Origin of the sequence: Hydrogenophaga sp. (assembly GCF_036675665.1) — a bacterium.
Taxonomy (GTDB): domain Bacteria; phylum Pseudomonadota; class Gammaproteobacteria; order Burkholderiales; family Burkholderiaceae_C; genus Hydrogenophaga.
Map to the genome: position 1 here is coordinate 1 of NZ_JAKFEO010000051.1, position 53,861 is coordinate 53,861.

Sequence of the window (53,861 nt, forward strand, 5' to 3'; positions counted from 1 at the left end):
GCAACATCGTCGCGCAGACCGTGCTCGGCTAAGGAGAAAACAGATGGACTTCGATTTCAGCGACGACCAGGAACAACTGCGCGACGCGGTGCGCAAATGGGTCGACAAGGGCTACACCTTCGAGCGCCGCAACGGCATCGTGACCGCGGGCGGTTTTGACCGCGCGGCCTATGGCGAACTCGCCGATCTCGGCCTGGCCGGCCTCTACGTGAGCGAGGACGACGGCGGCATGGGCATGGGCCCGATCGAAGGCATGGTGGTCATGGAGGAACTGGGGCGTGGCATCGTGCTCGAACCACTCGCCCAGACCTTGGTCACTTCGGGCGTGCTCGGTGGCTATGCCCCGGCCGAACTGAAGGCCGCCTGGCTGCCACGCATGGCCTCCGGCGAAGCGCTGGTGGTGCTTGCGCACCAAGAGCGCAAGGCCCGCTACAAGCTCGATGTGTGCGCGACCACCGCCACCCAGGCCAGCAGCGGCTGGACGCTCTCGGGCACCAAGAACGTGGTGCCCGCCGCCGACCAGGCCGACGCCTTCGTCGTGCCCGCCATGGCCGCGGGCAAGCTCGCCCTGTTCCTCGTGGAGCGCACCGCCTCGGGCGTGAGCACCAGCGGCCACCACACGCAGGACGGCGGCCGCGCCGGCGACCTGACGCTGAAGGACGCGCCGGCCCAGCTCCTCACCACCGATGGGCTGACCGCGCTCGAACACGGCGTGGACATCGGCATCGCGGCCACCTGTGCCGAAGCTGTCGGCGTGATGGACAAGACCCTGGCCATCACGGTCGAGTACATGAACACGCGCAAGCAGTTCGGTGTGGCCATTGCCAGCTTCCAGGCGCTGCGCCACCGCGTGGCCGACATGAAGATGCAGCTGGAGCTCATGCGCTCCATGAGCTACTACGCCAGCCTCAAGCTCAACGCACCGGCGCCGGAGCGTCGCGCGGCCATGGCGCGCGCCAAGGTGCAACTGGGCACCTCCATGCGCTTCGTGGGCCAGCAGGCGGTGCAGCTGCACGGTGGCATCGGGGTGACCGACGAGTACATCGTGAGCCACTACTTCAAGAAGCTCACCCAGATGGAAATGACCTTCGGCGACACCTTGCACCACCTGGGCGAGGTGTCCAGCCGGATGCAGGACACGGCCGGCGTGTTCGCCTGACCCACTCAGCCCCACCGGCCCGCTCCCTGCGGGCCGCTTTGTTTTCGCCACCCAGGAACGATATGGAGACACGCATGGCCACCCGCCGCCACCTCTTTGCCCTGGCGGCCAGCAGCCTGCTGCTGGCCTCTTGCGCCACCGCGCCGCAAGGCGCCGCACAGCCGCCCATCGTGTTCGTGCACGGCAACGGCGACTCCGCGTCGATCTGGCAGAGCACGGTCTGGCGCTTCGAGTCCAACGGCTGGCCGCGCGAGCGCCTGCACGCCATCGACCTGCCCTACCCGCTCGCGCGCGACGACGACGGCAAAGCCCAGCCCGGGCGCACGTCCACCGCCGAGCACATGGCCTACCTCAAGGCCGAGGTCGACAAGGTGCTGAAGGCCACGGGCGCGAAGCAGGTGGTGCTGGTGGCCAACTCGCGTGGCGGCAATGCAGTGCGCAACTACATCCAGAACGGCGGCGGCGACAAGACCGTGAGCCATGCGGTGCTGGGTGGCACGCCCAACCACGGCGTCTGGGCCACCCAAGGCTTTCGCGAAGCCAACGAGTTCTCGGGCACCGGGCCTTTCCTCACGGGCCTGAATGCCCCCAAGAACGCCGCTGGCGACGAGGTGACCGGCCCGGTGAAATGGATGACGATCCGATCGGACAACAACGACAAGTTCGCCCAGCCCGACGGCCTGTGGATCGGCGCCAAGGGCACGCCGACCAACGTGACGTTCGAAGGTCCGGCGCTCAAGGGAGCAACCAACGCCGTGCTGCCACGCGTGGACCACCGCGAAACATCGTTTTCGTCCGCCGCCTTCGACACGACGTACCGCTTCATCACCGGCCAGGGACCCAAGACCTTGAACGTGGTCGCGCAATCCCCGGTGGTGCTCAACGGCAAGGTCACGGGCCTGGGCCTGGTGCCCACCGACCCCGCCAGCGGCAGCTACGCGAACAACCTCCCGCTGCCGGGCGCGCAGTTGACGGTCTATGCCACCAACCCCGCCACGGGTGAGCGCAAGGGCGCTGCCGTGCACGGCAAGACCGTGGGTACCGATGGTCTCTGGGGACCGTTCACGGCACAGACCGGCGTGCCCTACGAGTTCGTGATCAGCGCGCCGGGCTACGCCACCACGCACATCTACCGCAGCCCGTTCCCGCGCTCCAGCGATTTGATCCATCTGCGCGCCGAGCGCATCGCCGCCGCCGACAAGGACGCCAAATCCACCATCACCTTCACGCGCCCGCGCGGCTATTTCGACGCCGCGCGCGACCAGATGGCGTTTGACGGCAAGGCGCTGCCGGGTGTGCCCCCCACCGGTGCTGGCGTGTCGAGCTCGAAGATCAAGCTGATGGAGGACGGCACCCGTGCGATCGCTGCAGAGTTCAATGGCGAGAAGATCGTCGGACGCACCTGGCCAGCGGCTGAGAACCGGGCAGTGGCCCTCGAACTGACCTACTGATTCAAAGCCTCAGGCGTGCAGCCTGGAGTTCTTGGGCAGGTGCGACATCAGGAACTCCATCTGGTCCGCCAGGATGCGGCGGTTGCGCAGAATGAAGTCTTCCCACAGGCTGGGCACGTAGGGCGCGTAGAGCAGCCCCATGTGCGCCTGTTCGGGCGTGCGGTTGCCCTTGCGGTGGTTGCACGACCGGCAGGCCGTCACCACGTTCATCCACAGATCGCGCCCGTTCTGGCCCAGTGGCACGATGTGCTCGCGGGTCAGTTCTTCCTCGACGAAATGTTCACCACAGTAGGCGCACACGTTGCGATCGCGCGCAAACAGCTTGCTGTTGGTCAGCGTGGGCCGCAGGTCGAACGGGTTGATGCGCGGCACCCCCTGGGTGCCGATGATGGAGTTGACGTTGATGATGGACTGGCGTCCGGTGATCGCGTTGTGCCCGCCATGAAACACCGCGATCTCGGCCCCCATCTCCCAGCGCACTTCGTCCGCCGCGTAGTGGAGCACGGCTTCTTCAAGGCTGATCCACGACTGTGGCAGCCCCTGGGCTGAGAGCTTCAAGACCTTCAAGACGGACTCCTTTGTGCGATGGCATCAGCGGAAAACAGGCCTTGGGAGGCCCGACATCGCCCGCAGGCGTGGCCTGCGAGCGTGTATCGTCGTGTGTCAATATAGCGTGCTTTGATGACGCAGCCCGTCGCGCAGCCACATTCCCCACTGCAGCCAGGCTGACCGCGGCCCCCACACCCCTCCGACCCGGCATGAAAATCTTTCGTGGCTTGCACAGCCGCCGCACCAACGCCCCCGATGCAGTCCCCAGCGGCTGCGCGCTCACCATCGGCAATTTTGACGGCGTGCACCGCGGCCACCAGGCCATGCTGGCGCTCCTCAACAACGAAGCCAAGCACCGCGGCGTGCCCAGCTGCGTGATGACCTTCGAGCCGCACCCGCGCGACTACTTCGCCGCCCTGCACCACCAGCCCGAGCTCGCCCCCGCCCGCATCGCCACGCTGCGCGACAAGCTGCAGGAGCTCGAACGCTGCGGCGTCGACCAGTGCGTGGTGCTGCCGTTCAATGCAAGGCTCGCCGCGCAGACACCGCAGGCCTTCATCGAAGACATCCTGGTCGGCTCGCTGGGCGTGAAATACGTGCTGGTGGGTGACGACTTCCGCTTCGGCGCCAAACGCGCCGGCGACTACGCCATGCTGGATGCCGCCGGCAACCGGCTGGGCTTTGATGTGGCGCGCATGCAAAGCTACGAGGTGCACGGCCTGCGCGTGTCCAGTTCGGCCGTGCGTCAGGCCCTGGCAGATGGCCGCATGGACGACGTTGCGGCCCTGCTCGGCCGGCCCTACAGCGTCAGCGGCCATGTGGTGCACGGGCGCAAGCTGGGCCGCCAGCTGGCCGAGAGCAGCCCCGGGCGGGGTGACGGTTTTCGCACACTCAACCTGCGATTTTCCCACTGGAAGCCCGCGGCCAGCGGCATCTTCGCGGTGCTGGTGCACGGACTCGGCCCCGATGTCGACTCACCGCCCCTGCCCGGCGTGGCCAACCTCGGCGTGCGTCCCTCGCTCGACCCCGATGACGTGAACGGTGGGCGGGTGCTCCTCGAAACCCATTGCCTCGACTGGCCCCGGGCTCTGACCGAGAGCCTGCCCGACGGGGAGGCCTACGGTAAAATCGTCCGCGTGGAACTGCTGCACAAACTGCATGACGAGCTGAAATACGACAGTCTGGACGCCCTGACCCAGGGCATCGCACGAGACTGCGACGACGCACGCGCCTTCTTTGCCTCGTTGCACACCCAAACACACCGCCAGACCACGCGCGACCGAATTTAGACCTCGCGTCTATCCGGTCGCTGCCCTTCGACAGGCTCAGGGCGAACGGTGTCTCTTCCAGTTCCCTCTCATTCCCCCGTTCGGGCTGAGCTTGTCGAAGCCACCACGGAATCCTCGCCATGTCTGAATCCACCGCCGCTGCCACCGACTACCGCAGCACCCTGAACCTGCCCGACACCCCCTTCCCCATGCGTGGCGACCTGCCCAAGCGCGAGCCGGGCTGGGTCAAGACCTGGAGCGAGGAGGGCCTGTACCAGCGCCTGCGTGTCGCGCGCGCCGGCGCGCCACTGTTTGTGCTGCACGACGGCCCCCCCTACGCCAACGGCAAGCTGCACATCGGCCATGCGCTCAACAAGATCCTCAAGGACATGATCGTCAAGAGCCGCCAGCTGGCCGGCTTCGACGCGCAGTACATCCCCGGCTGGGACTGCCACGGCCTGCCGATCGAGAACGCGATCGAGAAGCTGCACGGTCGCAACCTGGGCCGCGACGAGATGCAGGCCAAGAGCCGCGCCTTCGCCACCGGGCAGATCGACCAGCAGCGCGAGGACTTCCGCCGCCTGGGCGTGCTGGGCGACTGGGAGCGCCCCTACCGCACCATGGACCCGGCCAACGAGGCCGGCGAGATCCGCGCCTTCAAGCGCGTGATCGAGCGCGGCTTCGTCTACCGCGGCCTCAAGCCCGTGTACTGGTGCTTCGACTGCGGCTCCTCGCTGGCCGAGTTCGAGATCGAATACGCCGACAAGAAGAGCGACACGCTGGACGTGGCCTTCGAGACCGACGACGGTGCGAAGCTCGCCGCCGCCTTCGGCCTGGGCGCACTGCCCGCGGGCAAGACCGCCTTCGCCGTCATCTGGACCACCACCGCCTGGACCATCCCCGCCAACCAGGCACTCAACGCCCACCCGGATTTCACCTACGCCCTGGTCGACACCCCCCTGGGCTGCCTGGTGCTGGCCGAGACCCTGGTCGACAAATGCCTGGAGCGCTTCGGCCTCACCGGCACGGTGCTCGCCACCGCCTCGGGCAAGGCGCTGGGCGGCCTGAACTTCCGCCACCCGCTGTTCGATGTGGACGCCGGTTACCGCCGCCTCTCGCCGGTTTACCTGGCCGAGTACGTGAGCGATGCCGACGGCACCGGCCTCGTGCACTCCTCGCCCGCCTACGGTCTGGACGATTTCAACTCCTGCGCTGCCCACGGCCTGTCGGTGGACGACATCCTCAACCCGGTGCAGGGCAACGGCGCCTACGCGGCCGACTTCCCGCTGTTCGGCGGCCTGCACATCTGGAAGGCCGTGCCGGTGATCCTGGAAGCGCTGAAGAACGCCGGCCGCCTGCTCGCCACGCAGAGCATCACCCACAGCTACCCGCACTGCTGGCGCCACAAGACGCCGGTGATCTACCGTGCCGCGGCGCAGTGGTTCGTGCGCATGGACGAGGGCGAGGGTGTGTTCACGAAAGACAAGGCGCCGCGCACGCTGCGCCAGACCGCGCTGGACGCCATCGAGCAGACGAAATTTTTCCCGGCCAACGGCAAGGCGCGCCTGCACGACATGATCGCCAACCGGCCCGACTGGTGCATCTCGCGCCAGCGCAGCTGGGGCGTGCCCATCCCCTTCTTCCTGCACAAGGACAGCGGCGAGCTGCACCCGCGCACCATGGCCATCCTCGACCAGGCCGCGGACATCGTGGAGAAAGGTGGCATCGAGGCCTGGAGCCGTGTGACGGCCGAGGAGATCCTGGGCGCGACGGATGCACCGCACTACACCAAGAGCACCGACATCCTCGAGGTGTGGTTCGACTCGGGCTCGACCTTCCAGCACGTGCTGCGCGGCAGCCACGCCAAAGCCTACGACCGGCTGCCGTACCACGACAACGGCCCCGAGGCCGACCTGTACCTCGAAGGCCATGACCAGCACCGCGGCTGGTTCCACAGCTCCTTGCTGCTGGGCTGCGCGCTCTACGACCGCGCGCCTTACCGCGGCATCCTCACGCACGGCTTCAACGTCGACGGCCAGGGCCGCAAGATGAGCAAGTCGCTGGGCAACGTGATCGAGATCGAGACCTTCGCCAAGGACCCGGGCGCCGAGATCGCGCGGCTCTGGGTTGCGTCCACCGACTACTCGGGCGACCCGCCGATGGACAAGAAGGTGATCGCGCGCGTGACCGACGCCTACCGCCGCATCCGCAACACCCTGCGCTTCCTGCTCGCCAACGTGAGCGACTTCGACCCCGCCACCGACGCCGTGCCGCTGGACCAGATGCTGGAGATCGACCGCTACGCGCTGGCGCGCGCCGCGCAGTTCCAGGCCGAGGTGCTGGCGCACTACGAGGTGTACGAGTTCCACCCGGTGGTGGCCAAGCTGCAGGTGTATTGCTCGGAAGATCTGGGCGCGTTCTACCTCGACGTGCTCAAGGACCGGCTCTACACCACCGCGCCGGGCAGCGTGGCCCGGCGCAGCGCGCAGACCGCGCTGCACCAGATCACCCATGCCATGCTGCGCTGGATGGCGCCGTTCCTCAGCTTCACGGCCGAAGAAGCCTGGCCGGTGCTGGCCGGCGCGCAAAACCAGGGTTCGATCTTCTTCGAGACCTTTGCCAAGCTGCCCGATGCCGACGAAGCACTGCTGGCGAAGTGGTCGCGCCTCCGCGCGGTGCGCGAGACGGTGAACAAGGAGATCGAAACGGTGCGCACCGCTGGCGGCGTGGGTTCGTCCCTGCAAGCCACGGTCAGGCTCACCGTGCCGGCCGACGACCACGCCCTGCTGACCTCGCTAGGCGACGACCTCAAGTTCGTGCTGATCGTCTCGCAGGTCGAATTGCTCGAAGGCGACGCCCGGGTCGACGTGAATCCGGCCACGGCCGCCAAGTGCGAGCGCTGCTGGCACTACCGCGACGACGTGGGGGTGGACATCGCGCACCCCACGCTGTGCGGCCGCTGCATCAGCAACCTGTTCGGCGCGGGTGAAGTGCGCTCGGTGGCCTGATGAGCACATTCCGTACTCAGGGCATCTGGCCCTGGCTGGGTCTGGCCGCCTTGCTCGTGGCGGCCGATCAGGTCACCAAGGCGCTGATCCTGGCCGGCTACCAGTTGGGCGAGAGCACCACCATCACCAGCTTCTTCAACGTCGTGCGCGCGCACAACACAGGTGCCGCCTTCTCGTTCCTGGCCGATGCGGGTGGATGGCAACGCTGGTTCTTCACCGCGGTGGGTGGGGCCGCGGCCGTGTTCATCGTGTGGATGCTGCGTTCGCACCCGGGCCAGAAGCTGTTTGCGTTCGCGCTGGCCTGCATCCTGGGCGGCGCCATCGGCAACGTGGTCGACCGCCTGCTGCACGGCTACGTGGTGGACTGGCTGGACTTCCACTGGGACTTCCTCGGCGGCCTGTTCCCGGGCGGCCACTTCCCGGCCTTCAACATCGCCGACATGGCCATCACGGTGGGTGCGATGGCGCTGATCCTCGACGAAATCCTTCGCGTGCGGCGCAACCGTTGACCGGGCCTCGTTCACCAGGGAGCCACGCCGCCCAGGAGCGGCAGCGCCCGGGCGTATAGTTTCTCCGTCAATGAAACATCTGTTGGATCTTCTGGCGGCCATCGCCCTCCTCGTCTGGGGCACGCACCTGGTGCGCAACGGCGTGCTGCGTGTCTTCGGCAGCAACCTGCGCCAGATCCTGGCCGCGAGCATGGGCAACCGCTTCACGGCGGCGCTCTCGGGTCTGGGCGTCACGGCCCTGGTGCAATCCAGCACCGCCACCGCGCTCATCACCGCGTCCTTCGTGGGCCGCGGCCTGATTGCCCTGCCGGCCGCCCTGGCCGTGATGCTGGGTGCCGACATCGGCACCAGCCTGATGGCGGTGGTGTTCTCCTTCGACCTGTCGTGGCTCTCGCCGCTGTTCATCTTCCTGGGCGTCACGCTGTTCATCTCGCGCCAGGGCACGTCCGTGGGCGACTTCGGGCGTGTGCTCATCGGCCTGGGCCTGATGCTGCTGGCCTTGCGGCTGATCTCCGGCGCCACCAGCGTGCTGACGCAGAACCCGGCGGTGCAGCTGATGCTGGAGTCGCTCACCAGCGACCTGCTGCTCGAAATCCTGGTGGGTGCCGCGCTCGCGGTGGTGGCCTATTCCAGCCTGGCCGTGGTGCTCCTGGCCTCCACGCTCGCGCTGCAGGTGGTGGGGCTCGATGTGGCGCTGGGCATCGTGCTGGGGGCCAACCTGGGCAGCGGTCTGCTGGCCGTCATCACCACCGCCAAGTCCGGCATCAGCACCCGCCAGGTGCCGCTGGGCAACCTGCTCTTCAAGGTGTTCGGCGTGGCCATCGCCATCTGGCTCATTCCCACCTGGCTGCGCTTCATGCAGCCACTGGTGCAGGATCCGGCGACGCTCACCGTGCTGTTCCACCTGAGCTTCAACCTGATGGTGGGCGCGGTGTTCATCGGCCTCACCCGGCCGGTGGCCAGGCTGGTGGAGCGCCTGCTGCCATCGAAGGCGGACAAGAGCCCGCTGGACCGACCCAACCACCTCGACCCTTCCGCGCTGGCCACGCCCTCGCTCGCCATTTCCTGCGCCGCACGCGAAGCCATGCACCAGGCCGACATCGTGGAGACCATGCTGCGCGGCGTGGTCACCGTGATCAAGACCAACGACCTCAAGCTGGCGCAGGACCTTCGCAAACTCGACGATTCGGTCGACAGCCTGTACTCGGCCATCAAGTACTACCTCACCAAGATCTCGCGCCAGCAACTCAGCGAGGCCGAGAGCCGGCGCTGGACCGACATCATCAGCTTCACCATCAACATGGAGCAGATCGGCGACACGGTCGAGCGCGTGTTGCTCGACATCGAGGACAAGAAGATCCGCAAGGGCCGCAGCTTCTCCGAAGCCGGCATGGCCGAGATCAGCGAACTGCACGCCCGCCTGCTGGACAACCTGCGCCTGGGCATGAGCGTGTTCCTCAACGGCAACGTGCGCGACGCCCAGCGACTGCTCGAAGAGAAGGTGCGCTTTCGCGACATGGAGCGCGAGTACGCCGCCACCCACCTCGATCGCCTCTCGGGCCTGAGCCAGCAGAGCATGGACACCAGTGCACTGCACCTGGACCTGATCAGCGACTTGAAGCGCATCAATTCGCACATCTGCTCGATCGCCTACCCCATCCTCGACAGTGCGGGCGTGCTCGCTCCCAGCCGGCTTCGCGAGCCGCCCTCGGCAGACGTCAGCCGCCTCTGACGGCGGCGTGCGGGCCTTGTGCTGCGCGGCTGCGAAATCGCAGGTGCTGTGCTACGCTGGCCCTCCGTTCTGCGACCCGCCCAGGAGACAACAACATGCCCGGACTGCTGCCCCACATCGACCCCGACGGCCTGCTCGAGTTTTCGGTGGTCTACACCGACCGCGCGCTCAACCACATGTCCAAGCGCTTCCAGGGCGTGATGACCGACATCTCGACCATGCTCAAGCGTGTGTACGGCGCGCACTCGGCGGTGCTGGTGCCCGGCAGCGGCACCTTCGGCATGGAGTCGGTGGCGCGCCAGTTTGCCCACGGCAAACACGTGCTCGTCATTCGCAACGGCTGGTTCAGCTACCGCTGGACGCAGATCTTCGACATGGGAAGCATCCCCGCCAGCCACACGGTGATGAAGGCGCGGCGCACCGGCGCGGGCGCACAGGCTGCCTGGACCCCGGCACCGATTGAAGAAGTCGTCGCAACCATCGCGCGCGAGAAGCCCGCGCTGGTGTTCGCACCGCACGTGGAAACCGCCGCCGGCATGATCCTGCCCGACGACTATCTGAAGGCCGTGGCCGATGCGGTGCACGCGGTGGGCGGTCTGTTCGTGCTGGACTGCATTGCCTCCGGCGCGATGTGGGTCGACATGAAGGCCACCGGCGTGGACATCCTGATCTCGGCCCCTCAAAAGGGCTGGAGCAGCTCACCCTGCTGCGCCATGGTGATGCTCAGCGAGCGAGCCCGTACCGCCATCGACGCCACGCAGAGCACCACCTTTGCCATGGATCTGAAGAAGTGGCTGCAGATCATGGAAACCTACGAAGGCGGCGGCCACGCGTACCACACCACCTTGCCCACCGACGCGCTGACGCGGCTGCGCGAGACCATGGTGGAGACCGAGGCTTATGGCTACGAGCGGGTGCGGCAGGAACAGATCGCCCTGGGCGCGCAGGTGCGCGCCTTGCTGGAGCGCCATGGTTTCCCCAGCGTGGCGGCTTCGGGCTTCCAGGCGCCGGGTGTGGTGGTGAGTTACACCACCGATCCGGAGATCCAGTCGAGCAAGAAATTTCTGGCGGTGGGTCTGCAGACGGCGTCGGGTGTGCCGTTGCAATGCGATGAAGGCCCGGAGTTCAAGACCTTCCGCATCGGCCTCTTCGGCCTGGACAAGTGGCACGACGTGCCGGCCACCTTGCAGCATCTGGAGCGGGCGTTGGCTGAAGTTGCACACAGGCAGGCGCAGCCTGCCTGACTTTCCGTGCCTTGACCTCGCGGGATCGGGGCGCAACGCCGCTCTGCTCCGCGAATGTCCCCCGGGGCCTGCGGCCCCTCCTCCTTTATTTCGCTGCGCAGAACGCCATCACGCCCCGATCAGAGACGTGTGGGCGTTCGAACGTTGGATCGCCCGGGTGCTCGCGGCCTTGGAGCATTGGGTAACCGACGCAGCGAAATAAAGGAGGAGGCGGCTCCAGCCGCCGGGGGACATTCGCGGAGTCGGCTACCCAATGCTCCAAGGCAACCAACAACGCAGGCACAAAAACTCAGGGCAACAGAATGGTGCAGCCCGTGGTCGCACGCGCCTCAAGACTCTCATGCGCCTTGCGCACCTCGGTCAGGGGAAAACGCTGGTCGATGTGGATCTTCACCTGGTTGCCTTCGACCATCGCGAACAAGTCGTCGGCCATGGCCTGCGTGCGCTCGCGGCTGGTGATGTGCGAGAACAGGGTCTGGCGCGTCACGTACAACGAGCCCTTGGGGCCGAGGATGCCGGGCGCGAAAGGCGCCACCGGACCGGATGCATTGCCAAAGCTCGCCATCAGGCCGAAGGGGCGCAGGCAGTCGAGCGATTTGTCGAACGTGTCCTTGCCCACCGAGTCGTACACCACCTTCACACCCTGGCCGTTGGTGATCTCCTTCACCCGCGCGGCAAAGTCTTCGGTGCGGTAGTTGATGGCGTGGCTGGCACCGTTCTCCAGGGCCAGTTTGCACTTCTCGTCCGACCCCGCCGTACCGATCAGTTGCAGACCGAGCGCCTTGGCCCACTGGCAGGCGATCAGGCCCACGCCACCGGCAGCAGCGTGAAACAGCACGAAGTCGCCCGGCTCCAGTCCGTCGACCGGGCGGCAGTGCTTGAGCAGGTACTGCGCGGTGAGGCCCTTGAGCATCATGGCCGCGCCGGTCTCGAAATCGATCGCCTCGGGCAACTGGCACACGTTCATGGCCGGCATCACGCGCACGTCGCAGTAGCTGCCGGGCGGGTTGGCCGCGTAGGCCGCGCGGTCACCGGCCTTGAGGTGCGTCACGCCCTCCCCCACCGCCTCGATCACACCCGCGCCCTCCATGCCCAGCGACAGCGGCATGGGAAACGGGTAGAGGCCGCTGCGCTGGTAGACGTCGATGAAGTTCAGGCCGATGGCGTGGTGGCGGATGCGCACCTGACCCGGGCCAGGGTCGCCCACGCTCAGGGAGTCGATGACGAGTTGCTCGGGACCACCGGGGGCGTGGATGCGGACAACGCGGGTTTCTTGTGTGCTCATGGAGGGTCTCCTCGTTGTTGAAACAGTGCCCTTGAATGCTGCCACGAATGCACCGGATCGCCGGGGCGACAGCCCATCGTCCCCATCAACCGACCGGACATGCTCGGGTTGCTACAGTCCAGTCGATGTCAGCCGCACCCACCCAAGGCCTCACGCCCGCCACCATCGCCCTCCTGGTGATCCCACCACTCATGTGGGCAGGCAACGCCGTGGTGGGCCGGATGATGCAGGGCGTGGTGCCGCCGGTCACGCTCAACTTCCTGCGCTGGGCACTGGCGCTGTTGCTGATGCTGCCCATTGCCGGGCGCGTGCTGCTTCCGGGCCGCGACGGCATGTGGCCACACTGGCGGCGTTTCGCGCTGCTGGGCCTGCTGGGCGTGGGCTGCTACAACGCCCTCCAGTACGTGGCCCTGAAAACGTCCACGCCATTGAACGTGACGCTGGTCGCGTCGAGCATGCCGGTGTGGATGTTGCTGCTGGGCCGCATCCTTTACGGCGAGGCCATCTCGCGCCGTGCGGCGCTGGGCGCCGTGCTGTCGCTCATCGGCGTGGCGGTGGTGCTCTCGCGCGGCGAACTCGACCACCTGCTGGCGGTGAAGCTGGTGCCGGGTGACGCCTGGATCCTGCTGGCCTCGCTGCTCTGGGCCTGGTACAGCTGGCTGCTGGTGCGGCCCAAGCCCGGCACGGAACCGGCCCACATCAAGGCCGACTGGGCCACCTTCCTGCTCGCGCAGATCATGATGGGCGTGCTCTGGTCGGGCCTGTTCGCCGCCGGCGAGTGGCTCACGCTGCCGCCGCTGGCCGATGGCGCGCACCACATCCAGTGGGGCTGGCCCCTCGCGGCCGCGCTGGTCTACGTGGCGGTGGGCCCTTCGCTCGTGGCCTACCGTTGCTGGGGCGCCGGCGTGGCGCGGGTGGGCCCGGCCATGGCGTCCTTCTTCAACAACCTCACGCCCCTTTTCGCCGCCCTGCTCTCGGCCACCTTGCTGGGCGAGTCACCCCGGCTCTACCATGCGGCCGGCTTCGTGCTGATCGTGGGCGGCATCCTGGTCAGTTCGCGGCGCTGAGACAGCTCCGTTTCAGCCCGACAATGTGAGGCCGGGCGAGACACCCGCGCCACCACACGAGGGCATGCCCATGAGAATCCTGTTGGCCGAAGACGAAACCGAACTGGGCAACTGGCTGACCAAAGCCCTCGCCCAGAGTGACTTCCAGGTCGACTGGGTGAACGACGGCCGCATGGTGCGCCGCAGCCTCAAGGCCACGAAGTACGACGCGCTGATCCTGGATCTGGGTCTGCCCGGACTGGGCGGCCATGATGTGCTGGCCGATCTGCGCGAGGCCGACGAGCGCCTGCCGGTGCTCATCCTCACCGCTCGCGACTCGCTCATGGAGCGCGTGAGCTGCCTGCACGGCGGGGCCGACGACTTCCTGGCCAAGCCCTTCGAGGTGAGCGAACTCGAAGCGCGGCTGATCGCATTGATCCGCCGTTCGCGCGGACAGGAACATCCTCGCTTTGCCTGCGGGCCTCTCAGCTATGACAGCGCCGCCAGACAGTTCCGGCTGCTGCATGAACCACTCACCCTCACGCCGCGCGAACACGCGGTGTTGCGCGCGCTGATCCAGCACAGTGGCGAGGCCTTGTCCAAGCGCGAACTGGTGGAGCGGGTGTTTTCCGACGAGCAGGACGTGAACCCCGAAGCCATCGAGGTGCTGGTGCACCGCCTGCGCAAGCGTCTCGAAGCTTCTCCCGTGCGCATCACCACGTTGCGAGGCATGGGTTACCTCCTGGAATGTCCAACATGAGGCTGTCGCACTGGCTCGGCGGCAGCATCCGCCGCATGCTGCTGGTGGTGCTGGTACCGGGCATGCTGCTGGTGTTTTCGGCCGAGCTCTGGCTGGCCTGGCGCACCGCCAGCGAAGCGGCCGACGCCGCCTACGACCGATCCCTGCTGGGCGCGGTGAAGTCCATCGACTCCAGCATCTCCACCGCCAGTGGCGGTCTGGGTGTGGAGTTGCCCTACCGCATGCTGGAGTTCTTCGAGCTCACGGCCAACGGACAGGTGTACTACCGCGTGGCCACCGAAGACGGGTTGGTCGAGATCGGCAGCTCCGACCTGCCGCCACCACCGAGCCCGCTGCTCTCGGGGAAGCCACAGTTTCACGAGGGTGTGCACTTTGGAGAACCGGTGCGCGTGGGCAGCTATGCGCGCGAGTTGTCCGCGCCACTGGCCGGCCAGCCAGGACCGCAACGCGTGGTGATCCAGGTGGCTGAAACGCTGGAGGCCCGCACCGACTTCCGGCGCTCCCTGGTGCTGCAGTCGGTGGCGCGCGACTTCCTGTTGGTCGCGGTGGCCAGCACCCTGTTCGGCCTGTCCATCGCCTGGGCCATGCGCCCCCTGGCGCGGCTGCGCCAGGACGTGGAAGCCCGCCCACCGCAGGACCTCACACCGATGGACAGCGAGGGTGTGCCCGCCGAGGTACTGCCACTGGTGGGCGCCATCAACCACCACATCGGGCGCAACCGCGAGCAGGCCGAGGCGCGCAGGCGCTTCATCGACGACGCCTCGCACCAGCTGCGCACGCCGCTGACCACGCTGGCCACCCAGGTGGCCTTTGCCCAACGCGAGGAAGACCCTGTCGCGCTGCGCGAGGTGATGGACAACATCCGCCAGCAACTGGACGAAACCATCCGCCAGACCAACCAGATGCTCTCACTGGCCAAGGCGGACAGCGCGGCGCCCGAGCCCGAGCTGCTGGACGCGGTGGTGCTGGCCGAAGACCTGGTGCGCCGCTGGTGGCCGATGGCGCGCGAACAGGGGGTGGACCTCGGCCTGCACGCGCCCATGGCCACGCTGCCCTTTCACGGCGAGCCCGGCCTGCTGAAGGAAGCCTTGTCCAACCTGCTGCACAACGCCATTCGCCATGGCGGTTCGGGCTGCCACGTGACGCTCGCCGTGGGCCAGGGCGAAGAACGTGTGCGCTTCAGCGTGGTCGACGACGGACCTGGCTTGCCGCCCGACGAACTGGCGCGCGCGGGCGAGCGGTTCTTCCGCGGTCGCCACGGCCAGCTTCCGGGCTCCGGCCTGGGGTTAGCAATTGCGCGCACCGTGGCCCAGCGCCATGGCGGTGAGATGCGGGTGAGCGCCGGGCCCGAGGGACACGGACTGGAAGTCACGATGGAATTGGCGAGCACCGGCGTCACGGGGGCTCGTTCGGGTTAACCCTGAACAATCAGCCCGATCTTTGAAAGCGGCCTGAAAGTGCGATTTTTCTACAGTGCCCTCATCGCAACAGATCCGTTGCGAGCGTTTCACCCCCACGAGGAGACACTTTCATGAGCATCACATCCCGTTTGCTTGCTGCGGCCATCTCGGCCAGCGCCGTCACCGCTTTCGCCGCCGGCGCACTCGACAAGACCGAGTGCATCGCCCCGGCCAAGCCCGGCGGCGGCTTCGACCTCACCTGCAAACTCGTGCAAAGCGCGCTGCAGGAGGGCAAGTTCATCGCCGACCCGATGCGCGTGACCTACATGCCGGGCGGCATCGGCGCCGTGGCCTACAACACCATCATTGCCCAGAAGCCCGACGCGGCCAACGCCATCGTGGCCTTCTCGGGCGGCTCGCTGCTCAACCTGGCCCAGGGCAAGTTCGGCCGCTACACCGAGAACGACGTGCGCTGGCTCGCCGCCATCGGTACCGACTATGGCGCCGTGGTGGTGGCCGAGAACTCGCCGTTCAAATCGCTCAAGGACGTGATGGCCGCCATCAAGGCCGACCCCACCAAGGTGGTGCTGGGCGCCGGTGGCACCGTGGGCAGCCAGGACTGGATGAAGGCCGCGCTGACCGCGCGCGCGGGCGGCGTGAACCCCAAGACCATGCGCTACGTGGCCTTTGAAGGCGGCGGCGAGGCGCTGACCGCGCTGCAGGGCGGCCACATCCACGTGTTCACCGGTGACGCGGCCGAGGCCGGGCAGCAGATCAAGGCCGGCGCCAAGGTCCGCATCCTGGCGGTGATGAACGACAAGCGCCTCAGCGGCGACATGGCCAACATTCCCACCGCCGCCGAGCAGGGCTATGACGTGGAATGGCCCATCGTGCGCGGCTTCTACCTCGGCCCCCAGGTCAGCGATGCGGACTACAAGCTCTGGGCCGACACCTTCACCAAGCTGATGGCCACGCCCGCCTACGACAAGCTGCGCAGCGAGCGCGGGCTGTTCCCCATGGCCCTGACAGGCGCTCCGCTGGACGCCTACGTCAAGAAGCAGGTGGCCGACTACCGCAAGCTGGCCGAAGAGTTCGGCCTGAACGTCGTGCCCGCCAAGTGATCCCCGCAGGGCCGCCACGGCCCTGCTTCGCGGGGCCACCCCGGCGGTGGCCCGCTTCCATTTTTCTCCGGAGTTCCCCATGAGTGACCGCGTTCTCGGCGCGGTGTGTGTTGTCGCGTCCGCCGCCATGGCCTGGGCCGCGCAAGACTACGCCGCCGCCATCTCCTACGAACCTGTCGGCCCGCGCGCTTTCCCGCTGCTGCTGGCGTGCGGTCTGGGCCTCTCGGGCCTGTGGCTGGTGCTGCGCCCCAGCGCCGGAGCCGAAGCCTTCCACGGTGTTCCATGGAAGTCCACGGCTCTGTGCGCGGCCGCCGTGCTCGCCTACGCGCTGCTGTTCCAGTGGCTGGGCTTTGTGCTGGCCACGGCGCTGATGGCCGTGCCGGTGGGCATGGCGTTTGGCGGCAGCTGGAAACAGTCGCTCACCGGAGGCGCTGCGCTGGGCCTGGTGCTGTTCCTGCTCTTCGACAAGGTGCTGGATGTGGTGCTGCCGGCCGGCCCGCTGGCCGCACTGCTGGGAGGAAACTGACATGGACGTCCTGCAACACCTGGTCATGGGCTTTGGCGTGGCGCTGAGCCCGACCAACCTGCTCATCGCCGCGCTGGGCTGTTTCATCGGCACCATCGTCGGCCTGCTGCCCGGCCTGGGCCCCATCAACGGCGTGGCCATCCTGATGCCGCTGGCCTTTGCCATGAAGCTGCCGCCAGAGAGCTCGCTCATCCTGCTGGCCGCCGTGTACATCGGCTGCGAATACGGCGGGCGCATCTCGTCCATCCTGCTCAACGTGCCGGGCGACGCGGGCGCCATCATGACCGCGCTGGACGGCTACCCGATGGCGCGCAACGGCCAGGGCGGCGTGGCGCTGTCCATCTCGGCCTGGAGTTCCTTCGTGGGCTCGCTGGTGGCCACCATCGGCATCGTGCTGTTCGCACCATTGCTGGCGAGCTGGGCGCTGTCGTTCGGTCCGGCCGAGTACTTCGCGCTCATGTGTTTTGCCTTCGCCTGCATCGCCGGCCTGATGGGCGACGCGCCGGTCAAGGCCGGCCTGGCAGCCCTCATCGGTCTCTCGATGGCCTGCGTGGGGCTGGACTCCAACTCTGGCGTCTACCGCTTCACCGGCGGCGATGTCCACCTCTCCGACGGCATCCAGTTCGTGGTGGTGGTGATCGGCGTGTTCTCGATCAGCGAACTGCTGCTGATGCTGCAGCAACACCACAGCAGCACCGGCATGGTCACGCAGACCGGTCGCATGCTGTTCAACTGGAAGGAGCTCAAGTCCACCTGGTGGGGCACGCTGCGCTCCAGCATGGTCGGTTTCGCGGTGGGCGTTCTGCCCGGCGCGGGCGCCACCATCGCCAGCGCCATGACCTATTCGATGGAGAAAAGCCTGACCGACAAGGAAGGCACGTTCGGCAAGGGCGACATCCGCGGCGTGGCCGCACCCGAAGCGGCCAACAACTCGGCCGCCACCGGCTCCTTCGTGCCCATGCTCACGCTGGGTGTGCCCGGCTCGGGCACCACGGCGGTGATGGTCGGCGCACTCTCGCTCTACAACATCACACCTGGGCCTGCGCTGTTCACACAGCAGCCCGATCTGGTGTGGGGCCTGATCGCCTCGCTGTTCCTGGCGAACGTGATCCTGCTGGTGCTCAACATCCCGCTGGTGGGCGTGTTCACCAAGGTGCTGAGCGTGCCCAACTGGCTGCTGGTGCCCGGCATCGTGGCCGTCAGCAGCGTGGGCGTGTACGCAGTGCACGCCACCACGTTCGACCTGGTCCTGATGACCGGCCTGGGTTTCGCGGCCTACCTGCTGCGCAAGCAGGGCATCCCCATGGCGCCGCTGATCCTGGGCTTTGTGCTGGGCGACATGATGGAGCAGAACCTGCGCCGCGCACTGTCCATCAGCAACGGCGACGCGGCCATTCTGGTCGCCAGCCCGATCTCGATCGGTCTGTGGGTCGCTGCCGCGCTCATGCTGTTGGTGCCGCTGGCCACACGCCTGTTTGCCGCCTTCAGGCCCAGGGTGGTGAGCGCCTGATCGCGATCGGCTTCTGCACGCCCCTCAGAACGTGCCCGGGTAGGCGCCTCCATCGGCCAGCACGTTCTGGCCGGTGATGTAGCCGGCGTGCACGCTGCAGAGGAATGCGCAGATGGCGCCGAATTCCTCCGAGGTGCCAAAGCGCTTGGCCGGGATGTTCTTGCGTCGTGCATCGGCGATCGCGTCCACCGACTGGCCGGTTTTCTCGGCGGCACCGGCCAGCGTGGTCTTGAGGCGGTCGGTGTCGAAGGCGCCGGGCAGCAGATTGTTGACGGTCACGCCCTGCGCGGCCAGCGGGCTGCGCGCCACGCCGGCCACGAAGCCGGTGAGGCCGCTGCGCGCGCCGTTGGACAGGCCCAGGATGTCGATCGGCGCCTTCACCGCGCCCGATGTGATGTTGACGATGCGACCGAAGCCGCGCTGCGCCATGCCGTCCACCGTGGCCTTGATGAGCTCGATGGGCGTGAGCATGTTGGCGTCAAGCGCCTTGATCCACATGTCGCGGTCCCACGCGCGGAAATCACCAGGCGGCGGACCACCCGCATTGTTGACCACGATGTCGAAGGCCGCGCCGGGACCGCCCGCCACCGACAGCGCTGCCGAACGGCCCTCGGACGTGGTGATGTCGGCCGCCACCGCCAGCACCGTCACGCCCGGAGTCTCGGCCTGCAGCGCCTGTGCAGCAGCGTCCAGGTCACGCGCACCGCGCGCCACCAGCACCACGTTCACGCCCTCGGCGGCCAGCGCCTGCGCGCAGCCCAGCCCCAGTCCCTTGCTCGCGCCACACACCAGCGCCCATTTGCCCTTGATACCCAGATCCATGAAAAGTCTCCTGAAAAAAAAGACGTCAGCTGGCACGGCCGAAGCGCGTCACCAGAAACACACCGGAGAGCACGAGCACCGTGCCCACCACGATCCAGCCGTTGAACGGCTCACCGAGAATCACCACGCCCATGACGATGGTCGACATCGGGCCCACCATGCCGGTCTGCGCCGCCAGGCCCGAGCCGATGCGCTCGATCGCCATCATCACCATGAGCACGGGCGCAAAGGTGCACAGCGTGGCGTTGAGCACCGAGAGCCAGATCACCTCGGGCGCCACCAGTGCCGCGCTCATGGGGCGCAACAAGACGAACTGAGCCAGGCACAACACACAGGCCACGCTGGAGGCCAGCCCCACCAGCCGCATGGAGCCCAGCCGCTGCACCAGCTCGCCGCTGTAAACGAGGTAGATGGCGTAGCTGACCGCGCTGCCGAACACCAGCAGAGCACCCAGCAGCGCGTCGGGCCCCTGCAGACCGGCCTCGTGGCCAAACACCAGCAGCACGCCGCCGTAGCTCACGGCCATGGCGAGTGCCTGAAGTCGCGTGATGCGGCGCTTGTAGATCACCCAGCCCAGCACCAGAACCAGCGTCGGGTTGAGGTAGAGGATGAGTCTCTCCAGGCTGGCACTGACGTACTGCAGGCCCCAGAAATCCAGGAAGCTGGCGAGGTAGTAGCCGGTGAAGCCCAGGCCCAGGATGCCCAGCCAGTCCTGGCGGGTGAGCGGCACCTTCGCTCCGCCCCCTTGCCGGCAGGATGCCCACCAGGCCAGCGCCAGAAACAGCGGCAGCGCAAACAGCATGCGGTACATGATCAGCGTGACCGCGTCCACGCCATGGCGGTAAGCCAGTTTCACGATGATGGCCTTGCCGCTGAAGGCAACGGAGCCTGCGACCGCGAGCAGCAATCCGGTGGCGAGATGAGGTGTGGGGGCGGCGCGCATCGATCGATTATCGGCAACGCGCGATAACGGACGCCAAGGCGGGGCATGCCTCGTGCCGATCGCCCAGGCATTCCTGTCGCACGCATGACTTCACTTTGATGAAGCCCTGCGCGATCACCCCGCACGCCAGCAAGTCCCTAACCTGTGCCACAGCCTGCTCCGCACCCAGCCTGCGGTGGCTCCGAACACGTCTCACAGGGTTTGCCACATGCCATCTTCTCCACGTCCCGCGCCGCTCCTCGAACACATCGACACCTTGCTGAAAGCCTTGACCGATTCGCGCCGCGGTTCGACCGTGCTGCGCGTGAACGACACCCGGGTGGTGCTGCGCCCCCGCGACAACGAGCCCAAGCTGGTGATGCAGGCCCACATCTGCGCCCTGCCCCGCCACAGTGGCCCGCGCGCATCGCTGTGCGAGGCCTTGTTGATGGGCAACACCAGACTCGCAGACAGCGACCGCCTGGGCATCGAGCCCGCCGAGAACGCGGCGGTGTACCAGCGCGTGGTGGACATCGAGCTCGATGCCGCCGCGCTGGGTCAGGAGGTGTGGGACCTGATCGATGCCGCCGAGCAGTTCAGGCACGGACTCGGGCGGGACTGATGCCCGCTGCGGGCCTCACTGCACCGGTGGCGTGCAGGCCAGCACCTCGTCCATGGTGGTCAGGCCCTCGGCCACGCGCATGGCACCGGCCAGGCGCAGCGGGCGCATGCCGTCGGCCACGGCCTGCTTGCGCAGCGCATCCAGGCGCGGCTCGCGGCTGACCTTGTCCTTGAACGATTCGGTGACCGTGAGCAGCTCGTACAGGCCCATGCGCCCGCGAAACCCGGTCATGCGGCAATCCACACAACCCACGGGCTGGTAGGGCCGGTAGCTGCCACTGATCTGCCAGGGCTTGACCAGCTCGGCCAGCGACTCGCGCGATGCAGCGGCCTGGGTCTTGTCCTGCTGCGTTCTGCAGGCCAGGCACAGCGTGCGCACCAGGCGCTGCGCGAGCACGCCGAGCACCGTGGCATTGATGAGGTAGGGCGGAATGCCCAGCTCCATCAGCCGCATGATGGCCGAGGGCGCGTCGTTGGTGTGCAGCGTGGTGAACACCAGGTGGCCGGTGAGCGCGGCCTGCACCGCCATCTCGGCGGTGGCGAGATCGCGCACTTCGCCCACCATGATGATGTCCGGGTCCTGCCGCATGAGGGCGCGCAGGCCCTGCGCAAAGTCCAGGTCCAGGTGGGCCTGCACCTGCGTCTGGTTGAAGGCCGGCTCGATCATCTCGATCGGGTCTTCCACCGTGCTCACATTCACCTCTTCGGTGGCCAGGCGCTTGAGCGTGGCGTAGAGCGTGGTGGTCTTGCCCGAACCGGTGGGACCGGTCACCAGCACGATGCCATGCGGGTGTTTGGTGAGCGCCTCCCAGCGCTGCGCGTCGTGGGCGGCGAAGCCCAAGGCACTGAGGTCCTTCACCGTCGACTCGGGATCGAAGATGCGCATGACGAGTTTTTCACCAAACGCGGTGGGCAGCGTAGACAGGCGCATCTCCACCTCTTCACCGCGCACGCCCGCCACGCCGGGGCGCAGCGTCTTGATGCGGCCGTCCTGCGGGCGCCGGCGCTCCACCACGTCCATGCGCCCGAGCAGCTTGATGCGCGCGGTCATGGCGGTGAGCACACCGATGGGCATCTGGTAGACCGGGTGCAGCACGCCATCGATACGAAAGCGGATCACGCCCTGTTCGCGCCGCGGCTCCAGGTGGATGTCGCTGGCGCGCTGGTCAAAGGCGTACTGCCACAACCAGTCGACCACCTGCACCACGCCCTGGTCGTTGGCGTCGAGCTGTTTGTTGGCCTTGCCCAGTTCCACCAGTTGCTCGAAGCTGCCGAAGCCGTTCTGACCACCACTCTTGCTGGCCGCGCGCACCGACTTGGCGAGCGCGAAGAACTCGGCGGTGAAACTGCTGATGGCCTGCGGACTGGCGAGCACCAGGCGCACGGTCTTGCGCGTCTGGCGCTGCACCTCGGGCACCCAGTCCCGAATGAACGGTTCGGCCGTGGCCACCACCACCTCGGCGGGGCTCACCTGCACTGGAAGCACCTTGTGGCGCTCGGCGTAGGCCGCGCTCATCACGTCGGCCACCTTGCCCACGTCCACCTTGAGCGGATCGATGCGCATGTACTCCAGCCCGCTGCGCTGGGCCAGCCACTGCGTGAGCAGCTCCACGTCGAGCACATGGCTGTCGGCCTTGCGCGCCATGCCCACCACCGACAGGCGTTGCAGCGGGTGCTGCGCACTGTGCGCCGAAGCGCAGCGCGCCACGGTGCGCTCGGCCTCGGCGCTGGAGATCACACCGTCATCCTGCAGCCACTGCACCAGCGTGCGCCAGTCCAGGGGGCCCGTGTGGTCTGTTGCAGCAGGGGATCTGGTGGCTTGTTTCATGGGTATTTCAGGCAACGGGTTTGAACAGCTTCAACCACTTGACCGCAGGCAGACCCCAGCGTTCCTGCACAAGCTCGGCCCGCGCCAGCAACTGCATGCGCGTGGGCCGGTGGGGCGTGCGCAGGGCGAGCACCACGGTGTTGCCTTCGCGCGTGGGCTTGAAGGCCCACACGGCATCGTCGCCAAACGCGGCGCACAGGCTTTGCAGCGAGCGCTCGTAGCTGGCGTCGCGCCCGAACAGGTTGACCGTGAGGCAGCCTTCGTCGGTGAGGGCGTTGCGGCAGTCGGCGTAGAAATCCGGGCTGTCGAGCACCGGTGCGGCGGCTTCGTGATCGTACAGGTCCACCTGCAGCGCGTCATAGTCGCCCAGGTGGTCGGCCCGGCGAATCTCCTCGCCCGCATCGGCCAGCACCACGCGCAGCCTGGGCCCATCGGCGGGCAGCTTGAACCAGCTGCGACACACCACCACCACCTGCGGGTTGATCTCGATGGCGGTGGTGTCCATACGCAGCTTCTTGAAGCAGAACTTGGTGAGCGCAGCCGACCCCAGGCCGAGCTGCAAGGCGCGGCGTTTGCCCACCGAATCGGGCTCGACGAACAGCAGCCAGGCCATCATGCGCTGGACGTAGTCGAGCTCGATGTCGAACGGTGCGTCCAGCAGCATGGAGCCCTGGATCCACTCGGTGCCCAGGTGCAGGAAGCGCACCTCGCTGTCTTCGGAGATGGTCACGTCGGGCAAGGTCTGCACCGTGCTTCGCTTGCGTGCGGCGGCGTTGGCGCCGGCCTTCATGCGGCAACCCCGTCGGCACAAGGGCATGGCCTGTAGCACAATGCCTCGGCCAAGGGGGGCAGGGTATCGAAGGGATTCGGATCCCCGAGCGGGTGAAGTGGGTGCTGCATTTTTGTATCTGACCTGAGGAGGAATGATTATGAACACGGAAGTCATCTGGGATTTTCTCGTCACGCAGGGGGCCGACTTCGGCCTCAAGGTGCTCGGCGCCATTGCGGCGTGGATCGTGGGGCGCTGGCTGATCGGCATTGCCGTTGGCCTGATGGGGCGGGCGATGGAAAAGGGCCGCAAGCTCGACCAGACGCTGATCCACTACCTCAAGTCGATCATCTCGGTGCTGCTGACCATCGTCCTGATCCTCGCGATCCTGGACATCTTCGGCGTGCGCACCACCTCGTTCGCGGCCTTGCTGGCCGGCGCGGGCCTGGCCATCGGCGTGGCCTGGAGCGGCATGCTGGCGAACTTCGCGGCGGGCATCTTCCTGCAGGTGCTGCGGCCCTACAAGGTGGGTGATTTCATCTGCGCGGGCGGCACCACCGGCACCGTGAAGGAGCTCGGCCTGTTCGCCACCACCATCCTCACACCCGACAACGTGACCACCATCGTGGGCAACAACAAGGTGTTCTCCGACAACATCCAGAACTTCAGCCACGAGCCGTTCCGCCGCGTGGACTGCCTGGCCAAGGTGGCGAACAGCGTGGACGTGAACGACGCCATGGCGCGCCTGCGCACCGCCGTGGCCGCGATCCCCAACGTGGTCTCGTCGCCCGCGCCCGACGTGGAAATCCTGCAGTTCACGCCCGAGGGGCCCCTGCTCTGCGTGCGTCCGTACACGCACACCGACCACTACTGGCAGGTCTACTTCGACACGCACAAGGCGGTGGTGAGCACGTTTGGTGCGGCGGGGTATCCGGTGCCTGAGACGCCTGTGCTGCATCGCACTGTGGCTGCCTGAGGTTTTTTCTCCGGCTGCAACGGTCAGCGGCGACCGGGGCGTCCGGCTCCGCGGATGTCCCCCCGCAACAAAACGGCCCCCTAAGCCACCACCCCATGCCGACGCAACACCTCGGCCCAGGCCGCCAGCTTGCGATCGAAACTCCAGCTCGCATTCGCCGGGCTGGTGGACGGCAGCCTGTAGACCGGCAAACCCAGCTTTTCGGTGTGCCGCGCATGCCGAAAACTCTCGCCACCGTTGTGCGCGATCGCTTCGAGCAACGGACACGAGCGCAACACCTGCGCAAAATCGTTGAGCTCCGCGTTCTGGATGTTCGCGTCCAGGCTGCCCTCACGCTCACAAGCCCCGTACACATCCCACACGCCCAGACCATGCGCCAGCAAGGTGGCTACACGCTCGGGGTAGGCCATGGCGGGCAGGGGCAACCGCCACAACGCGCCCAGGATCTTCCAGAAATGGTTCTGCGGATGACCGTAGTACTGTTGCGCGCGCAACGATGCCACGCCGGGGAAACTGCCCAGCACCAGCACACGCGTGTTGGCGTCGAGCACCGGCGGCAAACCCTGCAAACGGCTCATGCCGCCTCTGCCAGCGCCACCAGCCGCGGCAATGCGGCCAGGGCATTGGCGGTGGTGGCCTCCATCAACGCATCGACCGGCATGCCACGCAGCTCGGCCACCACCCCACCGATGCGCGGCAGCTCGACCGGGCTGTTGACGCCTTGCGCCCGGCCCGCTGCCCGCTCGGCCGCCGTGGCGTAGAGCCAGTGCGGCGGAATGTCGGGCGCGTCGGTCTCCAGCACCAGGGACGTCAGCGGCAACTCGGCGGCGAGCCGACGCAACTGCCGCGCCGGCTCAAAGGTGCAGGCGCCACCAAAACCCAGCTTGAAACCCAGCCCCAGGAAGGCCTGCGCCTGCTGCTCGCTTCCATTGAACGCGTGCGCGATGCCCCCACCCGTGGACAGTTCGCGCAGGTGCTTGAGCAACTGGTCGGCGCTGCGCCGCACATGCACGATCACCGGCAGGCGGTGCTTGCGTGCCAGCCGCAGCTGCGCGCGGTAGAACAAGGCCTGGCGTTCCCGCATCTCGGGCGTGCACAGCGCGGGTACGAAGAAGTCGAGCCCGATTTCGCCCACGGCGACCAGCCGTGGATCGTCGCGGTGCTCGGTCAGTGCCGCGTCGAGCGCATCCAGATCGGTGTCCTGCGCGCGCGGTACACACAGCGGGTGGATGCCCAGGGCGTAGGCGTCACCCAGCCGGTGCGCGAGCTGGCGCACCGTGTCGAAGTTGGAGCGCTCCACCGCCGGGATCACGCACCTGCCCACACCCAGCGCAGCAGCACGCTCGCGCATGCGGAGCGCCAGGACATGGTCGACGCCAAATTCAGGCGCGTCCAGATGGCAGTGTGTGTCGATCCACATGGCGGTATAACGTGCCATTGTGCCGACAAGCCCGATCCAGGGTCGACGCCATCCCGAAAGGACCCACCATGCCCCGCCTCTCCTGGTTTGCCGCTCCCCTGTTGCTGTCGCTCACCGCCTGCGCTCTGCCGGCCCCCCCCGGCGCCGCACCACTGGTGGGCAGCGAATGGCAGCTGGAAGATCTGGGCGGGCGCGGCGTGCTCGACCGGGTGCAAGCCACCCTCGCATTTCCCGAAGCCGGGCGCGTGGCCGGCAGCAGCTCGTGCAACCGCTTCTTCGGTTCGTACACGCTGATGCAGGATCGCATTGCGCTCGGCCAGCTGGGCGGTACGCGCATGGCGTGTGCGCCCGCGGTGGACGAACAGGAAACACGCTACCTCGACGCGCTGCAGAAGGCACAGCGGCTCGAAGTGCGTGGCAGGACGATGCTGATGCACGTGCAGGGGTTGGAGAAACCCCTGCGCTTCACAAGAACGAAGCCCTGAATTCCCGACTCGGTTCGATTCAGGTCAACACGCCGGTCGTCAAGCGCAGCACGCGGCCGCAGCGTGCGGCCAGCGTCTCGTCGTGCGTGACGACGATGAAGGCAGTGCCTTGGTCGCGAGCCAGCTCCAGCATCAGCTGAAACACACCTTCGGCGGTATTGCGGTCCAGGTTGCCGGTGGGCTCGTCGGCCAGCACGCAAGCCGGCTGCGTGACCAGGGCACGCGCAATCGCCACGCGCTGGCGCTCGCCGCCCGAGAGCTCGGCCGGGCGGTGGCCCAGGCGCTCGGCCAGACCCACACGCGCGAGGATCTTCCTGGCCTGTTCGGCGGCCTCGGGGCGCGGCAGACGGCGGATCCACAGCGGCATGGCCACGTTGTCGCGCGCACTGAACTCGGGCAACAGGTGGTGGAACTGGTACACGAAGCCCAGGTGCTGATTGCGCAGTACGCCCTGCTGCGTGGCGCTCAGTCCCGACATGGTCTGCCCCATGAGTTGCACGCTGCCACTGGTGGGTGCGTCCAGCCCGCCCAGCAGGTGCAGCAAGGTGCTCTTGCCAGAGCCCGAGGCCCCGACGATGGCCACGGTCTCGCCCGCGCGCACCGTGAGGTCCACGCCGGTGAGCACGGTGACGTCGAGCCGGCCTTCGTGGAAGCGTTTGGTGAGGCCGGTGGCGCTCAACACCACGTCCGTTCGGGTTGAGCCTGTCGAAACCCTCGTGAGCCCTTCGACAGGTTCAGGGCGGACGGGATTCTGGATTTCACTCATAGCGCAAAGCCTCAGCTGGGTTGACGCGGCTTGCGCGCCAGCTCGGGTAGATCGTGGCCAGGAACGAGAGCACCAGCGAGATCACGGCCACCGGCAGGATGTCGGTCTGCTGTGGGTCGCTGGGCATGCGGCTGATGAGGTAGATGTCCTGCGGCAGGAAGCTCGCGCCGAGCATGCGTTCCAGCGCGGGCACCAGGGTGTCGATGTTGAAGGCGATGCCCAGGCCGAGCAGCAGGCCCGCGCCGGTGCCGATCACGCCCACCATGGCGCCCTGCACCATGAACACCCCCATGATGCTCTGCGGGCTCGCGCCCAGCGTGCGCAGGATGGCGATGTCGGCGCGCTTGTCGGTCACCGTCATCACCAGCGTGGACACGAGGTTGAACGCCGCCACGGCCACGATCAGCGTGAGGATGATGAACATCATGCGTTTTTCGAGTTGCACCGCGGCAAACCAGGTGCGGTTCTGGCGCGTCCAGTCGCGCACCAGCAAGCCGGGGTCGAGGTCGGCGGCGATGGACACGGCCACCTCGCGCGCGGCGTGCAGGTCCCTGATCTTCACGCGCACACCGGTCGGGCCTTCCACGCGAAAAATGCGCGCGGCATCTTCCTGGTGCAGCAGGGCCAATGCCGAGTCGTATTCGTAGTGGCCCGAATCAAACGTGCCCACCACCGTCATCTGGCGGATGCGGGGCACCACGCCGGCCGGAGTCACTTGCCCGCTGGGGGCGATGAGCGTGACGCCGTCGCCGGCGATCACGCCCAGGCTGCGCGCGAGTTCACCGCCCAGGATCACGCCGAATTCACCGGGCACCAGACGCGGCAACACCGTATCCGCCAACTGGGCCGCGAGGTCGGTCACCTTGGGCTCCAGCGCCGGGTCGATGCCGCGCACCAGCGCGCCCTTCATGTCTTCGCCGCGCGCGATGAGTGCCTGCGCGCCCACGAACGGCGCCGCGCCCACCACCTCGGGATGGCGCTCGATCTTCGCCAGCGTGTCGGCCAGGTTGGGAATGGCCTGGCCGCCGGGCTCGAACACCTCGATGTGCGAGAGCACACCGAGCATGCGGTCGCGCACTTCCTTCTGGAAGCCGTTCATGACCGAGAGCACGATGATCAGCGCGGCCACACCCAACGCAATGCCCAGCATGGACACGCCCGAGATGAAGGAGATGAAGCCGTTGCGCCGGGTGGCGCGGCCGGCGCGCGTGTAGCGCCAGCCGAGAATGAGTTCGTAGGGAGTTTGCATGTGAGGTCCAGCGGGCATTGTGGCATCCCCGACAATCGTGTCATGCCCGTTCCCCACATGGCCTCTGAGCCTGCCACGCACCTGCTGGTTCCTTTCGCCAGCGCCAGCGACCCCGCTTGCCGGGCGGTGCTGCCGGACTTGCAACTGCCACACCTCACCGCCTTGCTGGCCGAGCTCCAGCCCGTGCACACCGACAGCGGCTCCGACCACAGCCTGAGCCCACCCCACGAACGCGCCCGGGCCCAGGCCATCGGCCTGGTGCGGGCGGATGGCTCGGCCTACCCCGACGGCCTGCTGCCTTGGGCCGCAGCGGCCAGCGCCGAGCCTGGGCAACCCCAGGCCTGGTTCACGCCCTGCCACTTTCAGGTGGGCATGGAGCAGGTGACGCTGCTGCCCGGCGACCAGTTGGGCCTGACCGACGAGCACGCGCGCCCTCTCTTCGATGCGCTGGCGCCCTACTGCGCCGAGGACGGCATCACGCTGCGCTTTGAGTCCGCCACGCGCTGGCACGCGAGTGGCGAGGTGCTGCGCGGGATCGCCTGCGCCAGCCTGGACCGCGTGGGCGGCCGCTCGGTGGAGGCCTGGATGACCAACAGCTCGGCCAACCCGGCGGGTGGACAGTTGCTCAAGCGGCTGCAGAGCGAAGCGCAAATGCTGTTCTACACACACCCGGCGCACGACGCGCGCGAAGCGCTGCGCCTGCACCCGGTCAACGGCTTCTGGCTCAGTGGCGCGGGCGCCATCGACCACCCGACAAGGCTGCAACCACCACCGGCCATGCCGGATGCGCTGCGCAACGCTGCCCTGCAGGCCGACTGGACACGTTGGAAAGACGCCTGGGCTGCGCTGGACACCAGCGACATCAAAGGCATGTTGGATCGCGCGCGCCGCGGCGAGCCGGTCACACTCACCCTGTGCGGCGAGCGCGCGGCGCAGCGCTTCACGAACGCCCCGCGCGGTGCCGTGGCGCGCGCCGGGCGCCTCATCAAGAACCTGCTGGGCCATGCCCCGGCCTGGAAGACGTTGGAAACCCTATGAAGATCATCACCCGCGACGTACCACCCCGCGCCGCCTGGGCGCTGGAGCAAGGCGGCCTGCACCCGCTGCTGGCGCGCCTGTTCGCCGCGCGCGGCATCACCAGCACGGACGAACTCGACGACGCCCTCGCTCGCCTGCTGCCGCCCAGCTCGATGCTCGGTGCGCAGGACGCCGCGCGCGCCCTGGCCGACGCCATGGCCGCCAACAAGGCCATCTGCATCGTGGCCGACTACGACTGCGATGGCGCCACGGCCTGCGCGGTGGGTCTGCGCGGCCTGCGCCTGCTGGGCGCGCCCATGGGTTTCGACCGGGTCAACTACCTCGTTCCCGACCGCGTGACCGACGGCTACGGTCTAACACCCTCGATTTCCAGACGCGTGAAGGCGCAGGGCGCTGACGTGCTGGTGACGGTGGACAACGGCATCGCCAGCGTGGACGGCGTGCGCGCCGCGCGTGAACTCGGTCTGCAGGTGATCGTCACCGACCACCACCTGCCCGCCATCAAGGACGGCGAGGTGGCGCTGCCGCAGGACTGCATCATCGTGAACCCCAACCAGCCGGGCTGCACCTTCGAGAGCAAGTCGATCGCGGGCGTGGGCGTGATGTTCTATGTGCTGCTGGCGCTGCGTGCGGAGTTGCGCGAGCGCGGTGTGTTCACTGCGCAGGAGCAACCGCGCATTGACGCGCTGCTGCCGCTCGTGGCGCTGGGCACCGTGGCCGACGTGGTCAAGCTCGATGCCAACAACCGCCGTCTCGTGGCCCAGGGTTTGAAGCGGGTGCGCGCGGGTGCCATGCCGCCGGGCATGACGGCCTTGTTCAACGTGGCCACGCGCAAGCCCGACGCCGCCACCGGCTTTGACTTTGGCTTCGCGCTCGGCCCGCGCCTGAACGCCGCCGGGCGCCTCGCCGACATGACGCTGGGCATCGAATGCCTGACCACCGACGACGCGTTGCGCGCGGACGAGTTGGCGCGCACGCTGGACGGCATCAACCGGGAGCGCAAGGCGATCGAGGGGGACATGCGCGACCAGGCGCTGCAGATGGCCGAGGAGATGTTCGACGAATCCGAGGAGCCACCGCCCGCGCTCGTGGTGTTCGATCCCGACTTTCACGAAGGCGTGGTCGGCATCGTGGCCTCGCGCCTGAAGGACAAACTGCACCGACCCACCTTCGTGTTTGCCTCCAGTGGTGCCGAGGGCAAGGAAAACGAGCTCAAGGGCTCGGGCCGATCGATCGCGGGTTTTCATCTGCGCGACGCGCTCGACCTCGTGGCCAAGCGCCACCCGGGTGTGTTGTTGCGCTTTGGCGGCCATGCCATGGCGGCCGGCTGCACCATCGACGAGGAACATCTGGAAACGTTTGAAACCGCACTGCAGCAGGTGGCCCACGAGTGGCTGGACGCGGCCACGCTGCAGCGCCGCATGGAGGCCGACGGCGCACTGGACACGAAGTACCGCCGCGCCGATCTGGTGGACACGCTGCACAAGGAGGTGTGGGGTCAGGGGTTCGCGCCGCCTGTCTTTTGCGAGGAGGTGCAGGTGATCTCGCAGCGGCTGGTGGGTGAAAAGCACCTGGCGCTCAAGCTCAAGCACCAGGGCGAGCCGGTGGACGGCATCTGGTTCGGCCACACCGAGCCCTTGCCGGCACGCGTGAAGATCGCGTTTCGCCTGGATGCGGATGAATGGCAGGGTCAGCGGCGGGTGCGGTTTCTGGTGGAAGCTGCCGAGGTCTGAAACCGACTGCCCCCGCGAACGAGGGGGGAGCTAAGACCAGAACACCGCGGAACCGGCTCCGCCGGGCCGCAGGTGTTGCCCCCTGGGGGGTGACGCCGCAGTCGGCGCGGGGGGAGCCAGGTTTCAGCTCATCAAAGCTTCACGAACCGCCGCCAGTTGACGGCGCGAGACAGCAAGACGCTCCTCTACCCCGTCCAGACGCACCGTCCAGCCCTCGCCCTCGACCGGGTCGTTGTGCTTCTCCACCGCCCGCACCGCGCGGCGCGACACCAGGGCATTGCGGTGCACGCGCACGAACAGGTGCGCGTAGCGCTGCTCCAGATCACTCAGCGCGCCATCAAAGATGTGTTCCTTGTCGGCCGTGCGCACCGTGATGTATTTCAGCTCGGCCTTGAGGTAGATCACGTCGGCCAGCGCCACGCGCTCGCTGCGACCCCGTTCCTGGATGATCAGGCTCTCGGGCAACCCCACATCGGCAGCGGTTTCGGCGCGCAGACGTTGCACCTTCTGCAGGGCCTGCTGCAGACGCTCGCGGCGCACCGGCTTGGTCAGGTAGTCCACCGCTTCCAGGTCAAACGCCTGCACCGCGTGTTCGGCGTAGGCGGTGATGAACACCACCGCCGGTGGCGCCGCCAGCTCGCGCAGGGTCTTGGCCAAGGTCATGCCGTCCACGCCGGGCATGTGGATGTCCAGCATCACCAGATCACATCCGGTGCGCTGGATCAGCTCCATCGCCTGCACGGCGTTGGCCGCCTCGCCCACCACGTCCGCGCGCGGCTCGCTGCATTCGCCCAGCAGAGTGCGCAGCCGTGACCGCGCCAATGCTTCATCGTCAACGATCAGTACCTTCAGTGTCATGTCACGCTCCGTAGCCAGACCCGTTCAATACCCGCTTATACCGGTATTTCAAGGCGAACCTGAAACACCCCATTGACCAATGCGCTCTGGAACCTGCCCTGAACATCGTGCAACAGCGCCAGGCGCTGCCGAACGTTGTCCAGCGCCAGGCCGTTGCCACGCCTCCCGCTGCCCGCCGGCACGGTGTTGGTGACCTTGATCACCACCAGACTCCCGCGCCGCTGGGTGCTGATGCGCACCACCGCGCCCGAGGGGCTGGGCTCCACACCGTGCTTCACCGCATTCTCCACCAGTGGCTGCAGGATGAGGGGTGGCAATTTGGCCTTGGAGGCCGCGTCGTCCACACTCCACTCCACCTTCAACCGGTCGCCAAAGCGCACCTGTTCGATGGCCAGGTAGTGCTCGGCCAGCTCCAGCTCCTGCCACAGGGGAACCGCCTCCTGGGCGTCGGCCAGGGCGTGGCGAAACAGTTCGCTCAGGTCTTCCAGCAGATTTTCGGCCTTGGCGGGTTCCTCGCGCACCAGAGCGATCGCGCTGTTGAGCGTGTTGAACAGGAAATGCGGCCGGATGCGGGCCTGCAGCTCGGCCAGCCGCGCGGCGGTGCCCGCGGGCATGCGGGCCTTGGCGCGCCACACCAGCGCGCCCACCAGCACCGCCGAGACCAGCGCGCCCGAAGCTCCGCTGGCCACCCAGGGCGCCGCGCTGGCCAGCCCCATGAGCACCAGCAAGCCACAGCCGTACAGGCCAGCCAGCACACCCAGTCCGATGCCCGTCACCCATTGGGCCTGGACCTCCATGCGCCCGAGTCTTCGTTTGAGCGCGCACACACACAGCAGCCAGGCCAGCACGGCCGGCAGCGCCGCGCCGGTGAGCACCGCCATCTGGGTGATCCAACCCACCGGGTTGGCCGCGCCAAAGATGGCTGCCACCGCCACGATGGCCTGCACGAACAGCACCGCCCGCAGCACCACGCCCACCTGGCAGGTGTCGAACACACGGTCGCGGGCCCGGATGTGCTCGGGCATCTCCTCCAGCGACTGCGTGCCCAGGGTGCTGGGCAGATCCTGGAAGGTCGATAAAATTCGGGAGTCTTTCATGGGGCGTGCGTCAATGCTCGGGTCGGTCGACGTGGAATTGTGCGTTGATCCGGGCACCGCGCCCTGGAACCACACGGCGCTGCGATCGAAAGATCATTCAAGCCCTCTTGCCTGCCCCTTGTTCTGCGGTCCTCCGCTCCTCTCTTCCCTCCAAAGCCGCTGGCAACACCGTATGTCCACCAACCAACTCGACAAGAAATCCGAAGCCTGGTCCGCCCTATTCTCGGAGCCGATGAGCGAGTTGGTCAAGCGATACACCGCCAGCGTCTTCTTCGACAAACGCCTCTGGCAGGCCGACATCGCCGGCAGCCTCGCGCACGCCGAGATGCTGGCCGCGCAAGGCATCATCGGCGCGGCCGACCTGGCGTCCATCCAGCAGGGCATGGCGCAGATCACGTCCGAGATCGAGGCCGGCAGCTTCGAGTGGAAGCTCGATCTCGAAGACGTGCACCTCAACATCGAGGCCCGCCTGACCCAACTGGTGGGCGACGCCGGCAAACGCCTGCACACCGGCCGCAGTCGCAACGACCAGGTGGCCACCGACGTGCGCCTGTGGCTGCGCAGCGAGATCGACCTCATCATCCCGCTGCTGGGCGAGCTGCAAGTCGCGCTGGTGGAGGTGGCCGAGAAGAACGTGGAAGTGATCATGCCGGGCTTCACCCACCTGCAGGTGGCCCAGCCGGTGAGCTTCGCGCACCACCTGCTGGCCTATGTGGAGATGTTCTCGCGCGATGCCGAGCGCATGGTCGACGTGCGTCGCCGCACCAACCGCCTGCCGCTGGGCAGCGCCGCGCTGGCCGGCACCACCTACCCGCTGGACCGCGAGCGCGTGGCGCGCAACCTGGGCATGGTCGACGAGCGCGGAGAGCCGCAGGTGTGCCAGAACAGCCTGGACGGCGTGAGCGACCGCGACTTCGCGATCGAATTCACCGCCGCCGCTTCGCTGTGCATGGTGCACATCAGCCGGTTCAGTGAAGAGCTGATTCTGTGGATGAGCCAGAACTTCGGCTTCGTGAAGATCGCCGACCGCTTCACCACCGGCTCATCGATCATGCCGCAGAAGAAAAACCCCGACGTGCCCGAACTCGCGCGCGGCAAGACCGGCCGCGTGGTGGGCCACCTCATGGGTCTGATCACGCTCATGAAAGGCCAGCCGCTGGCCTACAACAAGGACAACCAGGAAGACAAGGAGCCGCTGTTCGACACCGTGGACACCTTGAAGGACACGTTGCGCATCTTCGTGGAAATGGTGGGCGGACAGCTGAACCCGGCCACGGGTGCGAAGGAAGGCGGCATCACCGTCAACGCCATCGCCATGGAAGACGCAGCCAAGAAGGGCTACGCCACCGCCACCGATCTCGCTGACTACCTGGTGAAGAAGGGCCTGCCGTTTCGCGATGCACATGAAACCGTCGCCCACGCGGTCAAGGCGGCCGTCACGCACAACTGCGACCTGTCGGAGCTGCCGCTGTCGGTGCTGCAGGGTTTCAACGCGTCGATCGAAAAGGACGTGTACGAGTGCCTGAGCCTGCGTGGCTCGCTGAATGCCCGCAACACGCTGGGCGGCACAGCCCCGGCGCAGGTGCGCGCGCAGATCGCACGCCACCGCGTGCGGCTCGGCTGAGTCAGTTGCAAGGGTCGGGCTGCGGCACCTCGGTGCAGCGCTGAAAGGCCTCCGGCTTGAGACCACCACCCACCACGCGGTACTGGTCAAAACACGCCGCGCTGGCCGCATACCGGTGCCAGCGCGCCTCGCAGGCCGTCGTACCGGGTGGCAGCGGCGCGGTGGCGGATTCCACGCGATCGGCGTAGCGCGCCGGCACATCGGTGATGACGCCGTAGTGCAGACGGCCACCGTCGTCGGTCCAGCGCACCAGCTCCGCGCTCAGCACCGACAGCGGCAGACCGAAAGCGACCACCAGGCTCAAGGTCTTGAGAAGCTTGTTCGGTTTCATGTCCCTCTGACTCGCTCGGAGCGTCAGGGTTCCTGGGGCCTTGATGTGTGTCAAGCCCCGGCCGGCGTGCCGGCGCTAGAGTCGCGCTCATGGAAAACACAGCCCACCCCACCACCACCCTGGAATGGTCGTCCGCCCTGTCGGTGGGCGACGACCGCATGGACCACACCCACGCCGAATTCGTGGAACAGCTCAATCGGCTGCTGACCACCCCCGCCGATCAACAGTTGGCGCCGTACCAGGATTTCCTGGCTCACACGGTGGAGCACTTTGCCCAGGAAGAGCGCTGGATGCTGGCCACCGGCTTCGCGCCCGACAACTGCCACGCCGCCCACCACGCGACCATTCTGGAGACCATGCGGGCCGTGGAGACGCACCACCAGCAGGGCGACCGTGACATCATCACCCGCCTGGCCGAAGCACTGGCCGAATGGTTCCCGCAGCACGCGGCCAGCATGGACGCCGGACTGGCGCTGCATTTGCAATCCGTGGGCTTCGATACGCACACCGAGACCCTGGCCGACCCCGGCCGCGTGCGCCCGGCCAGCATGAGCGGCTGCGGGAGTGTGAGCTGCAGTTGAGCCGCATGGACGCTCCCCTGCCCCGCTTGATCGTTGCCCTGCTGGACCCGGCACGCTACCCGCACACGGCAGCGAAGGTCGAGCTCATGGAAACCCATGGTGCGTGGGTGCTGCTGGCAGGTGTTCATGCCTACAAGATCAAGAAGCCGGTGCGCCTGCCCTTCATGGACTTCGGCACGCTCGACCTGCGCCGCGCGGCCTGCCAGGCCGAGGTGCGGCTCAACCAGCGCTTTGAAACCAGCAACCCGGCCTCGCACCTCTACCTGGGCGCCCTGCCCATCGTCGGCCCGGCCGAGCAGCCCCGCTGGGGCGAACCCGGCCAAGACGAGGAGCGGGCCATCGAATGGGCGGTGCACATGCGCCGCTTCGACGAGGCCCGGCGACTCGACCACCTGTGCGCACGCGGCGCCCTGAAGCCCGAACACCTCACATCGCTGGCCCAGCGCATGGCCTGTTTTCAGGCCGCGGCGGCGGTGGCACCCGCGGACGGAACCTGGGGTCGGGCCGCGGACACCCTGGCTTTCGCGCGCGACAACCTCGGCACCCTGCGCGACGGCTTGAACCACGCCAGCGATGCAGCGCTGGTCGGCCAACTGAGCCAGTGGACCGAATCGAGCTTCACGCAACGGGCCCCGCAGATGGCGCAGCGTCTGGGCGAAGGCCGGGTGCGCGAAGGCCACGGCGACCTGCACCTGGCCAACCTCGTGCTCATCGGCGACGAGGTGGTGCCCTTCGACGGCATCGAGTTCAACGACGCGCTGCGCTGGATCGACGTCGCCAGCGACATGGCCTTTGTCTGGATGGACCTGCTCGACCACGGCCAGCCCGGTCTGGCCAACGGCTTGCTCAGTGACTGGCTGGACGCCGGCGGCGACACCAGCGCGCCCGACGTGCTGCCATTCTTCGCCGTCTACCGCGCGCTGGTGCGCGCCAAGGTGGCGGTGATCCGCAGCGCGCAGGCGGGCGCCGACGTGGCCACCTCGCTGGACGAAGCGCGCGGCTACACCACGCTGGCCCGGCGCATCGCAACACCGCCCGCGCCGCAACTCGTCATCACGCACGGCCTCTCGGGCAGCGGCAAGACCTGGGCCTCCAGCCGCTGGTTGCAAGCCGAGACCACGGGCCGGGCCATCCGCCTGCGCTCCGACGTGGAGCGCAAGCGCCTGCACGGCCTGAGCGCCACGCAGGCCAGCGGTTCGGGCCTGAACACCGGCCTGTACAGCCCGCAGGCGCATGGCGACACCTACACCCACCTGCTGGAGCGTGCGCGGCACCTGCTGCGAGAGGGCTGGTCGGTGCTGGTGGACGCGGCCTTCCTGCGCCGCCACGAGCGCGAGGCCTTCCGCGCGCTGGCGCAGACTGCCGGCTGCCCGTTTCACATCCTGGCGACCGAGGCCCCGCTGGACACGTTGCGCGAGCGCATCACCGCGCGCCAGAGGCGCGGGGGCGATGCGTCCGAGGCCACGGTGGCGGTGCTGGAGCAGCAGTTGGGCTGGCTGGAGCCCCTGAGCGCGGACGAACGCGCACGGTGCCTGCCCGTGGCACCCTGAGCTGTTCACCAAAAATTTCAATTCGCGCTGCCACGCTTTCACAAGCCATTTGTCTGGGGCGCCGCTACCATCGGCGCAACGCCTGCCCCAACAACACTGGAGACCCCATGACCGTCATCACCACCGTGGAAGACCTGCGCGTACTCGCCCAGAAGCGCGTGCCCCGCATGTTCTACGACTACGCCGACAGCGGTTCATGGACCGAAGGCACCTACCGCGCCAACGCCAGTGATTTCCAGAAGATCAAGTTGCGCCAGCGGGTGGCGGTCAACATGGAGAACCGCAGCACCCGCACCACCATGGTCGGCCAGAGCGTGGCCATGCCGGTGGCGATTGCGCCCACCGGCCTCACCGGCATGCAGCACGCCGATGGCGAAATCCTGGCCGCACGCGCCGCGAAAAAGATGGGCATCCCGTTCACGCTCTCCACCATGAGCATCTGCTCCATTGAAGACGTGGCGCAGCACGCCGGCGAAGGTTTCTGGTTCCAGCTGTATGTGATGAAGGACCGCGCCTTCATCGAGCGCCTGATCGACCGGGCCAAGGCGGCCAAGTGCTCGGCACTGGTGCTCACGCTCGATCTGCAGATCCTCGGCCAGCGCCACAAGGACCTGAAGAACGGCCTGTCCGCCCCGCCCAAGCTGACCATCGCCAACATGATCAACATCGCCGGCAAGCCGCGCTGGGCGCTGGGCATGCTGGGCACCAAACGCAAGCAGTTCGGCAACATCGTCGGTCACGTCAGCGGTGTGGCCGACATGAGCAGCCTGAGCGCCTGGACGGCGCAGCAGTTCGACCCGGCGCTCAATTGGGGCGACGTGGAGTGGATCAAGAAGCGCTGGGGCGGCAAGCTGATCCTGAAAGGCATCCAGGACGTGGAAGATGCGAAGCTCTCGGTGGCTTCGGGTGCCGACGCGCTCATCGTGAGCAACCACGGCGGTCGCCAGCTCGACGGGGCGCAGAGCAGCATCGAGGCGCTGCCGGCCATCGTGGACGCGGTGGGTGGCCAGATCGAGGTGCACATGGACGGCGGCGTCCGCAGTGGCCAGGACGTGCTCAAGGCGCGTGCGCTGGGTGCGCGCGGTGTCTACATCGGCCGGCCCATGCTCTACGGCCTGGGCGCGATGGGCGAAGCCGGCGTGAGCAAGTGCCTGGAGATCATCCACCGCGAGCTCGATCTCACCATGGCCTTCTGCGGCCACACCAACATCGAGACGGTGGACAAATCGATCCTGCTGCCCGGCACGTTCCCCACGGCAACACCATGAGCCCCACCGATCCAGCGGCACAGCCCCGCACCTCGAAACTCTGGTTGGCCATCAGCGTTGCGCTGGCGCTGGTGCTGCTGGTGGGCGCGGCCACCATGGCCAGCATGTACGAGCAGCTCAAGGCGCAGATCGTGCACCTGCAGGAGCGCCTGGCGGTCACGCCGCAGGTGCGTTACGTGTCGGTGCTGCTGGATGCGCAGGAGCTACCTGCCCTGCTGGTGACGATGGACCCACAGGCCGGGGTGCTGCAGGTGCAGCGGCTCAACGAAGTGAAGGAAGGGCGCGAGGACAGCATGCAGCTGTGGGCACTCGCCGGTGGCAAACCACCGCGCTCCTTGGGCGTGATCCAGAGCAGGTTCAAGACGCTGCAGCTGCCTGCGAAAGAAGCCGCGCTGGAGGGCGTCACCCAGCTGGCGATCAGCGTCGAAGACAAGGGCGGCGTGCCCGAACTGGTCGGGCCCCGGTTGCCGTACCTGTTTCAGGGTTGGCTGATCCAGAAAGCCATTTGAGGCGAGAAGCAGCGCCCGACCAGAGACACCGAGGAACCGGCTCCGCCGGGCCTCAGGTGTCGCCCCCTTGAGGGGGGTGGTGCCGAAGGCGACGTGGGGGGTGTTCACTTCAGCTCGTATTCGAACGTGCTCACCACGCGCAACCGCTTCATGCGCGAGCTGCCGTCGTCAAAATCGTTGCCGTCGTCGCCGGTGATGCGGATCACGCCCTGGTTGGCGTTCTTCAGCGGGCCGAGCTGCGCGCCGGCTTCGGCCGCGAACTTGTCGGCCTGCTCGCGCGCGTTGCGGGTGGCTTCGGCCAGCAGCGGGGCCTTGATGTCGTTGAAGCCGCGCAACTGGAAACGCGGTCCGCTGCGGCCGCCCTCGTTCTCACCACCGAGCTGCACACCCGCCTGGATCAGCGGGTCCACCGCGCGGGCAGCACCCTCCACCTCGGCCACGCGGGCCGATTTCACCAGCACCTGACCGGTGCCGTTGAAGCGGAACGGCTGGTTGCCCTGCGCGTACTCGCGGGTGAACAGGTCTTGCACCTGCAGCGGCTTGGCCTCCACCTCGGCGTCGGTAAAGCCACGCGCCTTCAGGAAGGCCGCCACCTTGTCGCGGTCACCCGCCAGGGCCTGCTGCACACCGCCGAAGTCGTTGCCCGCACGGCGGAACGACAGCGTCCACACGGCGAAGTCGCTCTCCACGTCCTTTTCGGCCAGACCCTTGACCGTGACCGAGCGGTCCGACATGCGGAAACGCTCCAGACCATGGCTCACGGCGAAGCCGGCGATGGCGATGCCGGCGGCGATCAGCAGGGCGGTGACGAGGCGGGCAATGGTGTTCATGAAAAGTCCTCCTGATACGGTGTGCCGGCCTTGGGCCAGCATCTCGCGCCATGGTAATCCCGCTATGCTCGACCGCGTGGACGCCCCTTCCGACCAGACCCTGCCGCGGCGCATTGCGCACCTGGACATGGACGCGTTTTTCGCGTCGGTCGAGTTGCTGCGTTACCCGCAGCTCAAAGGCCTGCCGGTGGTGATTGGCGGCGGACGGCGGCGCGAGGACGACCTGCTGCTGCGCCTGCGCGAGGCCTACCCGGATCGCGAATGGGCCACCGACAGCCTGGACCACATCCCGGTCGACTTCTTTCCGCGCCTGGCCGGCTACACCGGGCGCGGCGTGGCCACCACCGCCACCTACGCGGCGCGGCAGTTCGGCGTGGGCTCGGCCATGGGCTTGATGAAGGCCGCCAAGCTGTGCCCGCAGGCCATCCTGCTGCCGGTGGACTTTGAAGAGGTGCGCCGCATTTCGCGCCTGTTCAAGAGCACCATCCGCGAGATCGCGCCGGTGGTGGAAGACCGCGGCGTGGACGAGGTCTACATCGACTTCACCCACGTACCCGGCGGCCAGCGCGAAGGTGGGCGGGTGCTGGCGCGACTGATCCAGAAGAGCATCTTCCAGGCCACGGGCCTGACCTGCTCCATCGGTGTCGCACCCAACAAGCTGATTGCCAAGATGGCCAGCGAGTTCAACAAGCCCAACGGCATCAGCATCGTGCAACCGGGCGACCTGCAGGCGCTGATCTGGCCACTGCCCTGCCGCAAGATCAACGGCGTGGGGCCCAAGGCCGATGAAAAACTGCAAGGCCACGGCATCCACACCATCGGCGAGCTCGCGCAGCGCGAACGCGGATGGCTGGTTGAACACTTCGGCAAGAGCTACGGCGCCTGGCTGCACGAGGTGTCCTGGGGCCGGGACGAGCGCGTGGTGCAGACCGAGAGCGAGCCGGTGAGCATGAGCCGCGAGACCACCTTCGAGCGCGACCTGCACGCCGTGCGCGACCGCGCCGAGCTCGGCGCCATCTTCACCCGCCTGTGCGAACAGGTGGCCGCCGACCTCGGCAACAAGGGCTATCTGGGCAAGACCATCGGCATCAAGCTGCGCTACGACAACTTCCAGAGCGTCACGCGCGACGTGACCCTGGACAGCTTCACCGCCGACCCCGCGACCATCCGCCGCCAAGCCGGCCTGTGCCTCAAGCGGGTGGACCTCTCCCGGCGCATCCGCCTGCTCGGGGTGCGCGTCGGCAAGCTCGTCAAGCCCGGGACAGACGGCAGCGTGCCGCAGGTCTACAGTGAGCCGGCTTCACCACCCCCACCACGAGACAAGACCCGCCATGACCGCAACGACCTGCTTTTCCCTGAGCTCGACGGATAGCGTCGCCCACCTGGTGATGAGCCGCCCGGCCGAGCTCAACACCATGAACCCGACCTTCTGGCGCGAGCTCGATGAGGTGCTGACAACGCTGCACAACGAAGGCACCGCGCGCGCCCTGGTGATCAGCAGCACCGGCAAACATTTCAGCGCCGGCATGTCGCTGGACACGTTCGCGGGCGCCATCAGCATGGACGACCAGAGCCCGGAAGGCCGCGCCGCCATCTTCGACCTGCTCACCGACATGCAAGCCACCTTCACGAAACTGGAGAACCTGCGCATCCCGGTGATCTGTGCCATCCAGGGCGGTTGCATCGGTGGCGCGGTCGACATGGTGACCGCCGCCTGCATCCGCTACGCCTCGGCCGACGCCTTCTTCTGCATCCAGGAAATCAACATCGGCATGGTGGCCGACGTGGGCACGCTGCAGCGCCTGCCCAAACTGATGCCGCTGGCGGTGGTGAAGGAGTTGGCCTACACCGGCCGCCGCCTGAGTGCGAGCAAGGCGCTGGCCCACGGCCTGGTCAACGAGGTGTTCGACACACACGAGGCCACGGTGGCCGCGGCGCTGCAGTGCGCGAAAGAAATTGCGTCCAAACCCCCGGTGGCCATCTGGGGCACCAAGCAGGCGGTGAACTACGCGCGCGACCACTCGGTGGAAGACAGCCTGCGCCAGATGGGCTGGCTGCAGGGTGCGGTGTGGAGCAACGCGCACGTGCGCGAAGCGATCAGCGCGATGAAGGACAAGCGCGCGGGCGACTTCACGCCGCTCTCGGCCCTGCAGCCGTTCAAGACGCTGGGCTGAGCGACCGCCTCAGGCCGCGATCTTCAAGTCGGCGCTGGCCACCGCGCGCACGCGTGGCCCAAAGCTGGCGATGTTGGTCAGCGTCGCGTTGTGGTGATCGATCACCTGGCGCGGCGTGAGCACCGCATTGCCGGCCGAGGTGTGCGCGTCGGCCACCAGCGTGACCGGGTAGCCCAGCGCGAGCGCGCGGCGGGTGGTGGTGTCCACGCAGAACTCGGTGTGCATGCCACAGACGATCAGCTCGCTCACGTCGTGCAGTTGCAGCAGCGCCTGGAGATCGGTGTTCAAGAATGAGTCCGGCGTGGTCTTGCGCACCCGAAAATCGCCCGGGTCCACCTGCAGGCCATCGGCCAGCTGCCATTCGCGGCTGGCGTGTTCCAGGTAGCCGGTCGGGGACTCGTGCTGGATGAACACCACGGGCACGTGGGCGCTGCGGGCCTGGGCGGCCAGGTGGTTGATGCGCACGATCACCGCGTCGGATTCGAACGCACGGCCCTCGCCTTCGCACAGGCCTTGTTGCACGTCGATGATCAGCAGAGCGCTGGTCATGGCCTGACCCTCGCTGCCAGGGATGTCACTTCGGTTGTGGTGAGCGCGTGAACAGCCTCGTAGCCCGCACCCACCACCTCGACAGCGCCGTGCCGCTCCAACGCCGCAGCGCCGAGGCGAGCCTGCGCGAGCCCGGCAACGGCAGAGCGCTCATAGCCGGTCACGAGCAAGGCCCAGTCCACACCGGTGTCGGCGCCCCGAATCCGTTGTTCAGCGGTCATCTCGGGCGTCAGACCGCTGCGCAGCAGGTGAACGCTGCTCAGGCCACGCTGCTCGGGGAGCGGGGGCAACATCTCCTGGCTCAGCCAGGATTCGAGTGACGCGTCGTTGCCAGGACCCGGCTTGAAGCGAAGCAGCAATCCAAAATTCCCCAAGCCATGCCCGTGGCTGCTGGCCACAGTGCACAGCCCGCGCGTCATGCCGCGGTAGTTCGGCATCATCTTCTGCGTCCAGGGCGATGGGTTGTTCAGGCGCTCCAGGTAGGCGGGCGAGGCGAGCGTTTCCAGGCGCTCGACTTCGTAGAGCACGAGGTACCTGGGCGCCCCCGAGGTGGCCACCCAGCGTGTTCCCCTGAGAAAACCGGGGATCGACAGGCGCTCGGGCAAGTGTTCGTGGGTGTGCCAGTCATCGTGTTCGGTGATTGCTTCTTCGACGATGTCGAAGGACAGCAGCATGGCGGCTTGGCCTAACAAGGGCATCGGGGTTCCTTTACTTCCATGCGGTTTGCACCGGCGTCAGGCGTCCGGTGCGGACCACACCGCAAACTCGTTGCCGCTGGGCTCAAGAAAATGGAACCGTCGCCCGCCCGGAAACGGGAAGATCGGTTTCACGATCTTCCCGCCAGCGGCGGTGACCTTGGCCAGCGTCTCTTCGAGGCTGTCACTGTAGAACACGATGAGTGCGCTGCCGTTGCCGGTGGTGGCCGCCATGTCCGACCTGAAAAATCCACCGTCCAGGCCTTGGTTCGAGAAGGCCACGTATTCGGGGCCGTAGTCCTCAAACGACCAGCCGAAAGCTGTCTGGAAAAACGCCTTGGTGGCCTGGAGGTCTCGGGCGGGGTACTCGACGTAGTTGATCTTCTCGTGTGCTGGCATGTCGGTTTCCTTTCCTCATTCTTGATGCCTGGATGGATGTTCACGGCCCTCACACGGAAGACCGGACAACCAGTTCCTTGAAGCCCGTTGCCTCATCGTGTTCGCGCGTGAGCGTGCCGTGCGGCAGCAGCGCCAGCAGCACCTCGGCCGTGGTCCTGACCGTGCTCCCGTAGCCCAGGTGACCACCGACCACACGGCCCGTTGCATCGGCCACCGACATGTGCAGGTGGGCACCCGCCGCGCTGAGACTGCCGGACAGGCTCACGATTTCCAGCGGCCCGGTGAGCATGCTTGCGTCTGGCGCGTCCGCGTAGCGCAGGCTGGCCTGCACGAGACTGCCCATGCCCGCCACCACGAAGGCGGAGTCCGTGCCCTGGCTGGTCGGGAGCGCTTCCAGGGCGCGCCGAAGGTCGGCGCCGGGGGAGAGTCGGATGGGGAGGAGAGACATGCGGGCGGTGGTGCACTGCGGATGGGGTTGAACGCTTTCGGGAACCGAGTTGTACAATAACACGTACTTACTGGAGATCACCATGGACGCCATCACTTATTCGTCTGCCCGCGCCAACCTGGCCCGCACCATGGACCGCGTTTGCGACGACCACGAGGCGCTGATCATCACGCGCAATGGCGAGCAATCGGTGGTGATGCTATCGCTTGAAGACTACCAAGCACTTGAAGAAACCGCCTATCTTCTGCGCAACCCGACGAACGCCAAGCGCCTGCTCTCCGCTGCGGCGCAGCTGTCTGCCGGCAAAGGCGTGGAAAGAAAGCTGGCGCAGTGAAGCTGATCTTTGCCGACGAAGCCTGGGAAGACTATGTGTACTGGCAGAAGCAAGACCGAAAGATGGTGGAGCGGATCAACAAGCTGATTGCCGAAGTCAAGCGCGATCCGTTCGCCGGCGTCGGGAAACCGGAGCCGCTCAAACATGCCCTGTCGGGCTTCTGGTCGCGGCGCATCAACGACGAGCACCGCATGGTCTACAAGGTCGAAGGGGCTTCACTGTTGATTGCCCAGCTTCGGTACCACTACTGAACCCCGAACCGCCCAGTTCCGAACTGCACTTCCATGAAAACCTTCCACAACCCCCACCACGCCGCCCACGCCGGCCAGCAAGAGATGTTTCGCGGGCGCATGGTGCCCTGCCACGAGGTGCCCGCACGGCTGGACTTTGTCCTGGCCGAGCTGGAGCACCGTCCGCTGGGCGCACTGCAAACGCCCGAGGTGGATGACGCCGCCTTGGACGCCGCCATCGGCCGTGTGCACAGCGCGCGTTATGTGGACTTCCTGCGCGGTGCCTGGGCGGAGTGGGTGGCCATGGACCCAGCCAATGCGCAGCGCGATGCGTTGCCCTCGGTGTGGCCACTGTCCAACCGCCACGGGTTTCGCAACGATGTGTTACCCACCAACTTTGCAGCGCGACTGGGTCTGTTCAGCTTTGATTCGGGTTCGCCGCTCACGGCGGGCACCTGGGCTGCCGCGCGCGGGGGAGCCGCCTGTGCATTGGCGGCGGCACAGGACGTGTCAGCGGGTGCGCGCAGTGCGTTTGCACTCTCGCGCCCGCCCGGTCACCACGCGGGGCCCGACTTTCTGGGCGGCTATTGTTTCCTGAACAACGCAGCCATCGCCGCGCAGGCGCTGCGCGATGCGGGCCACGCGAAGGTGGCGGTGCTGGACGTGGACTACCACCACGGCAACGGCACGCAGACCATCTTCTATGAGCGAGACGATGTGTTCACGGTCTCCATCCACGGCGATCCGGCCACCGAATACCCTTTTTTCCTGGGCCATGCGGACGAGCGCGGCGCGGGTGCGGGCGAGGGTTTCAACCTGAACCTGCCGCTGCCGCGTGGCACCGGCTTCTCCATCTGGCAAGAGACGCTCAACACCGCCCTGCAAGCGGTCCAGCGGTTCGGCGCGACAGCCTTGGTGGTGCCCATGGGGCTGGACACCTTCGAGGGCGACCCGATCTCGGGCTTCACCTTGAAGAGCGCCGACTACTTCACCATGGGCAAAGCCCTGGCCGGTGCCGGGCTGCCCACGGTGTTCACGTTTGAAGGCGGCTACGCGGTGGACGCCGTGGGCACCAACGCGGTGAACCTGCTCGAAGGTTTCCAGCAGGCCGCCTGATCAGGCGCCGTACGAGAACGCGCCGGGGGGCAGCGGACGGCCCAGGGCGCTGGTGAGCACGGTGTAGTGCATCGTTTCGTCGGCGGCCAGGCGCGCAGCCACCTTGGCCAGCTCGCGGTCACCCAGTGCCGGAATCACGCTCAGGTAGGCGTTGGTGGCGCCCAGCTCCAGGCGGGCAGCCAGGTCCAGCACATCGGCCTGGCTCTTGAGTGATGCGGCATTGAGCGACTTGGCGTAGTCCTCCAGCTTCATCTCGGCCACCGGCTTGCCGCCCAGCTTCTGGATGGTGGCGATCAGAGCGTCGCGGTGGGTCTTGTGGTGACCCTGGAACTGCACCGCCACGTCGAGCACCGGCTTTTGCAACAGGCCGCTGCCGGCGCCGAGCTGGTAGGCGTTGATGGCTTCGTGCTCCAGGCCGAGCGCCACGTTGAGGATGCCCACGTCCTTGGACATGTCCATCTTCTGGCCGTGGTTGGCGGCCAGTACTTCCTGGCCGGCGAGCAGGGCCACGGCGGCGGCGGAGAGCACACCACCGCTGCGCATGAAGCCGCGGCGCGATGCTGGAGAGATCAGGGAGTCGGGGGTCTGGATCTTGTTCATGGGTGTTCCTTGGTTGGGTGGGGCGATCAGCTGTCCATCGGCACCAGGCCTTGTGACAACCGTCACGTCGAATACGCAACCCCCACCGCCGGTGGATTCACAAAGCCCCTCAATTGCTGCGGGCCACGGCCGTTTGAGGTCGGTTGAATCCACTTTGTCAGGCGTTGCGTATCCAGAGGGCCTCTCAACAACCCACGACCCGCTCACCATGCCCATCCACATCGACCTCCCCATTCGACTCCTGCCCCTGGCCGCAGCCGTTGCGTTGCTGGCCACGTTCCCCGCCCGTGCCGACACCGGCAAGCTGCTGCTCACGGGGGGAGTGAGCAGCATTGAAGGCGCGGCAGGTGGTGGCATTTCCCCCTGGGCCGTGATCGGCAGCCAGGCCACCGAAGGCGAAGTGGGCGCATCGGCCTATCTCAGCCGCGCCAGGACGCGGGACTACGGCCTCACCGCCTATGGCGTGGCCGTGGGCATCCACGACCGTGTCGAACTCTCGGTGGGCCGGCAGGACTTCAACACCGGCATCACCGGCACGGGCCTGGGCCTGCCGGGCCTGCATCTGAAGCAGGACATCGTGGGCGCCAAAGTGCGCGTGGCCGGTGACGCTGTGCTGGACAGCGACAGTCTGATGCCGCAGATCGCCGTGGGCGTGCAGTTCAAGAACCTGCAGTCCTCCGGCCTGGACGGCACGCTGAGCGCACTGGGCGCCAAGCGCCACGGGGCCGACGTGTACTTGAGCGCGACCAAGCTGTTCCTCGCGCAAGGCATCCTGGTCAACGGCACGCTGCGTGCGACCAAGGCCAACCAAGGCGGCCTGCTGGGCTTTGGCGCCACGCTGGGCGGTGCCGACAACGGCTACGAACTGCAGCCGGAGATGTCGGTGGCGTATCTGATCAACCGCAAGCTGGCGGTGGGCTTTGAATACCGCGCCATGCCCAACAAGCTGCAGCGCGCCGGCCAGGCCGCGGGCCTGGGCGCTGGCCTGCGCGCCGACGACTGGAAAGACATCTTCATCGCGTACGCGCCGAGCAAGAACGTGTCCATTACCGCCGCCTACGTCGACCTGGGCCGCATCGTGCCGGCCACAACCGGTGGGCGCAAGCAGACGGGTGTGTACGTCTCAGCCCAGATTGCCTTCTGAACTCTTCTCCATTGAGCCTCAACATGAAACACCTCATCACCTCCACCGCCCTCACCCTGCTCGCCCTCGCCAGCGGCGCCACGCTCGCCCAGACCCTGCAACCCACCCCTTCGGCCGCCAGCGCCTACCCGGTGGCACCGGCCGCCGGTCTCTACCAGGCCTTCGGCGAAGAGGCCGGCATCCGCGGCCTCATGGACGACTTCGTGGTTCGCCTCAAAGCCGACCCACGCATCGGCGAGCAGTTCAAGGACACCAACCTGGCCAACCTCGCGAAGTCCCTGAGCGACCAGCTCTGCCAGCTCTCGGGCGGCCCCTGCGTCTACAAGGGCCCCGACATGAAATCCGCGCACGCCGACCGCGACACGACCCGTGCCCAGTTCAACGCCCTGGTTGAAGTGCTGCAGCAGAGCATGGACGCGCGTGGCATTCCGTTCACGCGCCAGAACCAGATGCTCGCGCTGCTGGCCCCGATGCACCGCGACGTGATCACGGTTCGCTGAAACGTCACCGAGTCCACTCATGAAACACCCGAACTGCGCCGCGTTGCTGATCGCCGCCGCCACGCTGTTGCCCCTGGCCGCGCAGGCCGCCACCGTGCAGGTGACCGTGCTCGGGCGCGACGGCAGACCCTTGTCCGATGCGGTGGTGGTCATCGAGCCGACGTCGGGCGCCAAGCCGGCAGCCCCGGCACCGGTCTCGGCCGTCGTCACCCAGCAGAAGATGCAGTTCGTGCCTGGCACCAGCGTGGTGCCGGTGGGCTCCAGGGTGACCTTCACCAACCTCGACGGCTGGGAACACCATGTGCGCGGCGTGCCGGCGGGCCTGGCCTCGCTGAATGCCGGCACATCGTCCGGCTTTGAGCTGCGACTCGATGGCAAGGCCGAAGGCAAAGAACCCGCCAGCACCGAAGTAACGCTGACCAAGGCTGGCACGGTGCAGCTGGGCTGCCACCTGCACGGCTCCATGCGCGGCTTCATCTTCGTGACCGACTCGCCCTGGACGCTGGTGACCGACGCGAACGGCGTGGCCACGGTGCAAGGCGTGCCCGAGGGCGCTGCCAAGGTGCGCGTGGTGCACGCTGACCAGATCCTTGAAGCACCGCCGGTGGCGGTCAACATCACGCCGGTCACGGCCCTGAGCCTGCCCACGCAGGTGCAGCCGCGTCGGCGCCGACCATGAACCCCCTGCCCGCCTTCTTCCATGCCCCGGCGCGGGCATGGGGCAAGCCGGTGCCCCACAATGCCCGCATGAGCGCACAACCCGACGACCAACTGCTGGCCCTGCTCGACCGCGTGGCCCAGCGAGACGAGGCCGCCCTCAAGGCCCTCTACGACACGACATCGTCCAAGCTCTATGGCCTGGCCATGCGCGTGGTCGGCAAAAGCGAATGGGCCGAAGACGCGCTGCAGGAAACCTTTCTGCACATCTGGCGCAGCGCCGGCGACTACCGCGCCTCGCTCAGCCCCCCCATGGCGTGGCTGGGCCTGATCGTGCGCAGCCGCTCGCTGGACTACCTGCGCCGGCGCGCCGCCGAGCGCACGCACCTCACCGACGAAATCGACGATGCGATGGCGGACACGATGGAAGGCCATTCACCCAACCCGATGGACACCACCCTGGCGAGCCAGCAGGCATGGGCGCTGCACCAGTGCCTGGCGAAGCTGGAGAACCGCCAGCGCGAGGTGGTGAGCCTGGCCTACCTGCGCGACCTCAGCCACAGCGAGCTGGCCGAGCAGCTCAGCCTGCCCCTGGGCACCGTGAAGACGTGGATACGCCGCGGGCTGGACCAGTTGCGCAACTGCATGGCGCGCTTTGCCTGAGGACACGCCATGAACCTCATTCAACACCCCGAACTGCTCGACCGGCTGGCCGCAGCCCACGCGCTGGGCACCTTGCGCGGTGGCGCCCGTCGCCGCTTTGAAGCCATGGCCCGCGAGCAAGCCCCGGTGCGCGCCGCCGCCCTGGTGTGGCAAAGCCGCGTGTCCAGCATGAACGAACTGCAGACACCGCAGCAACCCGCGCCCGCCGTGTGGACGCGCATTGAAAACCTGGTGCAGGGCGAGAGCCAGCAGCAGGCCATGGCCGACGCCCGCGCCCAACCCGAGAAGCCACCAGCCAGCGGCTGGCTGCGCAGCCTGGCGCTGTGGCGCGGTGCCACCGCCGCGGGTGCACTCGCCACCGTGCTGGCGCTCGTGAGCGCCGTGGGCTTGCGCGACAACCTGGGCGCGCAGATCGACGAACTGCAGGCCAGGCTCTCGGCCACACCGCAGATCGAATACGTGGCCGTGCTCAACGACGACCAGGCCAGCGCGGCGATGCTGATGACCTTCGACCCGAAGAACGGCAAGCTGACTTTGCAACGCGTGGGCGGCTTCCAGGAAGCCAGCGACAAGTCGCTGCAACTCTGGGCCCTGCCGCCCTCGGGCGGACCGCGCTCACTGGGCGTGCTGAGTCAGGAACGTTTGCTGCAGCTCACGGCTGGCGAAGCCGACGTGCGTGAAGTGCCCGCCTTGGCCATCAGCCTGGAGCCCAAGGGCGGGGTGCCGAGCGAACGCGGCCCGACCGGGCCGGTGCTGTTCAAGGGTGCGCTGATCCAGAAGATGCTGTGACGCAGCTCACTGCCGCGCCGTGCGCACGTTGGCCGGCGGCGACTGCGGGTGGCTGGTGCGCCAGGGGTTGATGTCCAGGCCGCCTCGTCGCGTGTAGCGCGCGTACACCGCCAGTTTGGTCGGCTTGCAGCGCGCCAGGATGTCCATGTAGATGCGCTCCACGCACTGCTCGTGGAACTCGTTGTGGTTGCGAAAACTCACGATGTACTGCAGCAGTCCGGCCTGGTCGATCTGCGGGCCGCTGTAGCTGATCTGCACGCTGCCCCAGTCGGGCTGACCGGTCACGAGGCAGTTGCTCTTGAGCAGGTGGCTCACCAGGATTTCATCCACCGGCTTTTCATCGAACGCCGCGGTGAGCAGCTCGGGCGCGGGCTGGTAACGCGTGCACTCCACATCGAGCCGGTCGATCGACAAACCGGCGAGTTCCTGCACTTTTTCGCGCTCCAGTTGCTCGGGCAGCAGCAGCTTCACGCCCGCGCTGGACTGCAGGGGGCCGCCGTGCCAGATGGCGGCGCTCACGTCGGCACGGATGCGGTCACGCACCGCGTCGGCGCTGGCGAAGCTGCTGTTGTTGAAGCTGTTGAGGTAGAGCTTGAACGACTTGCTCTCCACGATGTGCGTGCTCTCGCAGGGCACGGTGATGTGGGCCAGGGCGACCTGCGGCTTGCCGCGTGGGTTCAGCCAGCTGAGCTCGAACGCGGTCCACAGATCGGCGCCGAGAAAGGGCACGCTGCCGGTGATGCCGATCTCGCGGCGCTTGGTCTCGCGCGGCAGGGGAAACAGCAGGCCGGCATCGTATTGATCCACGTAGGCCGAGGTCTGGCCGAGTTGCGATTGTTCGGGGGTGTTCGGGTTCATGTGGGGACCTGTGCAGTCTGGAGGTGCGCAACGATGTGAGTGGCCAGCAGCATGGCCACGCCGGGCGGCCAGTCGTGGCCCATGCCTTCGATGGATTCAAACCGCGCACCAGCGATGCGCGCGGCGGTGTCCTGTCCACAGGCCAGGGGCACCAGCGGGTCGGCCGTGCCGTGCACCACCAGCGTGGGGCAGACGATGCCCTGCAGCACGGTGTGGCGCCGCGTGTCGGACACCACGGCAAGCAACTGCCGCGCCTCGCCGGCAGGCCGGTGGCTGCGCACCGCATCGGCCAGCACACGCTGTTCGAAGGCGGGCATGTCTTGCGGGAAGGCGGGACTGCCGATCATTCTGAACAGGTTCAGTGCATGGGCGGCCACGTCTTCGGGGCGGCGGCCGCGTGGGCGCTTGAGCAGGGCGCGGCTCACGTCGGCGCGCGGGCCGGGCAGGCCTGGCGCCCCGCTGGAGCTCATCACGCTGGTGAGGCTCAGCACGCGGCCGGGCACGGTGGCGGCGATGCGCTGCGAAATCATGCCGCCCATGGAAACACCCACCAGATGGGCGCGCTGCACATCCAGCGCATCGAGCAGGCCGATGGCGTCCTGCGCCATGTCCTGCAGGCTGTAGGGCGATCGGACGGCCAGGCCCAGGCGGGATCGGACGACCTGCCAACCGATGTTGGGCACGCCGAGGTGGTCCAGCGCGCTGGAGAGTCCGATGTCGCGGTTGTCGAAGCGGATCACGCGATAGCCGGCCTGCACGATGGATTGCACCAGTGGGGCGGGCCATGCGGTGAGCTGCATGCCGAGGCCCATGGTCAGCAACACGACCGGGGCGTGCTCGTCGCCGTCGCTCTCGTATTCAATGCGCAGGCCGTTGTGGGTGATGTTCATGCGTGGGGGTGTGGCTTCAGACGAACTCGCGTTCGCGCAGCCATTTGGTGGCCACCCACTTGTCCCCTTCGATCACCGGTGCGCCGCCGTGCAGCGTGCGGGTCGAGGGGTGAGGTCGATCGTAGTTGAAGAACACCGCGTTGCCGCGCACGGGGGCCACCTCCAGCCCGGCGTCGGGGAAGGTGGTGCCGCCGCCGCGCGCGGGCTCGCTCAGGTACATCACCAGCGTGGCCAGGCGCTGCCCGCCGCGCTTGAGGATGGTGGGCGTGCCGGGTTCGTCGGGGTCGAAGTAGTCGTAGTGCGGCTTGTACTCGGCGCCCGGGCGGTAGTGCAGCACCTGAAAGCCTTCGCCGTTTTCCACCGGCCAGTTCAGCAGGCGGGCAATGCGCGCCTCGATGCGTGCGACCTCGGGCGTCTGCCCGCGCGCGAAGAACATGCCGCTGCTGGTGCGGTCCGGGTTGAGCTCCTCACCACCGGTCTTGGTGGCCACGGTGAGCGAGCGCGCCAGTTGCGGGCGGGCCGATTCGATCAATGCATCGCACTCCTCGGCGCTCAGCAGGTTGCCCAGCACCACCACGCGCGGCTGGCTCAGCGAAGCGATCACGTCGACCATGCGGTCGCCCGCGTCGATCTGGCGCGGCGACAAGCTCAGGTCCAGGTCGGGCAGACGGCGCAATGCCGTGGCGCCTTCGCGATGCACGGCCAGGGCGGGCCGGGTCGGCGCGGGCTCCTTCCAGGTGGCCTCCAGCGCCTTGAGCGCCACCGACGTTTGCCAGCCCGAGGCCACCATGGACGCCATCACCACCTCGCGCGAGAAGCCGGCCGCGGCTTGCTCCGCGATCCACTGGCGCAGTTCGATGGTGACGGACTGGTTCATGGCCATCTCCTCAAGCCTTGGCCTCGCGGCGGAACACCAGGCGGTCGGGCCCGGAGGCTGCGTTGTTGAAACGGTAGCCCTCCAGGTCGAAATGTTTGAGTTGCTCGGGCGTGCTGGCGCGGTGCTGCACGGCATAGCGCACCATGAGGCCACGCGCGCGCTTGGCCATGAAGCTGATGACCTTGTAGACATCGGCCTTGCGCTCTTCAAACACGCAGGTGACCACGCGCGGCAGCAGCACTTTGCGGTCCACCACCTTGAAATACTCTTCGCTGGCGAGATTGATCACCACCGGGCTCACGTCGGCCCGGGCGCGTTCGTTGAGGTGGTCGGCAATGCTCCGGCCCCAGAACCCGTAGAGGTTCTTGCCGCGGCCGGTGGCCAGGCGCGTGCCCATCTCCAGCCGGTAGGGCTGCATGAGGTCGAGCGGGCGCAGCACGCCGTACAGGCCACTCAGGATGCACAGGTGTTGCTGCAACCAGTCGAGATCGGGCTGGGCGAGTGTCTTCGCATCGAGCCCGCCGTACACGTCGCCGTCAAAGGCCAGCACGGCTTGCTTGGCATTCTTGGTGGTGAACTTCGGGCGCCAGGCCTGGTAGCGCGCCACGTTCAGGCCCGAGAGCGTGTCGGACAGGCTCATGAGGTCGGCGATCTGCTGAGGCGATTGGTCGCGCAGCACGCTGATGAGCTCGGTGGCCTGCTTCACGAACAGCGGCTGGGTGTGGGTGGCCACATGGGGCGGAGTCTCGTAATCGAGTGCCTTGGCGGGGGAAATGAGAAACAGCATGTTGAAGGGGGCGCCAGGCGGGTTCGCAGGTGTGCGGTGAATCAATGAAAAGGGCTTCCCCAAGGGAAGCCCCGATTATCGCCACCGCACCGGTTTACTTCAGGTCGCCCGCGAGAGAGGCCAGCGCTTCAGGGGACACCTGCACATGCGCGGGGTAGTGGGTGTGATCGCAGCCGATCTTCACCGCAGCGCCAGCCTGGATGGCCGCGCGCATGGGGGGCGTGAATTCGAAGCGAACGAAGTGCACCGCCGAGGTCTTCACGTCGTTCTCGCGGTCCATGTCTTCGTCGGCAATGGCGTAGACGC

At 67.3% G+C, this 53,861-nt stretch carries 57 protein-coding genes (1 of these 57 running past the window's edge); 33 read left to right on the top strand and 24 right to left on the bottom strand.

All coding sequences use genetic code 11. The features are described 5' to 3' along the window. Positions 1-43 precede the first annotated feature (43 nt). Both V6M63_RS17290 and V6M63_RS17295 read left to right on the top strand, forming a co-directional pair. Complete coding sequence (locus tag V6M63_RS17290) at positions 44-1,159, top strand: acyl-CoA dehydrogenase family protein (RefSeq protein WP_332743887.1); 1,116 nt, start codon at positions 44-46, stop codon at positions 1,157-1,159. A 74-nt stretch (positions 1,160-1,233) separates the two neighbouring features. Beyond that, the gene (locus V6M63_RS17295; protein ID WP_332743889.1) at positions 1,234-2,610 is read left to right on the top strand and encodes an alpha/beta fold hydrolase; all 1,377 of its coding nucleotides are present in this window, start codon (positions 1,234-1,236) and stop codon (positions 2,608-2,610) included. A 9-nt stretch (positions 2,611-2,619) separates the two neighbouring features. Here V6M63_RS17295 and V6M63_RS17300 read toward each other — a convergent pair whose 3' ends face one another. Beyond that, complete coding sequence (locus tag V6M63_RS17300) at positions 2,620-3,177, bottom strand: HNH endonuclease (protein WP_332743891.1); 558 nt, start codon at positions 3,175-3,177, stop codon at positions 2,620-2,622. A 191-nt stretch (positions 3,178-3,368) separates the two neighbouring features. Between V6M63_RS17300 and V6M63_RS17305 the strand changes: the two genes are divergently transcribed. The 5 genes from V6M63_RS17305 (at position 3,369) to V6M63_RS17325 (ending at position 10,920) form a co-directional block, all read left to right on the top strand. Beyond that, the gene (locus V6M63_RS17305) at positions 3,369-4,448 is read left to right on the top strand and encodes a bifunctional riboflavin kinase/FAD synthetase (RefSeq protein WP_332743893.1); all 1,080 of its coding nucleotides are present in this window, start codon (positions 3,369-3,371) and stop codon (positions 4,446-4,448) included. A 119-nt stretch (positions 4,449-4,567) separates the two neighbouring features. After that, on the top strand, positions 4,568-7,435 hold the full coding sequence (gene ileS / locus V6M63_RS17310) for an isoleucine--tRNA ligase (RefSeq protein ID WP_332743895.1): 2,868 nt from the start codon (positions 4,568-4,570) through the stop codon (positions 7,433-7,435). Beyond that, on the top strand, positions 7,435-7,944 hold the full coding sequence (gene lspA, locus V6M63_RS17315) for a signal peptidase II (RefSeq protein WP_332743897.1): 510 nt from the start codon (positions 7,435-7,437) through the stop codon (positions 7,942-7,944). Before ileS ends, lspA begins: the two co-directional genes overlap by 1 nt. Positions 7,945-8,014: 70 nt before the next feature. Continuing rightward, entirely contained in the window at positions 8,015-9,676 is a 1,662-nt protein-coding gene (locus V6M63_RS17320) for a Na/Pi cotransporter family protein (RefSeq protein ID WP_332743899.1), read from the top strand. A gap of 95 nt (positions 9,677-9,771) precedes the next feature. Then, complete coding sequence (locus V6M63_RS17325; RefSeq protein WP_332743901.1) at positions 9,772-10,920, top strand: aminotransferase class V-fold PLP-dependent enzyme; 1,149 nt, start codon at positions 9,772-9,774, stop codon at positions 10,918-10,920. 289 nt (positions 10,921-11,209) lie between these two features. Here the strand turns inward: V6M63_RS17325 and V6M63_RS17330 are convergent, their stop codons facing one another. Then, a complete protein-coding gene (locus V6M63_RS17330; RefSeq protein ID WP_332743903.1) occupies positions 11,210-12,205 on the bottom strand; it encodes a quinone oxidoreductase family protein in 996 nt (331 codons plus the stop codon). A 125-nt stretch (positions 12,206-12,330) separates the two neighbouring features. Between V6M63_RS17330 and V6M63_RS17335 the strand changes: the two genes are divergently transcribed. The 6 genes from V6M63_RS17335 to V6M63_RS17360 all read left to right on the top strand — a co-directional run bounded on the left by V6M63_RS17335 (position 12,331) and on the right by V6M63_RS17360 (position 18,568). Continuing rightward, positions 12,331-13,272 (top strand): DMT family transporter, encoded by a 942-nt coding sequence (locus V6M63_RS17335; protein WP_332743905.1) that lies wholly within the window; start codon positions 12,331-12,333, stop codon positions 13,270-13,272. A gap of 70 nt (positions 13,273-13,342) precedes the next feature. Next, positions 13,343-14,011: a response regulator gene (locus V6M63_RS17340; RefSeq protein WP_332744060.1), complete on the top strand. Its 669-nt coding sequence runs from the start codon at positions 13,343-13,345 to the stop codon at positions 14,009-14,011. Beyond that, complete coding sequence (locus V6M63_RS17345) at positions 14,008-15,429, top strand: sensor histidine kinase (protein WP_332743907.1); 1,422 nt, start codon at positions 14,008-14,010, stop codon at positions 15,427-15,429. The genes V6M63_RS17340 and V6M63_RS17345 overlap by 4 nt, the downstream gene beginning before the upstream one ends. A 113-nt stretch (positions 15,430-15,542) precedes the next feature. Continuing rightward, positions 15,543-16,532 (top strand): Bug family tripartite tricarboxylate transporter substrate binding protein, encoded by a 990-nt coding sequence (locus V6M63_RS17350; protein WP_332743909.1) that lies wholly within the window; start codon positions 15,543-15,545, stop codon positions 16,530-16,532. A gap of 79 nt (positions 16,533-16,611) precedes the next feature. Further along, the gene (locus V6M63_RS17355; protein ID WP_332743911.1) at positions 16,612-17,058 is read left to right on the top strand and encodes a tripartite tricarboxylate transporter TctB family protein; all 447 of its coding nucleotides are present in this window, start codon (positions 16,612-16,614) and stop codon (positions 17,056-17,058) included. Position 17,059: 1 nt separating this feature from the next. Further along, the gene (locus tag V6M63_RS17360; RefSeq protein ID WP_332743913.1) at positions 17,060-18,568 is read left to right on the top strand and encodes a tripartite tricarboxylate transporter permease; all 1,509 of its coding nucleotides are present in this window, start codon (positions 17,060-17,062) and stop codon (positions 18,566-18,568) included. Between the two features lie 24 nt (positions 18,569-18,592). On the opposite strand, the gene V6M63_RS17365 is transcribed toward V6M63_RS17360, so the two are convergent. Continuing rightward, positions 18,593-19,390 (bottom strand): SDR family oxidoreductase, encoded by a 798-nt coding sequence (locus V6M63_RS17365; RefSeq protein ID WP_332743915.1) that lies wholly within the window; start codon positions 19,388-19,390, stop codon positions 18,593-18,595. Between the two features lie 25 nt (positions 19,391-19,415). After that, positions 19,416-20,333: a DMT family transporter gene (locus V6M63_RS17370; protein ID WP_332743917.1), complete on the bottom strand. Its 918-nt coding sequence runs from the start codon at positions 20,331-20,333 to the stop codon at positions 19,416-19,418. A 208-nt stretch (positions 20,334-20,541) separates the two neighbouring features. Here V6M63_RS17370 and V6M63_RS17375 point away from each other — a divergent pair, with 208 nt between their 5' ends. After that, positions 20,542-20,934 (top strand): type III secretion system chaperone, encoded by a 393-nt coding sequence (locus tag V6M63_RS17375; protein ID WP_332743919.1) that lies wholly within the window; start codon positions 20,542-20,544, stop codon positions 20,932-20,934. Positions 20,935-20,949: 15 nt separating this feature from the next. On the opposite strand, the gene V6M63_RS17380 is transcribed toward V6M63_RS17375, so the two are convergent. Together V6M63_RS17380 and V6M63_RS17385 are read right to left on the bottom strand one after the other, a co-directional pair. Then, positions 20,950-22,761 carry a GspE/PulE family protein gene (locus V6M63_RS17380; RefSeq protein ID WP_332743921.1) on the bottom strand — a complete coding sequence of 604 codons (1,812 nt, stop codon included), beginning with the start codon at positions 22,759-22,761 and terminating at the stop codon, positions 20,950-20,952. A gap of 7 nt (positions 22,762-22,768) precedes the next feature. Further along, on the bottom strand, positions 22,769-23,551 hold the full coding sequence (locus V6M63_RS17385; protein WP_332743923.1) for a spermidine synthase: 783 nt from the start codon (positions 23,549-23,551) through the stop codon (positions 22,769-22,771). Between the two features lie 139 nt (positions 23,552-23,690). Here V6M63_RS17385 and V6M63_RS17390 point away from each other — a divergent pair, with 139 nt between their 5' ends. Next, complete coding sequence (locus tag V6M63_RS17390; protein ID WP_332743925.1) at positions 23,691-24,506, top strand: mechanosensitive ion channel family protein; 816 nt, start codon at positions 23,691-23,693, stop codon at positions 24,504-24,506. A gap of 80 nt (positions 24,507-24,586) precedes the next feature. Here the strand turns inward: V6M63_RS17390 and V6M63_RS17395 are convergent, their stop codons facing one another. Both V6M63_RS17395 and V6M63_RS17400 read right to left on the bottom strand, forming a co-directional pair. Further along, positions 24,587-25,084 (bottom strand): DNA-deoxyinosine glycosylase, encoded by a 498-nt coding sequence (locus V6M63_RS17395; RefSeq protein WP_332743927.1) that lies wholly within the window; start codon positions 25,082-25,084, stop codon positions 24,587-24,589. Next, complete coding sequence (locus V6M63_RS17400) at positions 25,081-25,926, bottom strand: TatD family hydrolase (RefSeq protein WP_332743929.1); 846 nt, start codon at positions 25,924-25,926, stop codon at positions 25,081-25,083. Before V6M63_RS17400 ends, V6M63_RS17395 begins: the two co-directional genes overlap by 4 nt. Positions 25,927-25,994: 68 nt before the next feature. On the opposite strand from V6M63_RS17400, the gene V6M63_RS17405 reads away from it, so the two are divergent. Next, a complete protein-coding gene (locus V6M63_RS17405) occupies positions 25,995-26,411 on the top strand; it encodes an META domain-containing protein (RefSeq protein WP_332743931.1) in 417 nt (138 codons plus the stop codon). Positions 26,412-26,430: 19 nt separating this feature from the next. On the opposite strand, the gene lolD is transcribed toward V6M63_RS17405, so the two are convergent. Then, the gene (gene lolD / locus V6M63_RS17410) at positions 26,431-27,096 is read right to left on the bottom strand and encodes a lipoprotein-releasing ABC transporter ATP-binding protein LolD (RefSeq protein WP_332743933.1); all 666 of its coding nucleotides are present in this window, start codon (positions 27,094-27,096) and stop codon (positions 26,431-26,433) included. Positions 27,097-27,169: 73 nt separating this feature from the next. Further along, positions 27,170-28,426, bottom strand: coding sequence for a lipoprotein-releasing ABC transporter permease subunit (locus V6M63_RS17415; RefSeq protein ID WP_332743935.1), 1,257 nt, complete (start codon positions 28,424-28,426; stop codon positions 27,170-27,172). Positions 28,427-28,468: 42 nt separating this feature from the next. Here V6M63_RS17415 and V6M63_RS17420 point away from each other — a divergent pair, with 42 nt between their 5' ends. Then, positions 28,469-29,464: a phosphoglycerate mutase gene (locus V6M63_RS17420; protein WP_332743937.1), complete on the top strand. Its 996-nt coding sequence runs from the start codon at positions 28,469-28,471 to the stop codon at positions 29,462-29,464. After that, positions 29,461-31,197, top strand: a complete 1,737-nt coding sequence (gene recJ, locus V6M63_RS17425; protein WP_332743939.1) for a single-stranded-DNA-specific exonuclease RecJ — start codon at positions 29,461-29,463, stop codon at positions 31,195-31,197. The genes V6M63_RS17420 and recJ overlap by 4 nt, the downstream gene beginning before the upstream one ends. A 123-nt stretch (positions 31,198-31,320) precedes the next feature. Here recJ and V6M63_RS17430 read toward each other — a convergent pair whose 3' ends face one another. After that, on the bottom strand, positions 31,321-32,055 hold the full coding sequence (locus V6M63_RS17430; RefSeq protein ID WP_056269634.1) for a LytR/AlgR family response regulator transcription factor: 735 nt from the start codon (positions 32,053-32,055) through the stop codon (positions 31,321-31,323). A 35-nt stretch (positions 32,056-32,090) separates the two neighbouring features. Then, positions 32,091-33,152: a sensor histidine kinase gene (locus tag V6M63_RS17435; RefSeq protein ID WP_332743942.1), complete on the bottom strand. Its 1,062-nt coding sequence runs from the start codon at positions 33,150-33,152 to the stop codon at positions 32,091-32,093. A gap of 172 nt (positions 33,153-33,324) precedes the next feature. Between V6M63_RS17435 and argH the strand changes: the two genes are divergently transcribed. Beyond that, on the top strand, positions 33,325-34,776 hold the full coding sequence (gene argH / locus V6M63_RS17440) for an argininosuccinate lyase (protein WP_332743944.1): 1,452 nt from the start codon (positions 33,325-33,327) through the stop codon (positions 34,774-34,776). A gap of 1 nt (position 34,777) precedes the next feature. Here the strand turns inward: argH and V6M63_RS17445 are convergent, their stop codons facing one another. Then, positions 34,778-35,107, bottom strand: a complete 330-nt coding sequence (locus tag V6M63_RS17445) for a hypothetical protein (protein ID WP_332743946.1) — start codon at positions 35,105-35,107, stop codon at positions 34,778-34,780. An 89-nt stretch (positions 35,108-35,196) separates the two neighbouring features. On the opposite strand from V6M63_RS17445, the gene V6M63_RS17450 reads away from it, so the two are divergent. From V6M63_RS17450 to V6M63_RS17465, 4 genes are all read left to right on the top strand, one after another. Beyond that, complete coding sequence (locus tag V6M63_RS17450; protein WP_332743948.1) at positions 35,197-35,688, top strand: hemerythrin domain-containing protein; 492 nt, start codon at positions 35,197-35,199, stop codon at positions 35,686-35,688. A gap of 5 nt (positions 35,689-35,693) precedes the next feature. Beyond that, complete coding sequence (locus V6M63_RS17455; protein ID WP_332743950.1) at positions 35,694-37,238, top strand: bifunctional aminoglycoside phosphotransferase/ATP-binding protein; 1,545 nt, start codon at positions 35,694-35,696, stop codon at positions 37,236-37,238. Between the two features lie 107 nt (positions 37,239-37,345). Continuing rightward, positions 37,346-38,506 (top strand): alpha-hydroxy acid oxidase, encoded by a 1,161-nt coding sequence (locus V6M63_RS17460; protein WP_332743952.1) that lies wholly within the window; start codon positions 37,346-37,348, stop codon positions 38,504-38,506. Then, complete coding sequence (locus V6M63_RS17465; RefSeq protein WP_332743954.1) at positions 38,503-39,015, top strand: anti-sigma factor domain-containing protein; 513 nt, start codon at positions 38,503-38,505, stop codon at positions 39,013-39,015. Before V6M63_RS17460 ends, V6M63_RS17465 begins: the two co-directional genes overlap by 4 nt. 104 nt (positions 39,016-39,119) lie before the next feature. Here the strand turns inward: V6M63_RS17465 and V6M63_RS17470 are convergent, their stop codons facing one another. Next, the gene (locus V6M63_RS17470; protein ID WP_332743956.1) at positions 39,120-39,845 is read right to left on the bottom strand and encodes an SIMPL domain-containing protein; all 726 of its coding nucleotides are present in this window, start codon (positions 39,843-39,845) and stop codon (positions 39,120-39,122) included. A 64-nt stretch (positions 39,846-39,909) separates the two neighbouring features. On the opposite strand from V6M63_RS17470, the gene V6M63_RS17475 reads away from it, so the two are divergent. Next, positions 39,910-41,217, top strand: a complete 1,308-nt coding sequence (locus tag V6M63_RS17475) for a Y-family DNA polymerase (protein ID WP_332743958.1) — start codon at positions 39,910-39,912, stop codon at positions 41,215-41,217. Beyond that, entirely contained in the window at positions 41,177-42,019 is an 843-nt protein-coding gene (locus tag V6M63_RS17480; RefSeq protein WP_332743961.1) for an enoyl-CoA hydratase-related protein, read from the top strand. Before V6M63_RS17475 ends, V6M63_RS17480 begins: the two co-directional genes overlap by 41 nt. A gap of 9 nt (positions 42,020-42,028) precedes the next feature. Here V6M63_RS17480 and V6M63_RS17485 read toward each other — a convergent pair whose 3' ends face one another. Genes V6M63_RS17485 through V6M63_RS17500 form a run of 4 tightly spaced genes read right to left on the bottom strand, consistent with a single transcriptional unit; the run spans position 42,029 to position 44,110 of the window. Then, positions 42,029-42,568 carry a cysteine hydrolase family protein gene (locus tag V6M63_RS17485; protein WP_332743962.1) on the bottom strand — a complete coding sequence of 180 codons (540 nt, stop codon included), beginning with the start codon at positions 42,566-42,568 and terminating at the stop codon, positions 42,029-42,031. Next, a complete protein-coding gene (locus tag V6M63_RS17490) occupies positions 42,565-43,266 on the bottom strand; it encodes a hypothetical protein (protein WP_332743963.1) in 702 nt (233 codons plus the stop codon). Before V6M63_RS17490 ends, V6M63_RS17485 begins: the two co-directional genes overlap by 4 nt. Before the next feature lie 36 nt (positions 43,267-43,302). Next, on the bottom strand, positions 43,303-43,662 hold the full coding sequence (locus tag V6M63_RS17495) for a VOC family protein (protein WP_332743965.1): 360 nt from the start codon (positions 43,660-43,662) through the stop codon (positions 43,303-43,305). Positions 43,663-43,711: 49 nt separating this feature from the next. Then, a complete protein-coding gene (locus V6M63_RS17500; RefSeq protein ID WP_332743967.1) occupies positions 43,712-44,110 on the bottom strand; it encodes a PPC domain-containing DNA-binding protein in 399 nt (132 codons plus the stop codon). An 82-nt stretch (positions 44,111-44,192) separates the two neighbouring features. On the opposite strand from V6M63_RS17500, the gene V6M63_RS17505 reads away from it, so the two are divergent. The 3 genes from V6M63_RS17505 to V6M63_RS17515 are packed head-to-tail and all read left to right on the top strand — an operon-like array spanning position 44,193 to position 45,790. Then, positions 44,193-44,444 (top strand): type II toxin-antitoxin system Phd/YefM family antitoxin, encoded by a 252-nt coding sequence (locus V6M63_RS17505; RefSeq protein ID WP_332743969.1) that lies wholly within the window; start codon positions 44,193-44,195, stop codon positions 44,442-44,444. Further along, positions 44,441-44,695, top strand: a complete 255-nt coding sequence (locus tag V6M63_RS17510) for a Txe/YoeB family addiction module toxin (RefSeq protein WP_332743971.1) — start codon at positions 44,441-44,443, stop codon at positions 44,693-44,695. The genes V6M63_RS17505 and V6M63_RS17510 overlap by 4 nt, the downstream gene beginning before the upstream one ends. A 33-nt stretch (positions 44,696-44,728) precedes the next feature. Then, positions 44,729-45,790, top strand: coding sequence for a histone deacetylase family protein (locus V6M63_RS17515; protein ID WP_332743973.1), 1,062 nt, complete (start codon positions 44,729-44,731; stop codon positions 45,788-45,790). Here the strand turns inward: V6M63_RS17515 and V6M63_RS17520 are convergent, their stop codons facing one another. Continuing rightward, on the bottom strand, positions 45,791-46,390 hold the full coding sequence (locus V6M63_RS17520) for a ferritin-like domain-containing protein (RefSeq protein ID WP_332743975.1): 600 nt from the start codon (positions 46,388-46,390) through the stop codon (positions 45,791-45,793). It lies immediately after the preceding gene. A 208-nt stretch (positions 46,391-46,598) separates the two neighbouring features. Between V6M63_RS17520 and V6M63_RS17525 the strand changes: the two genes are divergently transcribed. From V6M63_RS17525 to V6M63_RS17545, 5 genes are all read left to right on the top strand, one after another. Next, the gene (locus tag V6M63_RS17525; RefSeq protein ID WP_332743976.1) at positions 46,599-47,534 is read left to right on the top strand and encodes a DUF3034 family protein; all 936 of its coding nucleotides are present in this window, start codon (positions 46,599-46,601) and stop codon (positions 47,532-47,534) included. 23 nt (positions 47,535-47,557) lie between these two features. Continuing rightward, the gene (locus tag V6M63_RS17530; RefSeq protein ID WP_332743978.1) at positions 47,558-48,034 is read left to right on the top strand and encodes a group I truncated hemoglobin; all 477 of its coding nucleotides are present in this window, start codon (positions 47,558-47,560) and stop codon (positions 48,032-48,034) included. A 19-nt stretch (positions 48,035-48,053) separates the two neighbouring features. Beyond that, positions 48,054-48,713 (top strand): cupredoxin domain-containing protein, encoded by a 660-nt coding sequence (locus V6M63_RS17535; RefSeq protein WP_332743980.1) that lies wholly within the window; start codon positions 48,054-48,056, stop codon positions 48,711-48,713. A gap of 68 nt (positions 48,714-48,781) precedes the next feature. Beyond that, entirely contained in the window at positions 48,782-49,354 is a 573-nt protein-coding gene (locus V6M63_RS17540) for an RNA polymerase sigma factor (protein WP_332743982.1), read from the top strand. Between the two features lie 9 nt (positions 49,355-49,363). Then, positions 49,364-50,143, top strand: coding sequence for an anti-sigma factor (locus tag V6M63_RS17545; protein ID WP_332743984.1), 780 nt, complete (start codon positions 49,364-49,366; stop codon positions 50,141-50,143). 6 nt (positions 50,144-50,149) lie between these two features. Here V6M63_RS17545 and queF read toward each other — a convergent pair whose 3' ends face one another. From queF to V6M63_RS17570, 5 genes are all read right to left on the bottom strand, one after another. Then, a complete protein-coding gene (gene queF / locus V6M63_RS17550; protein WP_332743986.1) occupies positions 50,150-51,001 on the bottom strand; it encodes an NADPH-dependent 7-cyano-7-deazaguanine reductase QueF in 852 nt (283 codons plus the stop codon). Continuing rightward, positions 50,998-51,891, bottom strand: coding sequence for an alpha/beta fold hydrolase (locus V6M63_RS17555; RefSeq protein WP_332743988.1), 894 nt, complete (start codon positions 51,889-51,891; stop codon positions 50,998-51,000). The genes queF and V6M63_RS17555 overlap by 4 nt, the downstream gene beginning before the upstream one ends. Before the next feature lie 16 nt (positions 51,892-51,907). Then, positions 51,908-52,768, bottom strand: coding sequence for a 2OG-Fe(II) oxygenase (locus V6M63_RS17560; protein WP_332743990.1), 861 nt, complete (start codon positions 52,766-52,768; stop codon positions 51,908-51,910). A gap of 10 nt (positions 52,769-52,778) precedes the next feature. Continuing rightward, positions 52,779-53,555, bottom strand: a complete 777-nt coding sequence (gene yaaA, locus V6M63_RS17565) for a peroxide stress protein YaaA (RefSeq protein ID WP_332743992.1) — start codon at positions 53,553-53,555, stop codon at positions 52,779-52,781. 94 nt (positions 53,556-53,649) lie between these two features. Next, a protein-coding gene (locus V6M63_RS17570; protein ID WP_332743994.1) for a DUF3501 family protein crosses the window boundary here: on the bottom strand, positions 53,650-53,861 show its end. It continues 379 nt past the right edge of the window; the window shows 212 of its 591 coding nt (coding positions 380-591); the start codon falls outside the window, past its right edge; it ends in the stop codon at positions 53,650-53,652.

Excerpts from the sequence above, each read along its gene's own strand:
- V6M63_RS17405 (WP_332743931.1), top strand. The coding sequence starts at position 25,995 with ATGCCCCGCCTCTCCTGGTTTGCCGCTCCCCTGTTGCTGTCGCTCACC.
- V6M63_RS17375 (WP_332743919.1), top strand. The coding sequence starts at position 20,542 with ATGCCATCTTCTCCACGTCCCGCGCCGCTCCTCGAACACATCGACACC.
- argH (WP_332743944.1), top strand. The coding sequence starts at position 33,325 with ATGTCCACCAACCAACTCGACAAGAAATCCGAAGCCTGGTCCGCCCTA.
- V6M63_RS17540 (WP_332743982.1), top strand. The coding sequence starts at position 48,782 with ATGAGCGCACAACCCGACGACCAACTGCTGGCCCTGCTCGACCGCGTG.
- V6M63_RS17295 (WP_332743889.1), top strand. The coding sequence starts at position 1,234 with ATGGCCACCCGCCGCCACCTCTTTGCCCTGGCGGCCAGCAGCCTGCTG.
- V6M63_RS17330 (WP_332743903.1), bottom strand. The coding sequence starts at position 12,205 with ATGAGCACACAAGAAACCCGCGTTGTCCGCATCCACGCCCCCGGTGGT.
- V6M63_RS17345 (WP_332743907.1), top strand. The coding sequence starts at position 14,008 with ATGAGGCTGTCGCACTGGCTCGGCGGCAGCATCCGCCGCATGCTGCTG.
- queF (WP_332743986.1), bottom strand. The coding sequence starts at position 51,001 with ATGAACCCGAACACCCCCGAACAATCGCAACTCGGCCAGACCTCGGCC.
- V6M63_RS17360 (WP_332743913.1), top strand. The coding sequence starts at position 17,060 with ATGGACGTCCTGCAACACCTGGTCATGGGCTTTGGCGTGGCGCTGAGC.
- lspA (WP_332743897.1), top strand. The coding sequence starts at position 7,435 with ATGAGCACATTCCGTACTCAGGGCATCTGGCCCTGGCTGGGTCTGGCC.
- V6M63_RS17505 (WP_332743969.1), top strand. The coding sequence starts at position 44,193 with ATGGACGCCATCACTTATTCGTCTGCCCGCGCCAACCTGGCCCGCACC.
- V6M63_RS17555 (WP_332743988.1), bottom strand. The coding sequence starts at position 51,891 with ATGAACATCACCCACAACGGCCTGCGCATTGAATACGAGAGCGACGGC.
- V6M63_RS17520 (WP_332743975.1), bottom strand. The coding sequence starts at position 46,390 with ATGAACAAGATCCAGACCCCCGACTCCCTGATCTCTCCAGCATCGCGC.
- recJ (WP_332743939.1), top strand. The coding sequence starts at position 29,461 with ATGAAGATCATCACCCGCGACGTACCACCCCGCGCCGCCTGGGCGCTG.
- V6M63_RS17450 (WP_332743948.1), top strand. The coding sequence starts at position 35,197 with ATGGAAAACACAGCCCACCCCACCACCACCCTGGAATGGTCGTCCGCC.
- V6M63_RS17305 (WP_332743893.1), top strand. The coding sequence starts at position 3,369 with ATGAAAATCTTTCGTGGCTTGCACAGCCGCCGCACCAACGCCCCCGAT.
- V6M63_RS17340 (WP_332744060.1), top strand. The coding sequence starts at position 13,343 with ATGAGAATCCTGTTGGCCGAAGACGAAACCGAACTGGGCAACTGGCTG.
- V6M63_RS17445 (WP_332743946.1), bottom strand. The coding sequence starts at position 35,107 with ATGAAACCGAACAAGCTTCTCAAGACCTTGAGCCTGGTGGTCGCTTTC.
- V6M63_RS17370 (WP_332743917.1), bottom strand. The coding sequence starts at position 20,333 with ATGCGCGCCGCCCCCACACCTCATCTCGCCACCGGATTGCTGCTCGCG.
- V6M63_RS17500 (WP_332743967.1), bottom strand. The coding sequence starts at position 44,110 with ATGTCTCTCCTCCCCATCCGACTCTCCCCCGGCGCCGACCTTCGGCGC.
- V6M63_RS17465 (WP_332743954.1), top strand. The coding sequence starts at position 38,503 with ATGAGCCCCACCGATCCAGCGGCACAGCCCCGCACCTCGAAACTCTGG.
- V6M63_RS17365 (WP_332743915.1), bottom strand. The coding sequence starts at position 19,390 with ATGGATCTGGGTATCAAGGGCAAATGGGCGCTGGTGTGTGGCGCGAGC.
- V6M63_RS17535 (WP_332743980.1), top strand. The coding sequence starts at position 48,054 with ATGAAACACCCGAACTGCGCCGCGTTGCTGATCGCCGCCGCCACGCTG.
- V6M63_RS17530 (WP_332743978.1), top strand. The coding sequence starts at position 47,558 with ATGAAACACCTCATCACCTCCACCGCCCTCACCCTGCTCGCCCTCGCC.
- V6M63_RS17355 (WP_332743911.1), top strand. The coding sequence starts at position 16,612 with ATGAGTGACCGCGTTCTCGGCGCGGTGTGTGTTGTCGCGTCCGCCGCC.
- V6M63_RS17515 (WP_332743973.1), top strand. The coding sequence starts at position 44,729 with ATGAAAACCTTCCACAACCCCCACCACGCCGCCCACGCCGGCCAGCAA.
- V6M63_RS17385 (WP_332743923.1), bottom strand. The coding sequence starts at position 23,551 with ATGAAGGCCGGCGCCAACGCCGCCGCACGCAAGCGAAGCACGGTGCAG.
- V6M63_RS17290 (WP_332743887.1), top strand. The coding sequence starts at position 44 with ATGGACTTCGATTTCAGCGACGACCAGGAACAACTGCGCGACGCGGTG.
- V6M63_RS17545 (WP_332743984.1), top strand. The coding sequence starts at position 49,364 with ATGAACCTCATTCAACACCCCGAACTGCTCGACCGGCTGGCCGCAGCC.
- V6M63_RS17415 (WP_332743935.1), bottom strand. The coding sequence starts at position 28,426 with ATGCAAACTCCCTACGAACTCATTCTCGGCTGGCGCTACACGCGCGCC.
- V6M63_RS17495 (WP_332743965.1), bottom strand. The coding sequence starts at position 43,662 with ATGCCAGCACACGAGAAGATCAACTACGTCGAGTACCCCGCCCGAGAC.
- V6M63_RS17380 (WP_332743921.1), bottom strand. The coding sequence starts at position 22,761 with ATGAAACAAGCCACCAGATCCCCTGCTGCAACAGACCACACGGGCCCC.
- yaaA (WP_332743992.1), bottom strand. The coding sequence starts at position 53,555 with ATGCTGTTTCTCATTTCCCCCGCCAAGGCACTCGATTACGAGACTCCG.
- V6M63_RS17490 (WP_332743963.1), bottom strand. The coding sequence starts at position 43,266 with ATGCCCTTGTTAGGCCAAGCCGCCATGCTGCTGTCCTTCGACATCGTC.
- V6M63_RS17525 (WP_332743976.1), top strand. The coding sequence starts at position 46,599 with ATGCCCATCCACATCGACCTCCCCATTCGACTCCTGCCCCTGGCCGCA.
- V6M63_RS17560 (WP_332743990.1), bottom strand. The coding sequence starts at position 52,768 with ATGAACCAGTCCGTCACCATCGAACTGCGCCAGTGGATCGCGGAGCAA.
- V6M63_RS17350 (WP_332743909.1), top strand. The coding sequence starts at position 15,543 with ATGAGCATCACATCCCGTTTGCTTGCTGCGGCCATCTCGGCCAGCGCC.
- V6M63_RS17325 (WP_332743901.1), top strand. The coding sequence starts at position 9,772 with ATGCCCGGACTGCTGCCCCACATCGACCCCGACGGCCTGCTCGAGTTT.
- V6M63_RS17400 (WP_332743929.1), bottom strand. The coding sequence starts at position 25,926 with ATGTGGATCGACACACACTGCCATCTGGACGCGCCTGAATTTGGCGTC.
- V6M63_RS17460 (WP_332743952.1), top strand. The coding sequence starts at position 37,346 with ATGACCGTCATCACCACCGTGGAAGACCTGCGCGTACTCGCCCAGAAG.
- V6M63_RS17455 (WP_332743950.1), top strand. The coding sequence starts at position 35,694 with ATGGACGCTCCCCTGCCCCGCTTGATCGTTGCCCTGCTGGACCCGGCA.
- V6M63_RS17435 (WP_332743942.1), bottom strand. The coding sequence starts at position 33,152 with ATGAAAGACTCCCGAATTTTATCGACCTTCCAGGATCTGCCCAGCACC.
- V6M63_RS17420 (WP_332743937.1), top strand. The coding sequence starts at position 28,469 with ATGCCCGTTCCCCACATGGCCTCTGAGCCTGCCACGCACCTGCTGGTT.
- V6M63_RS17395 (WP_332743927.1), bottom strand. The coding sequence starts at position 25,084 with ATGAGCCGTTTGCAGGGTTTGCCGCCGGTGCTCGACGCCAACACGCGT.
- ileS (WP_332743895.1), top strand. The coding sequence starts at position 4,568 with ATGTCTGAATCCACCGCCGCTGCCACCGACTACCGCAGCACCCTGAAC.
- V6M63_RS17470 (WP_332743956.1), bottom strand. The coding sequence starts at position 39,845 with ATGAACACCATTGCCCGCCTCGTCACCGCCCTGCTGATCGCCGCCGGC.
- V6M63_RS17480 (WP_332743961.1), top strand. The coding sequence starts at position 41,177 with ATGACCGCAACGACCTGCTTTTCCCTGAGCTCGACGGATAGCGTCGCC.
- V6M63_RS17335 (WP_332743905.1), top strand. The coding sequence starts at position 12,331 with ATGTCAGCCGCACCCACCCAAGGCCTCACGCCCGCCACCATCGCCCTC.
- V6M63_RS17390 (WP_332743925.1), top strand. The coding sequence starts at position 23,691 with ATGAACACGGAAGTCATCTGGGATTTTCTCGTCACGCAGGGGGCCGAC.
- V6M63_RS17430 (WP_056269634.1), bottom strand. The coding sequence starts at position 32,055 with ATGACACTGAAGGTACTGATCGTTGACGATGAAGCATTGGCGCGGTCA.
- V6M63_RS17485 (WP_332743962.1), bottom strand. The coding sequence starts at position 42,568 with ATGACCAGCGCTCTGCTGATCATCGACGTGCAACAAGGCCTGTGCGAA.
- V6M63_RS17320 (WP_332743899.1), top strand. The coding sequence starts at position 8,015 with ATGAAACATCTGTTGGATCTTCTGGCGGCCATCGCCCTCCTCGTCTGG.
- V6M63_RS17475 (WP_332743958.1), top strand. The coding sequence starts at position 39,910 with ATGCTCGACCGCGTGGACGCCCCTTCCGACCAGACCCTGCCGCGGCGC.